The organism is Pseudophaeobacter sp. A-200-2 (assembly GCF_041008815.1).
In the GTDB taxonomy this organism is placed as follows: Bacteria; Pseudomonadota; Alphaproteobacteria; order Rhodobacterales; family Rhodobacteraceae; genus Phycobacter; species Phycobacter gallaeciensis_A.
The window spans coordinates 224,854-281,927 of sequence record NZ_JAXGFU010000002.1 but is presented as its reverse complement, the minus strand read 5'-3'; the positions used below and the strand labels follow the sequence as shown (position 1 = coordinate 281,927).

The window sequence follows — 57,074 nt, the reverse complement described above, 5'->3', positions numbered from 1 at the left end:
CTGGCGCGCGATCACCACCCGCTGGACGTCCGATGCGCCCTCATAGATGCGCAAGGCGCGGATATCGCGGTAAAGTTCCTCGACCTTCTGACCATGGCGCACACCGTCCCCGCCGTGCAACTGCACCGCCTTGTCGATGACCTGTTGCGCCTGATCGGTGGAAAAGAGCTTCGCCATCGCCGCTTCGCGGGTCACGCGGGCTGCACCGGAATCCTTGGTCCAGGCGGCGCGGTAGACCAGCAGAGCCGCCGCATCCACATCCAGCGCCATATCGGCGATATGCCCCTGCACCATCTGCAGATCGAACAGAGGCGCGCCTTGGACCTGGCGGCTGGTGACGCGGCTCAGTGCCTCGTCCAGTGCCCGGCGGGCAAAGCCAAGGGCCGCGGCCGCAACGGTGGAGCGGAAGACGTCCAGAACCGACATGGCGATCCGGAACCCCTGCCCCGGCCCACCGATCATTGCGTTTGCCGGGATCCGGCAATCGGTGAACCGCAGGGTGGCGAGCGGGTGCGGCGCAATCACCTGCTGGCGCTCGACCACCTCGAACCCCGGCAGCCCGGCAGGCACGATGAAGGCAGACAACCCCTTGGCGCCCGGTCCCTCTCCGGTGCGGGCAAACAGGGTGTAAACGTCTGCAATCCCGCCGTTTGAGATCCAGGTCTTTTCTCCATTCAGCACATATTCATCGCCATCCAGCGTCGCTGTCATTGTGGAATTTGCCACATCCGAACCAGATTGCGGTTCCGTGAGTGCAAATGCCGAAATCGCCTGCCCGGAGCGGGTCAGCGGCAGCCATTCTGCCTGTTGCGCTTCGTTGCCGAACAGGGAAATCGCCCCGGTTCCAAGACCTTGCATGGCAAAGGCAAAGTCGGCGAGCCCATCGTGACGGGCCAGAGTTTCCCGGATCAGGCACAGGCTACGCACATCCAGGGTTTCACCGGCTGGCGCGCCGGAATGCTGCGCCCAGCCGCCCTCTCCAAGCGCGGTCACAAGCGCCCGGCAGGCGGCATCGGTGTCCGAATGGTCGATACCGCTGACGGTCTCGGCCGCCCAGGCATCCAGATCCGCTGCCAGCGTTCTGTGCCGGTCCTCGAAGAATGGCCAGTTCAGAAATGTCCGGTCCGCCATAATGAAACTCCCCTTTGGCTGTCTTGTGCAGCTCTTCTCCGTCAATGCGAAGCCCGCCGCGGCATAGACCGGGCGGGCGATAGAACTCAGTCTCCTTCGAAGACCGGTTTTTCCTTGTTTACAAAAGCATGGTAGGCGCGTTCAAAGTCTGCTGTCTGCATGCAGATAGCCTGCGCCTGGGCCTCGGCCTCGATCGCCTGTTCGATGGACATCGACCATTCCTGCGCCAGCATGGTCTTGGTCATCATGTGGCCGAAATTCGGCCCTGCCGCGATCCGCGTCGCCCATTGGCGCGCCTCTGCGGTCAGTTCTTCGGCCGGGACCAGCTTGTTATGGAAACCCCAGGCGGCGCCTTCCTCGGCGCTCATCGAACGGCCAGTATATAGCAGTTCAGCCGCGCGGCCCTGACCGATAATCCGGGGCAGGATGGCGCAGGCCCCCATATCACAGCCCGCCAGCCCGACGCGGGTGAACAGAAACGCCGTCTTGGCCTCCGGCGTGGCAATACGCAGATCCGACGCCATCGCGATGATCGCCCCGGCGCCCACGCAGATACCATCAATCGCCGCAATCACCGGCTTGCCGCAATTCACCATCGCCTTGACCAGATCGCCAGTCATCCGCGTAAAGGCCAGCAGTTCCTTCATGCTCATCTTGGTGAGGGGGCCAATGATATCATGTACATCGCCGCCCGAGCTGAAGTTGCCGCCATTGGAGGCAAAGATCACCGCCTTGATGTCATCGTCATAGTGCAACTCGCGGAACCAGTCGCGCATCTCTGCGTAGCTTTCAAAGGTCAGCGGGTTCTTACGCTCGGGCCGGTCCAGCGACACGGTCGCAATGCCATCTTCGACGTGGCAGAGAAAATGTTTGGTATCCGTATTGATCATCGGCTTTCATCCTTGTTTTCCAAACGGCGGGCGACAGCATCCAGCGCCTCGGCCATGGTCTGCGCCGCCTCGGGGGGCACATCCGCAAACATCTTGTCGATCCAGGCCTCATGCGCTTCGGCCTGACGTGCGAATTCGGCGCGGCCCTGCTCGGTCATCCGCACCAGGCTGGCGCGGCGATCACCGGGCACCGGTTCGCGCTGTACGTGGCCATCCTCGACCAGACGTTCGATGATGCCGGTCACGTTGCCGTTCGACACTTTCAGCACGCCAGAAAGCTGGCTCATCTTGAGCCCGTCTTCGTGCTGGACCAGCGCTGCCATCACATCGAAACGCGGCAGGGTGGTCGAAAAATCGCGGCGCAGGTTTTCGCGGATCTCGCTTTCCACCGCGCGGGTCGCCTTCAGCACCCGCAGCCACAGCCGCAATCTGTCTTTTGAGGTTTCCGCCACGTTCAGATCTCGCCTCCTGATATGGGCAGGGCAGAACCGTTCACCGATCCCGCCCCCTCGCTTGCCAGCCACAACGCCGCTTCGGCAACCTCGGCAGGTTGGATGAAACGACCCTGCGGATTGCTGGCGCGCAGTGATTTTTCCGCCTTCTCCGGGGTCATCCCGGTCTTGGCGACGATATTATCAACCGATCTTTGCAGGAGCGGCGTTTCAATGAAACCCGGACAAATCGAATTTACCGTGATGCCGGTGCGTGCCAGTTCCAGCGAGAGCGCCCGCGTCAACCCGATGACCCCGTGTTTCGCCGCGCAATAGCCTGAAACATAGGGGTATCCCTTCAACCCCGCGGTCGAGGCGATGGCGATCATACGGCCCCAGCCTGCCTCTTTCATGCCAGGCAGCGCCGCCTGCCAGAGGTTGAAAACCCCCGCCAGATTGACCGACAAAGCCGCGCCGAAATCCTCGGCGCTCATCCGGTCAAAGGGTTTGGAGGGCGCCGCCCCGGCATTGGCTAGGGCAATGGCGACCGGTCCGTTCTTGGCCGCCGCCTCGGTGAGCGCTGCCTCAACGGCAGCGCGGTCGGTTACATCGCAGGTCAGCGGCAGGGCCTTGGTCGCCGCGCTGACCTCTTCCAGAGGCTCCATACGGCGCCCCAGGATGGTCACCCGGGCGCCCTGAGCCGCAAATTGCGCGGCCAGTTCGGCGCCGACGCCGGAGCCACCGCCAGAGATGACGACGTGTTTGTCCGGAACACTCATGCCCGGATCACCTCTGCGTCGCGGTCAGCCAGACGCCAGGCCTGATCCCGGCCCGCCTCGTAGGGCAACGGCCAGGCGGCCTGTCGATCCCCGATCCGGGTGGCTTCGTGCAGCGTCCAGTAGGGATCCGCCAGATGTGGGCGCCCCACACAGATCAGATCGGCGCGGCCTGCCATCAGGATCGAATTGGCATGATCGGCCTCGTAGATATTGCCGACAGCCATGGTCGCGATGCCTGCCTCATTCCGGATGCGGTCCGAAAACGGCGTCTGGAACATGCGCCCATAGACCGGTTTCGCGTCGATCGAGGTCTGACCGGCAGAGACGTCGATAATATCGGCGCCTGCCTCGGAGAATGCCTTGGCGATCTCGACCGCCTCTTCCGGTGTCACACCTTCGTCGCCGATCCAGTCGTTGGCCGAGATCCGGACCGACATCGGTTTATGGGCAGGCCAGACGTCACGCATCGCCTTGAAGACCTCCAACGGGTAGCGCAGGCGGTTTTCCAGCGAGCCGCCGAACTCATCCTCGCGAATATTGGATTTTGGCGAAATGAAGGAGGAGATCAGATAACCATGCGCCGCATGAAGTTCGATCATGTCAAATCCGGCGCGCTCTGCCATCTCGGCCGAAGCGACGAATTCAGCCTTCACGGCCTCCATTTCTGCGCGGGTGATTTCGCGCGGGGTGGCGTTATTGGGGGACCAAGGCAAGGGTGAGGCCGAGACCAGATCCCAGTTGTCCTCTTTCAAAGGCGCGTCCATCACTTCCCAGCCAACCTGAGTCGAACCCTTGCGGCCCGAATGGCCGATCTGGCAGCAGATCTTGGCCCGGGTTTCGCTATGTACGAAATCGGTCAGACGGGCCCAGGCGGCTTCATGTTCTGGCGCGTAAAGACCGGGACAGCCGGGGGTGATCCGCCCTTCGGCGCTGACGCAGGTCATTTCCGTATAGACCATTCCGGCGCCGCCCTTGGCGCGCTCACCATAGTGGATCAGGTGCCAATCCGTCGGACAGCCATCCACCGCCTTGTACTGCGCCATGGGGGAGACGACGATGCGGTTCTCCAACGTCATGTCGCGCAGTTTATAGGGGGCAAACATCGGCGCACGCACCGGCGCATCGGCCGGAACCCCTGCCCGTTCCTGGAACCACTTTTCCGCCGATTTCAGCCAGTCCGGGTCGCGCAGGCGCAGATTTTCGTGGGAGATCCGCTGCGAGCGGGTCAGCAGGGAATAGTTGAACTGAACCGGATCCATATCCAGATAGCGTTCGACTTCCTCAAACCATTCCAATGAGTTACGCGCGGCCGACTGCAAGCGCAGCACATCAAGGCGTCGCTCGTCCTGATAGCGTTCAAAGGCGCGTTCCATAGACGGTTCTACCGTCAGCAGCTCGGCCAGGGCGATGGCGCTGTCAAAGGCCAGCCGCGATCCGGACCCGATCGAGAAATGCGCCGTGGCCGAGGCATCGCCCAACAGCACGACGTTTTGATGGTGCCATTTTTCGCAAAGCACCCGCGGGAAGTTGATCCAGACAGCCGATCCGCGCAGGTGGTCGGCGTTGGACATCAGATTGTGGCCGCCCAGATGGTCGGCAAAGATCTCTTCGCAGGTGCGAATGATCTCTTCCTTGCTCATGTCCTCAAAGCCCCAGTTGTCCCAGGTCTCTGCCGAACACTCCACGATCACTGTCGCCGTATCCGCATCGAATTGATAGGCGTGGATCCAGACCCAGCCGTGTTTGGTGTTCTCGAACACGAATGTGAAGGCATCATCGAACTTCTGATGGGTGCCCAGCCAGATAAACTTGCACGGGCGCACGTCGATATTGGGTTTAAAATGTTCCGCGAACTCATTGCGGACGCTGGAATTAAGTCCATCACAGGCGACCACGATGTCATAGTCATCCTGATAGTCCGCTGCCGGTCCGACCTCGGTTTCAAACTGCAGGTTCACCCCGAGCTCCCGCGCGCGCTCCTGCAGGATCAGCAGCATCTTCTTACGCCCGATCCCGGCAAACCCGTGACCGCCGGACACTGTACGCACGCCGTTGTGCACCACCGCGATGTCATCCCAATAGGCAAAGTTCCGACGGATTTCGGCGGCGCTTTCAGGGTCATTTTCCGCAAGATTTTCAAGCGCATCATCGGAAAGGACAACACCCCAGCCAAAGGTGTCGTCCGCCTTGTTTCGCTCAAACACCGTGACATCAGCGTCCGGCTGACGCAGCTTCATTGAAATCGCGAAGTAGAGCCCCGCGGGACCACCTCCCAAACAGGCAACTTTCATGATCCTACCCTCCGCATGAGATTGTTATGTTGGGATCAGGATAAGCGAGACGACAAACACTTCAAGCTTAAAGTTTCATACTTGAAATTTAAACGCCCCATTCCGGGGCCCGTCGTTTACCACTTGGCAACCAAGAGAAGGTAAAATTGAATGCAACTACTTTGAAATTTGCAGGGCATGCAGAGATCCCATTCCCGCAATTGGTTTGCCTTTTGTGTTTTTACATCAATACACAGGCATCATCCATTAATGTGGATAAACCTGGGATAACTGTGGGATAAGACATCCCGCTTGGCGAGATCGTGAGCCACATCACTATGCGATCCGGCGCCCCACTGCCAATCTGACGCAGACCTCACCGGATATCCTTCGAACCTTCGCCAGAACAGAAGCCCCTCCTGTGGATGAACATGTGGGCAACATTTGAATGAATCTGGCAAACCAGTCAAAATTATTGAATTTTGTAAATTTGGAGGGGTCAAGGACGACCAAATGTCAAATTTGCTAATATTTTAGACAAACCTTATCCCCCCGCAGTTTCATCTGATGCCCCACTGTCCTCCCCTAAAATCCAGCATCACAAACGGTTCGGCTGACTGTAGCGGCTAATGGGACAAGCGCCTGGCCAATCTGCGGCAACCCAGCAGAAAAAGGCCCCGTTTCCGGGGCCGCGCCATTATTTACTGTCAGAAAGGTCGCCGCGCTCAGAGCTCCCGCAGGTATCGCATCACAGCAGGTCTGACGGATTGATCGCCCCGGTGGCGGGAGTCCGAAATAATCTTGCGAACATCTGAAAGGTTAACACGCATTAACAAAGACTTGACCGGCCCAATTGAAGCAGGCCGCATCGACAGCGTCCGGATACCCATCGCAGCAAGACAGACAGCCTCGATCGGCCGCCCAGCGTCTTCGCCGCAGAAACTCAGCGGTGTTTCGAACCGGTCGCAGCGCTCCACGATCTGCTCGATAAAGGTCAAAAAGCTGACGTTCAGCGTGTCATAGCGTTTTCGGACGCGCTCATTCTCTCGGTCGGCAGCAAAGAAGAACTGCTTCAGATCGTTGCCGCCGATCGAAAGAAAATCGACTTCTTCAAAGAACTTATGCGGCGCAAATGCCAGCGAGGGGGTTTCCAGCATCGCCCCCACTTCCAGCCGTTCCGGCAGCGCGTGGCCAAGGATTCGCTCGCGCTCCAGCGTTTTGTCGATCTCCTGGCGCGCAGCACGGTATTCTTCGAATTGCGCAACAAAGGGGAACATAATCGACAGCGGCCGCCCATTGGCCGCCCGCATCAACGCCTGCAGCTGCATGCGCATGACGCCCGGTTTATCGAGACCCACCCGGATCGCCCGCCAGCCGAGGGCCGGGTTCGGCTCATCCGTCGGTTTCATATAGGGCAGAACCTTGTCCGACCCGATGTCGAGCGTCCGGAACACCACCCGCTTGCCGTGCGATGCATCCAGAACGCGCTGATAGAGCGTCACCAGCTCAGACCGCTTAGGCATCTGATCACGCACAAGAAACTGCAGCTCGGTGCGGAACAGCCCTACCCCTTCGGCGCCAGAGCCTTCGAGCGATGGCAGGTCGGCCATCAACCCTGCGTTCATCAGCAAGGTGACGTGTTGCTCGTCTTGCGTAATGGCAGGTTTTTCCCGGATCGAGGCATAGCGCTCCTGGGCATCGGCCTGCATCGCGATCTTGTCCCGAAAGGCGCTAACCACGGTTTCATCCGGGCGCAGGTGCACGACCCCCTGATCGCCATCCACCATGATATGATCGCCGTTCAGCGCCTCGGTGGTGATGCGTTTGGCGTTCACCACCAGAGGAATCGCCAAGGCCCGCGCTACGATCGCCGCGTGCGAGCCGACGGAGCCTTCCTCCAGTACGATGCCGCGCAGCGAGCGACCGTATTCCAACAGCTCGGCCGGGCCGATATTGCGGGCAATCAGGATCGGGTCCACTGGCAGATCGGCGCCGGTTTCGGCGCCCTGCCCGGTCAGAATCCTAAGCAGGCGATTCGATAGATCATCAAGATCACTCAGCCGTTCGCGCAGGTAGGCATCCTGCACCTGAGACATACGCGCCCGGGCCTGGGACTGTTCCTTTTCAACCGCGGCCTCGGCGCTCAACCCGCGCGAGATGTCTTCTTCCATGCGCCGCATCCAGCCTTTGGAATTGGCGAACATACGATAGGTTTCAAGAACTTGCAGCTGATCCTTGTCTCCGTTTTCAGAGATCTTCAGCATCTTGTCGACACCAACGCGCAGCTCTTCCACTGCTTCGTTCAGGCGCTCCAGCTCTCGGTGCGGATCATCGGCAATCGGGTTGGTTACCACGACGCGCGGTTCATGCAGCCAGACATGGCCTTCGGCAGCGCCTTCTTGCGCGGCAGTTGCACTCAGCAGAACCGGCTGCTGGTGCATCGGAGACAGGGCTGCGCCCTCGCCCACAAAGGCACCGAGTTCCGCCATTTCGGCGATCACCATCGCCACCACTTCGAGCGCGTAAACCGCATCAGAGGAGAATTCGCGCGCTTCCTTGGACTGAACGACGAGCACGCCCATCATCTCGCCCAGACGCTGGATCGGAATGCCGAGGAAGGAGGAATACCGCTCTTCGCCGGTTTCCGGCATATAGCGGAACCCCTTGGCGTTCGGGGCATCGGGGGTATTGACCACCTTGCCGTATCTGGCCACCCGGCCCACCAGACCTTCGCCAATCCGCATGCGGGTCTGGTGCACGGATTCGACGTTCAGACCCTCTGTCGCGCAAAGCTCAAGCGTCTCGTCATCGCGGAACAGGTAGACCGAGCAGACCTCGGTCCCCATGCTGTCAGCAATCAGGTGAGTGATCTTGTCCAGACGGGCCTGGCCAGGGTCATCCCCGGCCATGGCCTCGCGCAGGCGGCCTAGCAACCTGCGGCTCTCGGATTCAGTACTTTCGACCATGGGCCCTGTTCACGTGGTTATTGTGCCAGGCAGCCCACGCACGATCAGGCTGCCTTATCCAGTTCAAAGGCATCATGCAGTGCCTGAACAGCAAGTTCCATGTATTTCCGGTCGATGAGCACGGAAATTTTGATCTCTGAGGTTGTAATGACCTTGATATTGATCCCCTCATCCGAGAGCACCTTGAACATCTTGGCCGCCACGCCCGATTGCGAGCGCATGCCAATCCCTACGACCGAAACCTTTGCAACGTCCTTGTCGGCGACCAGTTCGGCGTAGTTGAGATCGCCTTTTTCCTTGCTCTCCTGCAAGGCCTGTTCGGCGCGCGCCACCTGATCGGTGGGGCAGGAAAAGGTCATATCCGTGCGGCCCTCGTCCGAGATGTCCTGCACGATCATGTCCACATTCACGCCTGCATCAGACAGGCAGGTAAAGATGGTTGCCGCAATGCCGGGACGGTCGGCGACCGATTGCACGGTCAGCTTGGCTTCGTCGCGGGAATAGGCCACACCGGCCACAACGTTGGATTCCATGATGTCCTCCTCGGCACAGACCAGCGTGCCAGCATTGTCATTTTGTTCTTCGAAACTGGACAGGACGCGCAGCCGTACCTGATAGCGCATCGCCAGCTCGACCGAGCGGGTCTGCAGGACCTTCGCCCCCAGAGAGGCCAGTTCCAGCATCTCTTCGAATGCGATCTTGTCAAGCTTGCGGGCCTTATCACAGATGCGCGGATCCGTGGTATAGACGCCATCCACATCCGTGTAGATATCGCAGCGCTCGGCATCAAAGGCAGCCGCAAAGGCCACCGCCGTGGTGTCCGAACCGCCCCGGCCCAGCGTGGTGATGCGCCCTTCGGGGCTGATGCCCTGGAAACCGGCAACAACGGCCACGCGCATGCCTTCGGCAAATTTGGCGCTGATATTCTCGGTCGGGATTTCTTCGATCCGCGCCTGGCTGTGAGCGCTGGTCGTCTTCAGCGGCACCTGCCAGCCCTGCCAGCTGCGCGCGGGAACATCCATTTCCTGCAGCGTCAGCGCCATCAGACCGGCGGTGACGTTTTCGCCGGAAGACACCACCGCGTCATATTCGCGGGCGTCAAACAGCGGCGAGGTTTCATTGACCCAGCCAACAAGCTCGTTGGTCTTTCCAGACATGGCCGATACGATGACAATGACATCATAGCCTTTGGCCACTTCGACACCGACCCGCTTTGCCGCGCGCCGGATCCGGTCAAGGTTGGCGACAGAGGTGCCGCCGAATTTCATTACTAGAACGGGCATGGGGCATTCGTCTCCGTGCGCTCGCAGATTCCGATCACCGCCTCATAGGGGAGGTCCGTGATCAGGGCAAGACTGCGGATTGTAGCAATACAAGGGCCAAACCGCCGCAGGGGGCTCTGTCTGAGGCCCAATCCACCTTACACGACCCCAGAGCTCCGGCGCGGTGTCAGTTGCGCCAGAACCGCAACGTCAGGATCGCGTAGACCGCCATCAGTTCCAGACGCCCAATCAGCATGGCCGCGCTCAGGATCCATTTGGCCGCATCATTCAGGGTGGAAAAATTGCCCGCAGGCCCGATGATATCGCCCAAACCCGGCCCAACATTGGCCACTGCGGTTGCCGCGCCCGAGACGGCTGTGATGAAGTCCAGCCCTGTCAGAGCCAGCCCCCAGGACACAACTCCCAGCGTCACCACGAAGAACATGAAGAAGGAAATCACCGAGCTGAGGACATCCGGCCCGACCGGGCGTCCGTCAAAGCGCGGAATGAAGATACCGTTGGGGGAGCGGATACGCTGGATCTGAACCCGGATCGAGGCAAACAGGATCTGATAGCGGAACACCTTGACCGAACAGGCTGTGGAACCCGCGCAGCCACCGATCAGACCGATGAAAAAGAACACCATGATCAGGAAGCTGCCCCACTCCATATAGTCGACGCTGGCATAGCCGGTGCCGGAAATAATCGAGGTGATGTTGAACAGCGCCTCGCGCAGGGCCTGCTCGGGGTGGTGCGGGAAGATATAAAGCAGCACGCTGGCGGTCACGATGATCAGCACCAGAATAGTACCCAGAAAGGCGCGGATCTGGCTATCGCGCAGCAGCGGCTGCCCCTGCCCGTTGATCAGCTGTACGTAGCGCACGAAGGGCAGCGCCGCCATGATCATGAAGAACGATGCCGCGTATTCGGCCGGACCGGAGAAGGTGCCGAAAGAGGCATCGTAGTTCGAAAAGCCACCGGTCGACATGGTGGTCAGGGCATGCACCAGCGCATCGAACAGCCCCATGCCCAGCACCACATAGACCACCATGCACAGCAGCGTCAGCGCCACGTAGATCAACGAGATCTGACGTGCGATCGTCTGCGCACGGGGCAAAATCTTCCCCATGGTATCAAAAGCTTCGGAGCGGAAGATCTGCATCCCCCCGACCCGTAGCTCGGGCAGAAACACCATGGCGACGACAATGATACCAATCCCGCCGAGCCACTGCAGGATACCCCGCCACAAAAGGATCCCCCGTGGCAGGTCATCAAGGCCGGAGATTACCGTGGACCCGGTGGTCGTCAGCCCCGACATCGCTTCGAAAAACGCATCTGTAAAGCTGAGCTCGGTCGCCCCCATCATCAGCGGGATCGCACCGAACACCGGCAGCGCCGCCCAGACCGAAGTGGTCAGCAGAAAGGTCTGACGAATGCTGAGCCCCTGCCGCACTGAATTGCCACAGCTGAGCGCCAGCAGCCCGCCCGCCAGAATGGTGATCAGGCCGCTTTCAAGAAACACCGGCCATTCGCCCTGCCCATCGTAAAGATCGATCAGGAACGGAAAGACCATCATGGCGCCAAGAATGACGACCAACAGGCCAATGACATATGCGACCGGGCGAAGATCCAACATGACGGGCAGCGTTGGCGCCCCCTGCGCAAAGTGTCAAGTCAAAGGCGGCGTCATGCCTTCTCGGCGTCACTCTTTGCCGCGGAGCGCTCTGGCAGCGCCGGAGGCTTGGACGGCGCGCGTTTTGCCTTGGACGCGGTGGATTGTGCCGGTGCCGCTGTGGTGGCTTCAGCCTTATTCGCCTGTGGCGGAGTGGATGCCGCAGCGGACGGCTTGGCTGTCGCCTTGGCCGCAGCTGTGACCGCTGCGGGCTTTGTTGCTGCCGGTTTGGCCGAGGAAGGTTTCGTTGGGGAGGCTTTTGCCTGTGCGGGTTTTGCTGCTGCGGTCTTGGTGGGTGTTAGTGTCGCTGGTGCAGGCTTAGCAGGCGATGTTTTGGGCGCGGTCGTCTTTGCCGCTGTCGACTTAGGCGTTGTCGCAGTAGGCTTGGTTGTCGTCGCCTTGCGGGCCGCTGCCTTGTTCTCAGTCTTACTCGCAGTCGCTGTGGTGGCAGCCGCCTTGGGCGTTGCGGGTCTGGCCGCGACCGGTTTCTCTACGGCAGGTTTGGCAGCAGGCGATTTGCGCGCCGTAGTCCTGGCCGCCGGGGCGGCTTTGCTTTTGCGTGCCGGACGCCGCGCAGGGGTCTTGGTTTTGGCGGCTGGACTTTCGCCGGTTGCCCGTTTCGCAGGTGTTTTCGCTTTTTGCGGCGCCGGGGCCGGAGCGGCAACAGCAGCCTGTCTGAACACCGCCGTTCCGGCGGTCATCAGTACATGCGTCAGGCGTATCTGTTCATAAGGCGCCTGAACCGCCAGCGCCGTCATCGCACGCCAGCATCGCAACTGTGTCCCGGCAGAATAGCCGACCCATTGCGGCAGCGTTGCAGGCTGATCTTGGAGGATGGGCGAAAAGAACATCGGGAACTCCTTACATCAAAGAGATCCGGCATGGATATCTGGCCAGCAGAAGGATTCCGTAGCCATCTGGGTCCGGACCTGATGGAAGGCTAGCACGAGAATGCGGCAACGCAGCAAAAAAATGCGGCGCTGCAGCGAAAATTCGCGCTTGAGTGATACCTGAACAGGCAGGAGGCGGCGCAACGTGCGCCGCCTCCTGCCTGTTACCCCCGATGGATCAGGGTCGAGAACAGCCCCGGATCAAGACTTGTTTCGGCAAACAATGGCCCTTGGGTCAGCACGCTGACTGCATCGTGGCTGTGCAGACTTTCCTGATGGCTGGCCACCACGCGAAAATCGCCAATGCGCGGATCGCTTTGCAGGGCTTCGCAGAACAGGCGCGCAGCATCCTCGACAAAGATCGGGTTGGCAGCGTTCAGTTCGGCAAAGGCCTGTTCGTCCTCGCGCTTGACCATGACCTGCGTCTCGGTAGGCACCGCGCGGCGGCAATGATCGATCAGATCCTCGAACCACAGGCAGGGGGCCTCGGGGTCGATCTGCACCGACAGCCGCGCCACCGAGCGCTGCGAATGCGGGGTTGCCAGTTGCCCGCGCGACTGGCGCGCGTGTTCCGACAGTTCCAGCGAACAGGGGCAGGTCGAGGAATAGACATAGTCCAGATGCACGATCTTGTTGCGCACCCCGTCCCGATCCACCAGTTCCAGCGCGATATCGTAATATTGATAGCCCGACAGGCCCGAACGCAGGCTGTCGATTTTCACCGGGAAGGAGAACCGCATCTGGATGCGCGCGTCCATGCTGCCGAGATCGCTGAGGTAATCCTCAAGCGCGGCCTCGATCACCTCAAAGCTGAAGGTCTTTTCTGCGTGTTTGTAAAAGGACCGCATGATCCGGGACATGTTGATGCCCTTCTTGTCGGCCTCAAGGCTGACGGTGCCGGTCACGCTGGTTTCCAGCGTCAGATCGCCATTGTCCCGTGTGTGAAAGCGAATCGGCAGGCGGAAGTTGGAGATCCCCACATGCTGGATCTGCTCATTGGCGCCGCGGATCAGGCTGGAGGGGCCGTTCTGCAGGTCGGGCAATGTGGCGCGATAGCCCTCATCCGCCACAAAATCCTCGGGGTAGTTGCGCGACAGATCGGGGTAGTTCTGCACCGCCCGCTCTGGCAGAAGCCGGGCAACGGCTGGGTCAAGCTGCGCAATTTCCGTCTGGGTGGCTGTCGCGGCCCATTGGCGAAGCGTCTCAAGAGCCGCCTCTGCCTCGGTCCGGTCCGGTGTCTCGTCCACGCCGCGCATATGGATATTCATACGACCACTTCCTCCGCTGCTGCTACGCCCCGGGGCGCAGCGATGTTCAGTATTACTCTGTTACGCGGGAAAACACAAAATGGATCAGACAAATACGGCAGGTTCCGGCCCGGAACTGACCCCGCACCACAAGTAAGCCCGCCCCGGCCCGCGAACAACGCGGGCCGGGGCGTCCCCAACACTTCAGCCGCCGCAGGCATCCAATGCCTGCGTCAGATCCGCAATCAGATCCTCCGGATCCTCAAGCCCAACCGAGAAGCGCACCAGACCCGGCGTGATGCCCAGCGCCACCTTCTGATCATCGGGCAGCCGCTGGTGGGTGGTGGTGGCCGGATGGGTTGCGATGGATTTCGCATCCCCCAGATTGTTGGAAATCACCGGAATGGTCAGGGCGTTCAGGAAGGCAAAGGCCGCCTCCTTGCCATCTTTCAGATCCAGCGACAGGACCGTTCCGCCCTTACCACCCAGTTGCCGCTGAACCAGCGCGTTCTGGGCATGATCGACTAGGCCGGGATAGATCGTCCGCGCCAGCTTCGGATGCCCCTGAAGGGCAGTCGCAATCTGCAGCGCCGTTTCGGCCTGTGCATTCACCCGCAGGGAAATCGTCTCCAGCCCCTTTAGCAGCGTCCAGGCGTTGAACGGGCTAAGGGAACCGCCGGTGTGCTTCATATAGGGCTCAACCGTGCCGCGGATGAAATCGCGTGTGCCAAGGATGACACCGCCCAGAACCCGGCCCTGACCGTCGATATGTTTGGTGGCCGAGTAGACCACCACATCCGCGCCTTGTGCGATGGCGTCAGAGAAGACCGGCGTCGAGAACACGTTGTCCACCACTACCGTCGCGCCGACGGCATGGGCGATTTCCGCGACCGCAGCCACGTCGATCACTTCCAGCGTCGGGTTCGACATGGTTTCAAAGAATACCGCTTTGGTGTCCGGTCGTACCGCAGCGCGCCATTGCTCCAGATCGGTGCCATCGACGAATGTCACTTCGACTCCGAAGCGGCTCAGGATGTTTTCAAGGATATAAAGGCAAGAGCCAAACAGCGCCCGCGCCGACACAACGTGATCGCCCGCCTTAAGAAGCGAGGTCAGCGCGCCATTGACCGCTGCCATGCCAGAAGCGGTGGCAAAGGCATCCTCGGCGCCCTCAAGCGCGGCGATCCGCTCTTCGAACATCGCCACGGTCGGGTTGCCATAGCGGGCATAGATGAACTCATCCGGGCCGGTTTCGATGAACCGGGCTTCGGCCTGTTCGGCGCTGTCATATACAAAGCCCTGGGTCAGGAAGATCGCTTCGCTCACCTCGCCCCATTGGCTGCGGCGGGTGCCGCCGTGCACCAGTTTGGTGCGGCTGTTCCAGTTGCTGTCTTTCGTGTCGTTCATGGCACACACTCCTGCGCGTCGGCGCAATAAAAAACCCCATTCGGCCAAGCGAAAGGGGTTCCTTTGCGTCCTGACCTCTTTAGCGGTGTGTTTAACGTGGCCCGCAATCCGGTAACAAATCCCACACGTCCAAGATGGCAAACCTCAGAAATTCGGCGGGACAGAAACCGGAGAATTAACCAATTTCTTTCATGGGGTCTTTGCCGCGACCCTGCCCCTCTCACCAGCAGTTCGATTGGGGCGACCCCAGACGACCGGTAAGGCTTGCGCCTTAACGCAGGCCGCCGCAACTGCGCAAGTCCAAATGCACCGCCCCTCGTCAGATTGAGCAGGCCTCGCACTCGCGTGCCGCCCACACAGGCAGGCGTCACCGTCTCCAGACGGCTTCGCGGCCGCGGACATCGATCCTGTCGGCCAGACCGGAAAACTCACCCTTGAGGAACTTCTGAAACCGGGACACCGCGGGGCGCACCGGGCGGTCGTTGCGCCAGAGCAAACCCAGTTGCCGGTCCGGGTGTTCAAGCTTCACCGGCAGCGCTGTGACCATATTGGACGGTCGCTGCATGAACACCACTGAATAAGGCAGCACCGTCAGCGCATCCGATCCGGACATGATGCGCAGGATCGCCGCCAGCGAGCCGCCAGTAAAACTGACGCGGAAATCGGTGATGCCCACGATCTCCAGCGCGTTCTTCAGATCGGCATAAAGCGGGCTGCCCGCTGGTGGCGCGATCCAGGGGTATTGGGCGATATCTTCCAATCGAAACGTGGATTTACGCGCCAATGGGTGCGACGGCGCGCAGGCAATCACGTTGCGGCCACGCAGGATCGGTTCAAACGACAGCTCTTCCGGGATGTCATCGCCGCGCATCGGGCAGATCGCCAGATCGATGTTCCCCGTCTTCAGCTGTTCAGAAAGCTCCGCGAAATAGCCATAGCTTTGCTGGATCGCCACATCCGGGAAAGCAGATTGGAACGACGCGATCATGTAGGAGATCACTCCATCCATGAAGATGGGCGTCCCGGCGATCCGCGCAGTGCCCGCCTTGCCCCCTGAATAAAGCTCGGCTGCGATGCGCGCCGCCTCACTTGCCTGACCGATCACCCGGCCCTGTTCGGCCAGCGACAGACATAGCTCGGTCGGCCGCAGCGGCCGGATACCCTTTTCAAATAATCGTGAACCGAGCCGCGACTCCAGCATCGCAACCGTGCGCGACAGGCTGGGCTGGGACTTGTTTAGCGCGGCCGCGCCTTCACTTAGCCCGCCCGAGTCGACGATCGCTGCCAGGATGCGCAGGTGATTGGGATCGATGTACATAACATCGTGGTATATTAAATGCCGTAATCTCGATCAACAGACCATTCACTGAGGTTTAACGTCCGGCACAACCGGAGGAGAAAGGTCTGAAATGACACAAGAGGCAGAAACCGCAACAGATGATGTGCGCGTTGTATTCCAGGCTGGGGTGAAGGACATCCTTGTCGCAGAGACTCAGCGGCTGGGCGCGAAAAACGCCCTGGTTCTGTCCACCCCTCAGCAATCCGACGCGGCGCTGGAAATGGCCGAAACACTGGGCGAACTGGCCGCTGGTGTTTTCTGTCAGGCGGCGATGCACACCCCCGTCACCGTCACCAATGCGGCCATGGCCCACGCCAAAGAGGTCGCAGCGGACTGCATCATTTCAATCGGCGGCGGCTCGACCATCGGGCTGGGCAAGGCAATCGCCTACCGCACCGGCCTGCCGCAGATCGTGATCCCGACCACCTACGCCGGCAGTGAGGCAACGCCGATCCTCGGCCAGACCGAGAACGGCGTCAAGACGACGCTGAGCCACCCCGAGGTGCTGCCCGAGGTCATCCTCTATGATCCCGAGCGCGTCGCAACGCTGCCGGTTGCCATGACCGTGACCTCGGCGCTCAACGCCATGGCCCACGCTGCCGAGGCGCTTTATGCGCGCGACCGCACCGAAAAGACGGTGCATCTGGCCATCGACGGGCTGAAGGCCTTCGTCGACGGCCTGCCCCGTGTTCTGGCCGCGCCGACAGACCTTGCCGCCCGCGCCGAGACGCAACGCGGCGCATGGGCCTGTGGCACGGTGCTGGGCCAGGTCGGCATGGCCCTGCATCACAAGCTGTGCCACACGCTGGGCGGCTCATTCGATCTGCCCCACGCCGAAACCCACGCGATCGTTCTGCCCCATGCCATTGCCTATAACGCCCGCGCGGCAGCGACCGAGTTGCTGCCGATCTGCGATCTTCTGGGCGGCGAGAATGCCGGGCGAGCGCTCTATGACTTTGCACAAAAACTGGGGGCGCCGCTGGCACTGCGCGATCTGGGTCTGAAGGAGGAAGACCTGGACCGCGCCGCCGAACTGGCCACCACCAAACCCTACCCCAATCCGCAGCCTGTCACGCGCGACGATATCCGCGCGCTGCTGCAGGCGGCCTGGGCGGGAACACCACCCGCCCACTGAACCGGGGCTTCGCGAACACTTTTGATGACGTCAGGGAGGACATCATGATTACACGCCGTAAACTGCTCAAATCCACCGCCGCTACCGGCCTCACGCTTGCTGCCGGGGGGCTGGCGGCACCAGCTCTGGCCCGGGATGCCAAGATCCGGCTGGGCTATGTCAGCCCGCAATCCGGCCCGCTGGCCGCATTTTCGGACGCCGACCGGTTCATCATCGAGGGTTTTCTAGCCTCGGATGAAGGCAGCAACTTCGAAGTGATCGTCAAGGACAGCCAGTCCAACCCCAACCGCGCCGCAGAGGTCGCCAAGGAACTGATCATCGACGACGAGATCGACATGATGCTCGTCGCCTCTACCCCCGAGACGACCAATCCGGTCGCCACCACCTGCGAGGCCGAGGAAATCCCGGTGATCTCCACCGTGGCCCCGTGGCAACCCTATTTCATCGGTCAGCAAGGCAACCCGGGCGATCCCGGCAGCTGGCGGCCGTTTGATTTCAGCTTCCATTTCTTCTGGGGACTGGAAGACGTGATTTCCACCTTCACGGCGATGTGGAACCAACTCGACACCAATAAATCGGTTGGTGCGATCTTTCCCAACGATGGCGATGGCAACGCCTGGGGCGATCCCAACGTGGGCTTCCCGCCGGTGCTGGACGCGCAAGGGTATAAGCTGACCGACACCGGCCGCTATCAGAACCTCACCGATGACTTCAGCGCCCAGATCAATGCCTTCAAGGCGGCGAATGCCGAAATCGTCACCGGCGTCCCGATCCCGCCGGATTTCACCACCTTCTGGACACAGGCCAAACAGCAGGGCTTCACCCCCAAGGCCGCAAGCATCGGCAAGGCCATCCTGTTCCCGCAGGCGGTCGAGGCTCTGGGCGATCAGGGGCACAACCTGTCCTCCGAGGTCTGGTGGTCACCGAACCATCCGTTCTCTTCCTCCCTGACCGGGCAATCCGCTGCCGATCTGGCTGCAGGCTACAGCCAGGCGACGGGCAAGCAGTGGACCCAGCCCATTGGTTTCGTGCACGCGCTGTTCGAAATGGCGGCCAGTGTCATGGGCCGCGTCGAAGACAGCCGCGACCCGGATGAAGTTGCAGCCGCCATCGCCGCAACGCAGCTGGATTCGATGGTCGGGCGCATCGCATTCGACGGCAAGGGCCTGCCGCCGTTCGCCGCCGCGAATGTCGCCAAAACCCCGCTTGTGGGCGGTCAGTGGCGGCTTCAGGACGATGGCAGCTATGATCTCGTGGTGGTGGACAACTCCGATCACCCGGAGATCCCGACCGGCGGCAAGATGGAAGAGATTTCCTGATCCCATCCTGCCCTCACGGGTCCTGCTGCACGTAGGACCCGCGCCCTCCCCCGGCCTTTTCACACCCCGTCCTGCGGACTGGCAAAGGACCTTTCATGTCGATCCTCTCTCTCCAATCGGTTTCAAAAAGCTTTGGCGCCCTGACCGTGACCGACGATGTCACCTTCGAGGTGCCACGGGGCCAAGCGCTGGGTATCATCGGCCCCAATGGCGCCGGGAAATCGACGCTGTTCAACCTGATCACCGGCAACCTGACCGCCAATTCTGGCACCATCAATTTCGAAGGGCGCGACGTCACCCGCACCTCGGCAATGGACCGCTGCATGGCGGGAATCGGGCGTTCCTTCCAGATCCCGCAGCCGTTCGAAAAACTGACCGTCTACGAAAACCTTCTGGTCGCCGCCACCCATGGCCGCCGCCTGGGTGAGGCCGCCGTGCGGGACGATTGCGCTGATATCCTGGAACGCACGGAGATGATCCGGCGTGCCAACACCCCGGCCGGACAGTTGTCGCTGCTGGAGCGCAAGCGTCTGGAACTGGCCCGCGCCATGGCGACCCAGCCCAAACTGTTGCTGCTGGACGAAATCGCAGGCGGCCTGACCGAGGCCGAGTGCCAGTCGCTGATCGGCACCATCCGGGACATCCACGCGCAGGGCGTGACGATCATCTGGATCGAGCATGTCCTTCACGCGCTCACCTCGGTGGTGGAGCGCCTGCTGGTGCTCGATTTTGGCAAGGTCATCGGTCTGGGTGACCCCGACGCCATCATGGCCAGCCGCGAAGTGCAGCAAATCTATCTGGGGATCGAAGTCTGATGTCATTGCTGGAAACCCATAACCTGACCGCCCACTACGGTGATTTCCAGGCCCTGTTCGGGGTGGATATCACCCTTGAAGAGGCGGAAACCGTGGCCATCATCGGCGCCAATGGCGCGGGCAAGACCACGCTGATGCGCTCGATTGCCGGGGTGCTGCGCAATGCAGCCGAGGCAGTCACCTACGATGGCCGCCCCGTTGGCGCGCAGCCCGCTGATGAAATCATGGCACAGGGCGTCGCCATGGTGCCCGAGGGGCGCAAGCTGTTCCCCTCTCTCTCGGTCGAGGAGAACCTCCTGATCGGCACCTACGGGCGCAAGAAAAGCGGCCACTGGACGCTGAACACCGTCTACGACCTGTTCCCCATCCTGCGGGAGCGCCGCAACAGCCCCGGCACCGCGCTATCGGGCGGGCAACAGCAGATGGTCGCCATCGGCCGCGCCCTGATGAGCAACCCGCGGGTTCTCTTGTGTGATGAGATCAGCCTTGGCCTTGCCCCGGTGGTGATCAAGGACATCTACGCCGCCGTCCCGGCGATCAAGGCGGCGGGCGCCTCGCTGGTGGTGGTGGAACAGGACATCGCCCAGGCCATGGCCGTCGCCGACCGCGTCTACTGCATGATGGAAGGCCGCATCACCCTGTCCGGCACCCCCGAGAGCCTCAGCCGCGAGGCCATCCACGACGCCTATTTCGGAGCAGCCGCATGATCTGGATCGACACGATAATCCAAGGCATCCTTCTGGGGGGCCTTTATGCCCTTTTTGCCGCCGGGCTGAGCCTGGTGTTCGGCATCATGCGGCTGGTAAACCTCGCGCATGGCGATCTGATCGTGATGGGTGCCTACCTGATCCTGTTGCTGGTGACGCTGCTCGGGGTCTCTCCCTTTCTCGCGCTGCTCATTGCCATGCCGGTGATGTTCGTCCTTGGCTGGGCCTTGCAGAAGTTCCTGCTGAACCGGACGCTGGGCGATGACATCCTGCCGCCGCTGCTGATCACCTTTGGCCTGTCGATTGCGCTGCAAAACGCGCTCTTGGAGGTCTTCTCCGCCGACAGCCAGCGCCTGCCGCCCAACGCGCTGACCACGGCGTCGGTGCAGATGGGGCCGATCTCGCTTGGCGTGATGCCGCTGCTGACCTTTGCCTCGGCCGTTCTGGTCATCGTCGGGCTGAACCAGTTGTTCTACCGGACCGAACTTGGGCGCGCCTTCCGCGCCACCTCGGATGATCCGACCACGGCCAGCCTGATGGGGATCAAGCCCGCAAACATCTTTGCGACCGCGACCGGGATCGCATTGATCATCGTGACCATCGCCGCCCTGTACCTGGGCCTGCGCGCCAACTTCGATCCCAACATCGGACCGGCCCGGCTGATCTATGCCTTCGAGGCGGTGATCATCGGCGGGCTTGGCTCTCTCTGGGGCACGCTGGCGGGCGGCATCATTATCGGTGTGGCGCAGACCCTCGGAGCCGCGATCACCCCGGAATGGCAAATCCTGGCCGGGCATGTCGCCTTCCTTCTGGTGCTGCTGATCAAACCGCGGGGGCTGTTCCCCCGGGCACACGACTAAAGGGGGCAGACATGACATATACTGTATCCACCCGAACCCCAGTCTCGCGCATCGCGGCAATTCTTGGCCTTGGCGGCACGCTGATCTTGGCGGCCCTGCCCTTCTTTGCCGGGCGCGGAACCATTCAGGACATGTTCTTTATCCTGACAATGCTGGTGCTGGCGCAGTTCTGGAACCTTCTGGCGGGCTATGGCGGTCTCGTCAGCATCGGTCAGCAGGCATTCGTCGGCATGGGCGCATATGCGCTGTTTGGCGGCGTGATCCTTTGGGGACTTGATCCGATTTCCGCCATCCTTCTGGGCGGCATCGCGGCGCTGGTGATTGCCGTGCCCACCGCATTTTTCGCCTTCCGCCTGAACGGTGCCTATTTTGCCATCGGCACCTGGGTCATCGCCGAGGTTGTCCGCCTCAGCGTCGCCCAGTGGAAGACGCTTGGCGGCGGCACCGGCACCTCACTGCCGCGCAGCGCCACCCGCGACATGTGGCTGGTCGAGATGATCGAAGAGGTGCTGGACGTGCGCTCCGCTGCGGCGCGCGATATCCTCGCCTATTGGCTGGCGCTGGTGCTAGCGCTGGCGACGATCGGCGGCATCTACTGGCTGCTGCGCAGCAAGAACGGACTGGCCCTCGCTGCGGTGCGTGACAACACCGAAGCGGCCAAATCCGTTGGCGTCGACGCCGGACGCATGAAGCTGATGGTATTCCTGACCTCGGCCTTTGGCACCGGCCTCACCGGGGCGCTGATCTACCTGCAAAAAGCCCGGATTTCGCCCGACGCCGCCTTCAGCGTCACCGACTGGACCGCCTATGTCCTGTTCATCGTGGTGATCGGCGGCATCGGCACCATCGAAGGTCCGATCCTAGGCGTTCTCATTTTCTTTGCGCTGCAATCCCTGCTGGCCGATTTCGGCAGCTGGTACCTGCTGACGCTGGGCCTTCTGGCCATTGCCATCATGCTGATCGCCCCGCGTGGGCTCTGGGGACTGATCTCCGAGCGCACAGGGCTGCACCTTTTCCCAATTCGCCGAACCCTTCGGGGCGGCAAACTATCACCATCGGAGGAATAAACATGGCTGACATCACCACAGAGGTTCTGATCATCGGCACCGGGCCTGCAGGGTCGGTCGCGGCGGCACTGTTGTCGAGCTATGGCATCGAGAATGTCGCGATCAACCGCTATCACTGGCTGGCCAATACCCCGCGCGCCCATATCACCAACCAGCGCACGATGGAGGTCCTGCGCGATCTGGGCAAAGAGGTCGAAGACGAGGTCTACCTCAACGCGATGGACCAGAGCATCATGGGCGAGAACGTCTTCTGCGAAAGCCTCGCCGGTGAGGAAATCGGCCGGATGAAATCCTGGGGCACCCATCCCCTGTCCAAGGCCGAGCACATGCTCTCCTCGCCGACCTTCATGAACGATCTGCCGCAGACCTTTATGGAGCCGATCCTCTTCAAGACCGCCTGCAAACGCGGCACCCGGGCACGGATGAGCACCGAGTACAAAAGCCACGTGCAGGACGCTGAAGGTGTCACCACCACCTGCTATGACCGGATGACCGGGCAAGAGTTGACGATCCGCTCGAAATATCTGATCGGCGCCGATGGTGGCAATTCTCTGGTGGCCGAGAATGAAAACCTGCCCTTCGAAGGCCAGATGGGCGTCGGCGGCTCGATGAACATCGTGTTCCGGGCTGACCTGTCCAAATACGTCGCCCATCGTCCTTCGGTCCTTTACTGGGTGATGCAGCCCGGCGCGGATGTCGGCGGCATCGGCATGGGGCTGGTGCGCTGTGTGCGCCCGTGGAACGAATGGCTGATCGTCTGGGGCTATGACATCAACGAGCCCGCCCCCAACGTGGATGAGGCCATGGCGACGGATGTGGCCCGGCAGCTGGTGGGCGATCCCGAGCTTGAGATCGAATTGCTCAGCGCCAACACTTGGACGGTGAACGACACCTACGCCACCCAGATGTCGCGCGGACGTGTCTTCATCATGGGCGACGCCGCCCACCGCCACCCGCCGTCGAACGGTCTGGGCTCCAACACCTCGATCCAGGATGCCTTCAACCTGGCGTGGAAACTTGCCGCCGTGGTCAAAGGTCAGGCCGGGGAACGGCTGTTGGAAACCTATTCCGAAGAGCGCGCCCCGGTGGCCAAGCAGATCGTCACCCGCGCCAACCAGTCCATCGGCGAATTCGGTCCCATCTTCGAGGCCCTTGGCATGACCGGCGGCACCGACATTACCAAGATCAAGGCCAATATGGACGCCCGCTGTGACTCCACCCCCGAAGCCGAGGCCCAGCGCGAGGCGCTGAACAAGGCCATCGCCTTCAAGAAGTACGAGTTCGATGCCCATGGTGTCGAGATGAACCAACGTTACCGGTCAGATGCGACCGTGACCGATGGTCAGATCGAGCCGGATTTCAAACTGGATGCCGACCTGCACTACCAGCCGACCACGTGGCCCGGGGCACGCATTCCCCATGCCTGGTTGTTCGACGCGGCGGGTCAGAAACATTCCACCCTTGATCTGGCGGGCGGCGGTGCCTTCACCATCTTTACCGGTCTTGGCGGCGAAGCCTGGGTCGAAGCGGCCAGCAAGATCGCCAAGGAGTTCGGCATCACGCTCAACGCCCATGTCATCGGCCCGCGTCAGGAATACATGGATTACACCGGCGACTGGGCCCGCGCCCGCGAGGTCGGCGATAGCGGCTGCATCATCACCCGCCCCGACCAGCATGTCTGCTGGCGTCACGATGGCGCGCCCGACAATGCCGAGGCCGAGCTGACCCGCGTCTTCAAAACCATTTTGGCCCGATAGGAGGCGACAATGAGCGATCAGGAACAAGGGTATTTCACCGAAGAAAACTCAGCCGAGGTTGTCATCAGCCGCAATGCCAACGCCAAGAATGAACGCCTCGCCGAGGTCATGGCGGTGGTGACAAAGCATCTGCATGCCGCCGTGAAGGAGATCGAACCGACGCAGGAGGAATGGTTTGAGGCGATTCAGTTTCTGACCAAGGTGGGCCACGCCTGCAACGACTGGCGGCAGGAGTTCATCCTGCTGTCCGACAGTCTGGGCGTCTCCATGCTGGTCGATGCGATCAACAACCGCAAACCCTCCGGCGCCTCGGAATCCACCGTCCTCGGCCCCTTCCACGTCGAGGACGCGCCGGAGCTGCCCATGGGCGCGGATATCTGCCTGGATCAGAAGGGTGAGCCGATGCTGGTCAAGGGCCGCATCACCGGCACCGATGGCCAACCCATCGCCAATGCCAAGATCGACGTCTGGCAGGCCAATGACGAAGGTTTCTACGACGTGCAGCAAAAGGGCCTTCAGCCCGATTTCAACCTGCGCGGCGTGTTCCGCACCGGGGCCGATGGCACCTATCATTTCAAAGGGGTGAAACCGAAATACTACCCGATCCCCGATGATGGCCCGGTGGGGCAGATGCTGACGCAACTGGGGCGCCACCCCTACCGACCCGCGCATCTGCACTACATCCTCGAGGCAGACGGCTTTGATACGCTGATCACCCATATCTTTGACCCGGATGATCCCTATATCCACTCCGATGCGGTCTTTGGCGTGAAGGAAAGCCTGCTGGCCAAGTTCGATCTGATCGAAGATCCCGCCCGGATCAGCGCAGCCGGTTTCGACCGCCCCTATTACGAGGTCGTGCACGACTTCGTGCTGGCGCCGAAATCATGACGGCGCCCTGCATCATCTGCGTGGCAATCACCGGCAGCTTGCCACGCAAGGAAAACAATCCCGCCGTGCCGATCACCGTCAGCGAACAGATCGAAAGCACCCATGAGGCTTTTGAAGCGGGCGCTGCCATCGTGCACGCCCATGTACGCAACGACGATGAAACCCCCTCCAGCGATCCGGACAAGTTCGCAGCGCTGAAGGAAGGAATCGAAAAACACTGCCCGGGGATGATCATCCAGTTCTCCACCGGCGGGCGGTCCGGCGCGGGCAAGATGCGCGGCGGCATGCTGCCGCTTGCACCGGATATGGCGTCCTTGTCAGTGGGATCGAACAACTTCCCCAACCGGGTTTATGAGAACCCGCCGGATCTGGTCGATTGGCTCGCCTCTGAAATGCGCAGTTATCAGATCAAGCCCGAGATCGAGGCCTTTGATCTGTCGCATATCCTGAAGGCCGCCCAGATGCATGCGGCCGGGCAGATCACGGACACGCCCTATGTGCAGTTTGTCATGGGGGTGAAAAACGCCATGCCTGCAGACAAGGCGGTGTTCGATTTCTACGTCGAAACGGCAAAGCGGCTGTTCGGTGCGGACGCGCCCTGGTGCGCGGCCGGGATAGGGGCAAACCAATCCGTTCTCAATGAATGGTCCGTGGCGGCAGGTGGGCATGCCCGCACCGGGATCGAGGACAATATCCGGCTCGACAAGGATCGCCTCGCGCCCTCGAACGCGGCGCTGGTGAAACGGGTGGTGGCCCTCTGTGAACAGAATGGCCGCAGCGTTGCCGATGCCGCCACCGCGCGCCGGATCCTGGGCCTGCGCCAAGGCGCGCAGTAGCGCATCATCCCGCGCAGCTTCTCCGGCCGTCCCAAGCCGACCGGGGAAGTCCTGATTGCGGCGTCCTCTTCGGTGCCGCGCCTTTCATTCCTCCCCTCCCTCTGCTCACACCAGTTGCCGCCTGCGATCACAGAGTTGTGCGCGCGCCGCTGGTCGTCTTGCTGCCCCGGGGCGATCTATGATCACATGGCGCAGCCAATCACTGGCGACACCGGATAAGGGAACAGGGCATTGCAGGAACCGATCGATCTTTACTACTGGCCAACGCCGAACGGCTGGAAAGTCTCTATCGCGCTTGAGGAAATGGACCTCCCCTATCGGGTGCATCTGATCAATATCGGCAAGGGTGATCAATTCGCGCCGGAGTTCCTCAAGATCGCCCCCAACAACCGCATGCCCGCGATTGTCGATCCCGCTGGCCCGGGAGATGCGCCCCTGTCCCTGTTCGAAAGTGGCGCCATCCTGCAGTATCTTGCGCGCAAGACCGGGCGCTTCTACGGCGCCGACGAACGGACGCGCCTAGTGGTGGATCAATGGCTGATGTGGCAGATGGGCGGGGTTGGCCCGATGGCTGGTCAGGCGCATCACTTCCTGAAATACGCGCCCGAGGACCTGCCCTATGCCAAGGACCGCTACAGGTCCGAGGTCGCCCGGCTCTATGGCGTGCTGGACCGGCAACTGGCCGAAAACGAATATGTGGCGGGGGATGAGTTCACCATCGCCGATATGGCGATCTGGCCCTGGGCGTCGCTCTGGGAAGGACAGGAACAGACGCTGGAGGACAAACCGCATCTGGCCCGCTGGCTGGACCTTCTGTGGCAGCGCCCCGGCTTGGTGGCAGGGCGTGCCCTCCACGCCGATCTGCGCGCCGACCGCTCGGACAGCAAGGCGCAGGAAATCCTATTTGGCGGCAAGGACTGACAGCGCCTTCATGATGCCAACCGCAGCGCGCCCTGCGCGCTGCCCGGCCCAAGGCTGTTTGTGGCGCATCCTTGATGCGCCACACAGGCACGGGAGCCCTGCGCGCCGGAAATTCACGCCTTGGGGTCTTCGACCTCTTCGTCTTCCTCAAGACCGTATTTCTGCAGCAGCGGCCCCTGGGTCATGAAGAACAGGAACATCGCCACCGGCAGACCGAAGGTCTTGAAATAGACCCATGTGTCAGTGGTGAAGAACCGCCAGATCACCTCGTTGGCCACGGCCAGACCCAGGAAAAAGCCGCAGATCCGCCGGGTGAGGATCATCCAGCCCGCTTCTTCCATCGGCATGACTTCTTCCATCACCACCTTCAGCCAGCTTTCGCCGCGCATCAGCCCGACGGCCAGCAGCCCGCCGAACAGCAGGTAGATCATCGTCGGCTTCATCTTGAAGAACCGCTCGTCGTTGAACCAAACCGACAGCCCGCCGAACAGTACGACCAGAACCAGCGTCGCCAGCTGCATCTTCGACAGGTGCCCGGTCAGTTTCCACAGAGCGGCAGTCGACATCATCATCAGCGGCACAAAGGCAGCCGTCACCAGGATGAAACCCTTGTATTCCTCGCCCCCGATCAAAAAGATCTCATCCTTAAGCTTCAGATAGCCGATGAAAAACAGAACAATGGGGCCGAACTCCAGCACCATCTTCAGGATCGGATTGATTTTCTTGCCAGCCATTGGCGCTCCTGTTCGGTTGTCTTCCTGCGGCCCGCGTCAGCCGCCCACTTCCACAATCACCGCGCCCAGCGCGATCAGGGACATCAGCGCGATACGCCGCGGCCCCACGGTTTCTTTCAGCACCAGCCAGCCGATCAGCGCGGCAAAGACGGTCGAGGTTTCCCGCAGCACCGCCGCTTCGCCCACCTTGTCGAGCCGCGTTGCCAGCATCACCGCCCCGAAGGAGGCAAAGGCCACCAGTCCGCCAAAGACGCCCCGGACCAAAAGCGGCCCCGGATCCGGGCGCTCTGCCATCTTGCGCCAGCGCAGGTAGGCGACCGGAGGCATGGCGATTGCATCGATCATGAAGAACCAGGCCAGAAAGGTGAACGGGTTCGCGGTGGCGCGGATACCATATGCGTCATAGGTGGTATAAAGTGCCACAAACAGCCCCGTCAGAACCGCAAGGCCCAGCGCCACCATCAGCGTGTCGCGGTTGGTTTCCAGATAGCGGTAGTTATAGGCCGCCAAACCAAAAATCCCCATGAGCAGCACCGCAACGCCCATCCATTGCATCACCGTGAAGGTCTCGGAAAACAGGTAATAGGCGCCGATGACGGTGAATAGCGGGCCAGTGCCTCGGACCACCGGATAAACCACCGTATAGCTGCCCTTGGTATAGGCCAGCGCTTGCAGCACCTTGTAGGCGACGTGAATGATCCAGACCACGGTAAAGATCGGCCACATATGCGGCTCGGGCCAGGGCACGACGAAAAGCGCGAACGGCGCTGCCATCAGCCCGTAGGAGGCGTCAATCGCCCCGCGTGACAGCCAGGGATCGTGTCGCCCTTTTTGAAGTGCACCAAAGACCGCGTGCAGGAAAGCCGCCATCAAGGCCAGCATTAGTGCAGCCTGGTGGCCCGCCTCGGTGCCCTCCAGCGAGATCAGCCAGTCGCTCATCCGCGGTGGCCCTCAGGGCGCGACGGCGCCGGGACAGTGGACCTCATCCGGCCGACGAACCGGCGGCTCAAGATCGGTCCAGCCCGGTCAGGGCCGCGGCAAATTCTTCCGGATCAAAGGGCGCAAGGTCATCGATCTGCTCACCCACACCGATGGCATGGATCGGCAGGCCGAACTTGTCCGCCAGCGCCACCAGCACGCCGCCCTTGGCGGTGCCGTCCAGCTTGGTCATCACCAGCCCCGAAACATCGGCCAGCTTCTGGAAGGTGTCGACCTGGTTCAGCGCGTTCTGGCCAGTGGTGGCATCCAGCACCAAAAGCGTATTGTGCGGCGCGGTCTCGTCCTTTTTGCGGATCACCCGCACGATCTTGGCCAGCTCCTCCATCAGGTCGGCGCGGTTCTGCAGCCGCCCGGCGGTGTCGATCAGCAACAGATCCGCCCCGTCCGCTTCGGCGCGGGTCATAGCATCAAAGGCGAGACTCGCCGGATCCGATCCTTCGGGCGCGGTCAGCACAGGCACCCCGGCGCGGTCGCCCCAGACCTGCAGCTGTTCCACCGCCGCGGCGCGGAAGGTATCGCCGGCCGCAATCACCACGTTCTTACCCGCCGCCTTGAACTGGCTGGCCAGCTTGCCGATGGTGGTGGTCTTGCCGGATCCGTTGACGCCAACAACCAGCACCACCTGCGGCCGCTTGGCGTAGATCGGCAGCGGCTTGGCCACCGGCTCCATCACGCGGGCGATCTCGGCCGATAGCAGTTCCTTGATCTCCTGCGTGGACAGGCGTTTTCCGAACCGGCCTTCAGCCATGTTCGCTGTCACCCGCAGGGCCGTATCCACCCCCATGTCCGAAGCGATCAGCAGCTCTTCCAACTGCTCCAGCATATCGTCGTCCAGCACCCGGCGCGGCGCAGTGCCCCCGGCGCGCCCCATGAGCCGCCCCAGCAGCCCCGGCGATTTCTGCGGCTTTTCAGGCTCCGGTTCGGGAATTGGTTCAGCAACAAGTTTGGGGGAGGTAGGTTTCGGTTCAGTCGCGACAGGCTGCGGCGTAGGCACCTCCTCCGCAACAGGCTCCGAAACTTGCGGTGCGGCCTCAGACGCGGCTTCAGGGGCAGCGGTATTCTCGACAGCAGCCTTATCCTCGGCCTTCTCGTCGGCCCCTTCTGCAACAATTGCATCCAGCCCATCCTCCAGTTTCGAAGAGGATTTGAACAACCGGTCCTTGAGCTTTGTGAAAAACGCCATCGGGGTCTCCGCAGTAAGTCTGTAACTCACCTAATGCGGTTTGCTCGCGGTTGCAAAGCGGATGACAGCCCTGAGGTCAGGAAAATGCATACCAAAAGCCAAGCTGGGCGCCCCAATAGAGCGGCCAGACCGCATAGGGGGCAATCCGGCGCAGCCGGTGCCCCTCGGGCAGGACGAAGGTTTCAAAGGCCAGCACCACGTCCGATGCGACAAAGGCAAGGGCCGCAGGCAGCGCCCAGACCAGCGCGCCCTGCCCCGGCAGGGTGGCAACCGCAGCCCCCATCGACAAGATGATCGGGATGTAGACCAGCACCGCGCCCTTCAGCGCCCCTGCGCGCGGCGCCAGCACCCGCACCATGATGCCGCCCAGAAGGACCAGAGCGATCACGATGGCCAGACCCGGCATCTGCACCAGCTGCGCCATATCGCTTCCCGGCGTGCTGAGGAACAGCACAACATATGCCAGATGCCCGGCGGCAAAGGCCCCGACCCCGGCCATGAAGGCCCCCTCCCCATCGCGGGACAGGCAATAGTCGCCCAGCGCGCAGAGGAGCAGCCCCAGCGCCAGCAGGACCGGAGCCCCGGCAATCAGCGCCAGCAAAGCCAGCAAGGCAACAGAGGAGGTTTTGAGAATACTGCGCAGCAGCCCTGCGGGGCGTGCCGCGAAAAACAGATAGGCCAGCGCGCAGCCCGCTGCGGCACTCAATAATAGGGTTTCCATCCTGACCTCTCCCCTGCCTCATCTCGCTGCGGCAGATGCCACGCGTCAATGCCCCGCATGCTTGCCCGAGGCGATGGCTTCGGTCAAAGGTAACCAAGGGAAAAGCACCCCCTTCACCCCTTTGCACCTGCACAAGGACCGCCCCATGTTCTGGTTTTCCATTGCCAGCCTGACGCCGCCCGTTCTGATCGGGCTTGCCAGCCTCTGGGGCGGGATCTGGAGCTGGGCAGCCCTTGGATCCATGTCCGCACTGGTGCTGGTACTGGACCGGATCGGGCGACGGGCGCAGAACCAGACCGGCGCGTGCGGCGCAGAGGCGCTTCAGGTCGCGTTGGCTCTTGCCCATTTTGCCTTGCTGCTGCCGGTGGCCACATCCCTGCCCCGGATTGGCTGGAACAGTGCGATTCCGCTGGTTCTGGCGCAGGGGTTGTTAATGGGACAGATCTCGCACCCCAACGCGCATGAGCTGATCCACCGCCCAACCCGGGATTTGCGCCGCCTCGGTGTTCTGGTCTATGCCACCATGCTGATCGGGCACCATGCCTCGGCGCATCTGAAGGTGCATCATGTGCATGTAGCGACCCCACAGGACCCCAATACGGCACGGCGCGGCGAAGGCTTTTACCGGTTCCTGCCGCGGGCCTGGATTGGCTCTTTTCGCGCAGGGCTGGCTGCTGAAAACGCCGCGCGGCAGCGCAAGCAGGTCCCCCCGTCGCCCCTCAGCCATCCCTATATCGCCTATATCGCTATCGCCGTACTGTGCTGTGCGGCCGCCTATCTGGCGGGCGGGATCATCGCCCTCTTTCTTTTCCTGTTTGCCACAGCCCATGCGCAGATGCAGATCTTTCTGGCCGATTACGTGCAGCACTACGGGCTGCTGCGCCAAACCCGTGACACGGGCCGCCCGGTGCCCGTCGGGCCGCAGCATTCCTGGAACGCACCGCATTGGTATTCTTCGGCGATGATGCTGAACGCGCCGCGCCATTCCGACCACCACGTCGTGCCCGCCCGCCGGTTCCCCGAACTGCAGTTGACGCCCAATATGCCGACACTGCCGCATTCCCTGCCCGTGATGGGCGCGATTGCGCTGATCCCCTCCCTCTGGCGGCGCAAGATGGGGCGGGAACTGGCCAAACTGAGCGGCAAGCGGTCCGAAGGCTTGGACTGAGCCCCACCTGTCTGGCACACTTCACTCCATGCGGACCTTGTTGATGATTCCCCTCTGCGCTTTGCTGGCTGTCCCCGGGATGGGCAAAGCCGCTGAGCCGATGGGCGCTGAGGAGTTCGACAGCTACACCCGGGGCAAGACGCTGTTCTATGGCTTTGATGGCACCGCCTACGGGGTAGAACGCTATCTGCCGAACCGCCGTGTCATCTGGTCCTTCCTCGATGGCCGCTGTCAGGAAGGGCACTGGTACCAGCAAGCCGATCAGATCTGTTTCCTCTATGAGGACCGCAATGATCCCCAGTGCTGGCGGTTCTCCCTTACCCCCAACGGTCTCAGCGCGCGGTTCCAGAATGACCCCGAAGCCACCGAGCTTTATGAGGCCGAGGATATCGGCGAAGAGATGATCTGCCTCGGCCCCGACGTCGGGGTCTGACGCGCGCTCACTCCGCGCCGAATAGGGAAGTACGGGTCGGCAGGATCAAATTGCTATCAGAACAGCGATCCCTGCTCCCCATCATCCGGGGAGCTCTTTGGTTTGGCCTTGGGCTTGCTGGCCTTTGGCTTGGCTGTCGACGCCCCGCCGCCGCCTGTCTTTGTGGCTGGCGCAAGTGCATCGCTCAGATCGAGCCGTCCGTCTTTGAACTCGATTTCCAATGGCCCCGCTTTTTCGGCCGCGGCGCGGGTGGTGATGACGGTCTGACCGGACCGCACCACAGCATAGCCACGCTCCAGAGTTGCCTTGTAGCTGAGGATCTCAAGCTGCCGCCCCGCCGCCGAAAGCTGTTGCCGCTGCCGGTCAAGCCGTTGCCGCTGCACAGTGTCCAGCCGCTGGCCCAGCTGCGTGATCCGATCCTGACGCCGCTGGATTTCCTGCTGGATGGGCCGCAAGGACAGCCGAGATGACAGGTTGCGCAAACGGTCCGTCCGCCCCGCCACAAGCTGCCGCAGGGTGGAGGGGCGCAGGCTTGCTGCCGCCTCGCTCAGCTGCACGCGGCGGCGCTGCACCACCGAGGTCAGCGCGCGCGGCAAGCCATCGCTGGCCTGATCTAGCCGCTGCCGGGGCGTTTCCAGCAAGGTTTCCGGGCGGGGCAAGGCGCGCGACAGGTCATTCAGGCGTTGGCGACGCAGCTGCACCGCCTGCCCCGCGGCACGCGCCAGCCGGGCACCCTGATTCTCGCTCCAGCCCAGAAGATCCAGCCTTACTGGCACCGCCAGCTCGGCCGCCGCCGTCGGCGTCGGCGCCCTACGGTCCGATACAAAATCAATCAGCGTGGTGTCGGTTTCGTGCCCCACGGCAGAGATCAGCGGAATATCCGAGGCCGCCGCTGCCCGGGCCACGATTTCCTCGTTGAAGCCCCAGAGATCCTCGATCGAACCACCACCGCGCGCCACGATGATCAGATCCGGGCGCGGCAGGGCGCCACCGGGCGTCATGCGGTTGAAACCTTCGATGGCGCGGGTCACCTCCGGGGCGCAATTGCTGCCCTGAACGGCAACTGGCCAGACCAGAACCTTGCGCGGGAACCGGTCCCGCAGCCGGTGCAGGATATCGCGGATCACCGCCCCCGAAGGCGAGGTCACGACCCCGATGATTCCCGGCAGATAAGGCAGTGGTTTCTTGCGCTCAGGCGCGAACAAACCCTCGGCCTCAAGCTGTTTCTTGCGTTTTTCCAGCAGCGCCATCAGCGCGCCCTGCCCGGCGACCGCGACCTCTTCGACGTTCATGTTGTACTTGGACTGCGCCCCGAAGGCCGTGAGGCGGCCGGTGACGATCACCTCCAGTCCCTCTTCGGGCACCACCGACAGACCCGCGACCTGACCTTTCCAGGTGGTACAGGCCAGCACGTTCCGGTCGTCCTTGATGTCGTAGTACAGATGCCCCGAACGCGCCTTGAACACCCGCCCTACCTCGCCGCGTACACGGATCCGGCCAAAGGTGCTTTCCAGGGTGCGTTTCACCTCACCCGAGATCTCGGAAACGGTGAATTCCGGCGCGTTCTGACCGGGGGTGGGATCGTCGAGCAGGTCGGACATCGGCGGATCTTTCGGACTGTTATCTGGGCAGTTGAGGTGGCGGCATGCCTGCGACCATACGCAGTTCTTGTTTTACAGGCCCGCGCAGCATAGAACCCGCGACAAGCATGGCAAGCCCCCGGCGCAGGTGTCATTTCCTGCCCCAGACAGGCCGCTGCCGCATGGCGATATACGCTCCGGTTCCGGGGCGGACAGACCGGAGAAGACGCGATGAATATCCTTATCCTTGGCAGCGGCGGGCGCGAACATGCTCTGGCCTGGGCGGTGATGCAGAACCCCAAATGCGACAAGCTGATCGTGGCGCCCGGCAACGCGGGCATTGCCCAGATCGCCGATTGTGCCAGCCTTGATATCGAGCAAGGCGGCGCGGTGGTGACCTTTGCCGAGGAAAACGCCATCGATTTCGTCATCGTCGGCCCCGAGGCGCCGCTGGCCGCAGGCGTTGCCGACCGGCTGCGCGAAGCGGGCATTCTGGTCTTTGGCCCCTCGCAGGCGGCGGCGGAACTGGAAGCCTCCAAAAGCTTTACCAAGGAGATCTGCGACGCGGCCAAGGCGCCGACCGCAGCCTATGGCCATTTCACCGATGCCGAGGCCGCCAAGGCCTATGTGACGCAACAAGGCGCTCCCATCGTGGTCAAGGCCGACGGTCTGGCCGCTGGCAAGGGCGTCATCGTTGCGATGGATGAACAGACCGCGCTGGATGCCATCGAGGACATGTTCGGTGGCAGTTTCGGCGGCGCGGGCGCCGAGGTGGTGATCGAGGAGTTCATGGAGGGCGAGGAAGCCTCGCTGTTTGTACTGGTGGATGGCGAGGACGTGCTGTCCATCGGCACCGCGCAGGATCACAAACGCGTCGGCGAAGGCGATACCGGCCTCAACACTGGCGGCATGGGCGCCTATTCCCCGGCGCCCGTGCTGTCGGCCGAGATCGAAGCCCGCGCCATGGAAGAGATCGTCAAACCCACCATGGCCGAGATGGCCCGGCGCGGCGCGCCTTATCAGGGCGTTCTTTATGCAGGCCTGATGATCAAGGACGGCCAACCGCGTCTGGTGGAATACAACGTGCGCTTTGGCGATCCGGAATGTCAGGTTCTGATGATGCGTCTTGGCGCCCAGGCGCTGGACCTGATGCACGCCGCCGCCGAAGGCCGCCTGAGTGACGCGCAGGTGAACTGGGGCGATGACCACGCCATCACCGTTGTCATGGCGGCAAACGGCTATCCCGGCTCTTACGAAAAAGGCACCGAGATCGGCGGTCTGGATGCCCTGCCCGAGGACAGCAGCAATATGGTCTTCCATGCCGGCACCAAGGCAGACGGCGGCAAGGTTCTGGCCAATGGCGGCCGGGTGCTGAACGTCACCGCCCGCGGCGACAGCCTAGCTGAAGCCCGCGACCGGGCCTATGCGATGGTCGACCAGATCGACTGGAAAGACGGGTTCTTCCGCCGTGACATCGGCTGGCGCGCCCTGTCGTAGCAGGTACAGTTTCCGGGGGCTGCCAACCTGGTCCGGGGCAGCCCTCAGTTGACCACTCCCACCTTTGTTGAAGGACCCTGCCGATGATCCTGCGCGAAAAGCCCGGCATTGTGGCGTTGTTGTTTGCGGTGCGTGGCTCTGTCCTGCCCCGCATACTGCCGCGCATTCTTGCGGTCTCCGCACTGGCCGCTGTGGTGGTCTGGCTGGACGGAAATATTCTTGCACTGCCCCACACCAACGCGGCGCCCTTTGCAGTCTTCGGCGTGGCCCTGTCGCTGTTTCTCGGTTTTCGCAACAACGCCGCCTATGAACGCTGGTGGGAGGGGCGCTGCCTCTGGGGGCAGCTGCTTGCCGATCTGAGGGCGCTTGGCCGCGATGCGGAGCTGTTCCTGCCGCAGCGCGAAGATCGGCACCAGCTGTTGCGACTGGCGCTGGGGTTCATCCACCTGCACCGGATCAATCTGCGCAAATCATCGGATTTCACCCAGGCAAACGCATGGGCCGGTGAGGATTTCTCGCAAGCGCCGCATCCGCCCTGCGCCGTGATGAACCGGATGACGACATTGGCCGCAACATCCGCGCCCGACGGGTTTGCCCGCAAGGCGCTGTCAGAGCGCCTGTCCTCGATCACCCTGGCCCAGGCCGGATGCGAACGGATCGCCGCGACGCCTCTGCCTTACGTCTACTCGCTGCTGGTGTTCCGGACCACCTATCTCTACTGCCTGCTGATCCCCTTTGCGCTGCTGGAAAGCACCGGCTGGATGACCCCCGTCTTTGTCGCCATCGTGGCCTATGTGTTCTTCGGCCTTGCCGAAGTGACCGAGGAATTATCACACCCGTTCGGCGAAACCGTGAACGGCCTGCCGCTGGATGCGGTGTGCCGGACGGCCGAAATTTCTCTTTGCGGCCATCTGGAGCAAACCCCGCCCGCGCCGATGACACCGCAGAACTATATCCTGACCTGAGAGCGCGCCCATTGCCCGGCCCACCCTGCGGCTTTTGCGCTGTCTATAAGTGTTTTCAGCAGCTTTGCGGTAGGTTACTAACTTGGGTCAAGCCTGGGAGGCACAATGCACAATGGACAAACACCCGGATCCCGCCACGCTGGACAGGCTCTATGCCGACCGCGATCTGGCACAACTTGCCTTTGAATATTCCCCCGTCGGCATCGTGGTGACGGAAAACCGCGTGCTGCGGGAATGCAATCAACGGTTCTGCGACATGTTCGGTTATGCGCGCGAAGACCTGCTGGACCAGCTGTTTTCCTTCCTCTACCCGTCGGATGAAGAGTTCCAGAACCTGCGAAACCGCGGTGACAAGAGCCTTGGACAGGGCAATCCCTACTGGGACGAGCGGGTGATGAAGCGCAAGACCGGGGATCTGTTCTGGGTGCGGGTGCGGGGCCATACCTTTACCCCGGATGAGCCGCTGGGCCGCGCGGTCTGGAGCTTTGCCGATCTGTCGGGCGTGCGCCCCTATCAACCGCTCACCCGGCGCGAACGCGAGGTCTATTCGCTGCTGCGTGAAGGCAAGACCAGCAAGGAGATCGCCCGGATCCTGACGCTCAGCTATCGCACGGTCGAGGTGCACCGGGCGCGGCTTCTGAAAAAGGTTGGAGCCAACAATACCGCCAGCCTGTTCTCCTCGCTCGGGGATATCGGCGGCGATCACGTGGTGGGCGGCAACAGCCCGTGACTGGCGTTTCCTCACGGCTGACACCAGAGCGCCTGGCCGCATCGGATGCACGTCTTGAGGCGGTTCTCGACCTGATCCGGCGCAGCTTTGCCTTCATGGAGGGGCGCATTGACCCGGCCTCCTCGATGCGGCGTCTGACGGTAGAGGCGCTGCAGGAACAATGCCGACGCGGCGAGATCTGGATCCTTGGCACGCCGCCCTTGGCCTGCGTGTTCCTGACCCCGAAACCGGACTGTCTGTATCTTGGAAAACTGGCGGTGGAGGAAAGCAGCCGCGGAGCTGGACTGGCGCGCATTCTGGTGGATCACGCCGTCCAGCGAGCGAAGGATCTGGATCTGCCCGCCGTGGAGCTACAAACCCGCGTGGAGTTGGTTGAGAACCACCAGACTTTTTCACGGCTGGGATTTGTGCAGGTCGGCGCCACGGCGCATCCCGGCTATGACCGGCCAACCTCGCTGACCTTTCGTCGCCCTGTCTGAGGTTGCCCTGTCTGAAGGTGTATCGTCGCCCTCCCGCCCGCTGAGGCACATTCACAGACTGCTTTCAGCCCTTGCCCCGGCGCCGCCCGGTGGTGCAGCGCTCTGCCGCTCCACGGCGGGCATGCCGCCTTATTCGCAGGTTAGAGCATCCTCCACCGACTGCGTCCCGGAAAAGGGGCCGATGTCGCGGGTCTTGATCCCCACGACGGTCAGGCGAGAGGCCATGATGCGAGACCAGCTGGCATTGGCGGTCACAATCTCGGGGTCGTTTTCACAGCTGCGAATGCCGGAGGTGATGAAATCCTGCCCGATCCGGTGATTGGTCAGCCCTTGTAGGCTTGCAACCTGGGTCAGCGTCCTGCCCTCATAGCGCCAGATGCGCAGTGTCTTGGCCAGATGCGGTCGGTCGATATAGGCAAGCTCCACATGGCCATCGCCATCCAGATCTGCAGCGCCGATAGGGGCCAGCCAGCGGTTGCTTTGCCCGATGTGTGGCGTCTCCGCGATCTTCCCATCAGCGCCATAAAGCGCCAGCGCCGCCCCCCGCGCCATATCCGTTTCCACGACCATCACGGCGTCGGCACGGCCATCCAGTGACAGATCCACGAGGCGCGGTTGCAGATCTTCGAACACGTGATCCTTGGGTAATTCGATCTCGACACGCATGGCGGTGCCATTCGGCCCTGCAAATGTCAGGGAAAGACCGGACCATTCTACCGCGTCCCCCAGCACGCCATGGGCATAGCGTGTCGTCGGGCCGGTATACTCGGCGGACAGGATTTCTGCAGTCCCGTTCGGAGCACCCTGTCCGTTATCAAATCCGGCCACTTGCGCAGAGGCGGAACCGCTCGACAAGGAGGTCCCCCACAGGAGCCACAGGCACAACACCTGCCCGGCGCGGCGGATGGTGCGGGGCCAGGATCGTGACGGCAGACGCCGCGCTCCTGCCCCCGGCAAAGTCATCAGATCTGCTTTTCGGGCATCTTTACAACGAGACCGTCCAGAGCATCCGTCACCTTCAGCTGACAGGTCAGACGGGAGCGCTCGGGATCGGGCTCAAAGGCGAAATCCAGCATGTCCTCTTCCATGTCGTCCTTGGCGGGTAGCTTCTCGACCCAGGCAGGATCGACATAGACGTGGCAGGTAGAGCAGGCACAGGCGCCGCCGCAGTCGGCTTCGATCCCCGGAATATTGTTATCCCGCGCGCCTTCCATCACGGTCAACCCGTTGGCCACTTCCACAACATGCTCGGTGCCGTTGTGCTCGACATAGGTAATCTTTGCCATGGTCGTTTCTTCCCCTTCTCGGTCCTTCCCGCTTGTTTATCCAAGGCCCCGCCGCTGCACCAGTGCAATCTGCCCTGACCCGGCCCAGGGGTGGACTTTGACGATGCATGTTCTATTTTTGTTCCTAAATTTCCAAACCACCAAAGCGTCACGATGACACCCGCCCCACCACAGAAAAGCCGCACCGCCCCCGGATGGCCTCGCCCGCCCGCCTGCCTCAGGGCTGCCGAGCTGGAGCGGGTGCCGCAACAGGCCCGCGTCACGGTGGCCGGGCTGGTGATCCTGCGCCAGCGCCCCGGCACCGCCAAAGGGGTAATCTTCATCACGCTGGAGGATGAAACCGGGGTGGTGAATGTCATCGTCTGGCGCAAGGTATACGAGGCCTACCGCCGCGCCGTCATTTCCGGGCGGCTTCTGCGGATCACCGGCCGCCTGCAACGCGGCGACGGTGTCACCCATGTGATTGCCGAGGGGATCGAGGATATCTCGGGCATGCTGGACATCCTGCTGAGCCGTCAGGGACGCAGCGAGGATCCGGCCTTTGCGCCAGTGCAGAAAATGGACTAACCTGCGGCAAAACCCGCCGGTCTGCCTGCAGACCCTCAGAGGTCCGAGCATATGATCAGCGCCCCCTTGCCGAGGCTCCAGATACGACAGCTGAAACGCCCGTCGATGCCGCCCCAGATAAGACATCTGGCAGGGTTGCTGCGGCGCCCCCTGTTCCGGTCCTCGGTCATCCTTCTGACATTCACAGCGCTCAGCGCCTGTACACCGGCCAGTGCCCCCGGCACCGGCGCCGATGCGCGCTCCCGACCTGCAGCCCCGCCCGGCGCGGCGCCGGACAGTTGCTGGGACCGCCACGTCAGCCCCGCCATCATCGAAACGGTAACTGTCCAGGTTTTGGCCGAGCCGGAACAGCGCGACGCCGATGGCCGGATTGTTCAGCCCGCTGTCTTCCGCACCGAAACCCGGCAGGACATCGTGCGCCCGCGCACCGAAAGCTGGCTGCAGATCACCTGCCCCGTCGACATGACGCCGGACTTCATCGCCTCGCTGCAGCGCGCCTTGGCCGTGCGGGGGCACTACAAGGGAAGCGTTACCGGCAAGCTGGACCGGCCCACGCGGCAGGCGATCCTGCGCTATCAGCAGCGACACGGCCTTGAGAGCCACATCCTGTCGCTGGACAGCGCCCGCCGTCTGGGCCTGATCGCGATCCCGAAATCGTAAGCGCAACAGCAGTTCCCCGCCCGCCCCGCCTCTGATAGTGTCTGGCGCAAAAGACCGTACCGGCGCCGGACAACGGCATGCCGGGCAAACCTCTGCGGAGATGACACGATGCGACATGACCGCCTGCCGGACACAGGGTTCCTTTCCGGGGCCTCGGCGCCGCTGCGGCAGATGCTGGAAAGCCAGGCCAGCGACATCCGGCTGTCCCAAGGCGAAGTTCTGTTCGAACAAGGCGATACCGGCGATGCGCTTTATGCCATCATCGAGGGCGCCCTGGAGTTCTCGATCCTGTCCATCGCGGGGCGCAAGCTGACGCTCGATCTGATGCGCCCCGGAGCGGTGTTTGGAGAGATTGCCCTATTTGATCCGGGCGCCCGCACCGCGACAGTCACCGCCAGTGAGCCCAGCCGTATCCGGCGACTGCGCAATCGGGATGTGCTGGCTCAGATCCAGCAACATCCCGAACTGGCCGGGGACCTGTTGCGACTGGCGGGGCAGCGCATGCGCTGGATGAATGCACAGCTGAATGAACAGGTGTTTCTGCCGATGCCGGTCCGGCTGGCCCGCAAATTGCTGTACCTTACCCCGGACAGCGGCGACGGGCGACTGGGGCTGTCGCAAAGTGAGCTTGCCGAATTCGTCGGCGCCACCCGCGAGGCGGTGTCGAAAACACTGTCGAACTGGAAACGCAGCGGCATCATCGAAATCAACCGCGGCGCCCTGCAGATCCTCGATCGCACGGCCCTGGGCCTGCTGGCGGAACCGGAACTGATCTGAGCCAAACAATCCAAAAACACATTTTCTGACATTGGTGTGAACTGGGTCACAGAGCCGGGAACGCTGATCTGCGAAGGTCATTTCAAGGGCAGGCATTTACCGTTCCATCCCAATGCCCGCCTGTACCTACAAGAGCCATGTGCCCGCCAGCACATGGCTCTTTTCTATTCGCGCCCAGAGCCCAGAGCCCAGAGCCCAGCGTGGCGCCACCCGCCTCCGGCCCCAAATAGAAAAGGCCGGGACAATGCCCGGCCTTTTGCACGAAGTCCTGCGCCGCGCCCGGCGGCAGGTCCGTGGATTATTCCGCCAGATTGAGCGCCACGAAACGCGGCTCACCGTTGCGGCGGACCAGCAGCAGGAGCGACTTGCGGCCTGCTTCCTTGGCCTCGTCGATACGGGCCTCCAGATCGCTGATGCCAGAGAGTTTCTGCTGCCCGGCTTCGGTGATCACATCACCTGCGCGCAGGCCCTTCTCCCAGGCTTCCGAGGTTTCGTCGACCGACAGGATCACCAGACCATTGGTGCCTTCGGGGACATTCAGTTCACCACGTAGCTGGTCGTTCAGAACGCCAACCGACAGACCCAGAAGCTGCTTCTCGGTCTGCTCCTGCGGGGTATCGTCCCCACCGGCAGGACCGGCCTTGCGCTCGGCATCTTCACGACGACCCAGCGTGACCTTGAGCGTCTCAGTCTTGCCTTCACGGTAGACGATCACGCGCACGGTCTTGCCGACTTCGGTGTTACCCACGGTGCGCACCAGGCTGCGGGTGTCTTCGACATCGTTGCCGTCAAAGCTGAGGATCACATCGCCCGCCAGCATGCCAGCCTCTTGTGCCGGACCTTCGGGAACGTCTGTAACCAGAGCGCCTTTGGCTTTGTCCATGCCCATCGCCTCGGCCACGTCACTGGTCACGTCCTGGATCCGCACACCCAGCCAACCACGGCGGGTTTCGCCGAATTCCTTCAGCTGTTTAACCACCTTGCTGACCACGTTCGACGCCATCGAAAAGCCAATCCCGATGGAGCCGCCATTAGGCGACAGGATCGCCGTGTTCACGCCGACAACCGAGCCATCCATATTAAACAGCGGCCCGCCCGAGTTACCCCGGTTGATGGCTGCGTCCGTCTGAATGTAGTCGTCATAGGAACCCGAAAGTTCCCGGTTACGGGCGGAGACAATGCCCGCCGACAGAGAGAACCCCTGCCCCAGCGGGTTACCCATGGCAATCACCCAGTCACCCACACGGGCGGTGTCACTGTCGCCAAAGGTCACGAATTTCAGCGGCATCGGCGCATCGACCTTCAACAGGGCGATATCGGTATTGGGGTCGGTGCCCACCACCTTCGCCGGGAGCGGCTGTGCAGGCTGACCGTCGCCGGGGAAGAATTCGATCTCGATCTCGTCAGCGGATTCGATCACGTGGTTGTTGGTGACGATATAGCCGTCTTCGGAGATCACGAAGCCGGAGCCAAGTGCCGAAGAGCGGCGCGGACGGTCATTGCCGCCATTGCTTCCATTGCGGTCCTGGAACTCGCGAAAGAAATCTTCGAAGGGAGAGCCTTCGGGGACGATCCCCTGTGGACCAGACCGGCCTTCGATCACGGTCGTGGTGGTGATGTTGACTACAGCAGGGCTGACTTTTTCCGCCAGCGGTGCCAGGCTTTCGGGGCGGGCCTGGGCCATCAGGACCTGGGCCAGTACCATGATGCTGCTGATCAGGGCGAGCATCAGAAGCCGCCACGGCGCCCCTGTCCTGTCCTGCGCATCCGAATAAGAAATTGCCTGTGCTTGCACGGCACTACTCCTTGTCATCGCCATTCCGGTTTTTCCTCCTGACCTCTGCCTGCGGTTCCACGCGTGATCGGCAGAAGTACAGGATGGGATTAATGTAGGGACTCTCTCCCTCGCTGCAATGAATGTTGCACGTCTTCGAGGCAAAGTGAAAGCGGTAGAGAACCGGAGCGCGCCATTTTCCCCCATTTAATCCGTCACTTAAAGGGCACCAAGAATCCACCAGGATGCCCGGCGCGGCGCTCATCACAAGGTTTTGAACAAAATTGCAGGTTTGGTGCAGCTCAGGGTATTCCTTGCAGCCCCTGCCTTTTCCCGCCTTTTTCCCGCCAGACCAAGACTGGGGAGACACCGGCAGCGGACGACAGCCCGACTGCCCCTCCAACGCGACGCAAGCCACGCATAGCAAATGAAAAGGGGCCGACGAAATGTCGGCCCCCTTTATTTTAGAAACTCTTCGAAACCCTGTGAAACCAGCGCGTTATCGCGTCGAAACTCCACCGGTCGAGGATTTCAGGTAGTTGAAGAACTCGCTGTCCGGCGACAGAACCATCGAGGAATTGCCGTCCTGCATCGACCGCGCATAGGCGGTGAGGCTACGGTAGAACTCGAAGAACTCCGGATCGCGGCCATAGGCTTCGGCGAAGATCGCGTTGCGCTCCGCATCCGCTTCACCGCGAATGACTTCGGCTTCGCGTTCAGCTTCGGACACCAATTCGACCTCGGTCCGGTCCGCTTGCGCACGCACCCGCTGGGCGGCTTCCTCACCGCGGGCGATCTCGTCGGCGGCCTCTCGCTCACGCTCGGCGCGCATCCGCGCAAAGGTAGCATCGAGGTTCGCCTGCGGCAGGTCGGTACGCTTCAGACGCACGTCGATCACCTCGATCCCGAAACCGCTGGCCTCGCTGATCGCACCATTGCGGATACGCAGCATCAGAGCCGCCCGGTCCGACGACAGGATGTCGTTCGAGCTGACGGAACCCAGCACCTCACGCGTCTGAGCGCGCATGATCTTGTCCAGACGGTTTTCTGCGCCCGGAATGCCGGAGGCACCCACCGCCTCACGGAATTGACGCAGATCGGTGATCCGGTAGCGGGCAAAGGCATCGACCACCAGACGGCGGTCATCCTCGGGGGTGACTTCCAGCGGACCAACCTCAAGGCTGAGGATCCGGTCATCATAGGTGACAACTTCGTCGATCAGCGGCACCTTGAAGGCCAGACCGGGCTGTTCCTGTACCGCGACCACACGGCCAAAGCGCAGCACCAGCGCCTTTTCGCGTTCGTCCACGATGAAAACAGCGGACAGGGCCGCGACAACGGCGATCACCAGAATGGGCAGGATAAACGTAGTCTTTTTCATCACTTGCCCTCCGTCCGGCGCAACTCGTTAAGCGGCAGATAAGGCACCACGCCCTGGCCGCCTTCGCCGACGGACGAGTCGATGATGACCTTGTCCACGTTGCCCAGCACCTCTTCCATGGTCTCCAGATACAGACGCTTGCGGGTCACCTCAGGCGCCTTTTCATATTCGGCAAGAACCGCCGAGAAACGGCTGGCTTCACCGCTGGCCTGGTTGACCACCTGAGCACGATAGGCTTCGGCCTCTTCCAGCGTCTGTGCGGATTGACCCCGTGCGGAGGCCAGTTTCCGGTTGGCATAGGCATCCGCTTGTTTTTCCAGACGGTCACGTTCCTGACCGGCGGACTGCACTTCGCGGAAGGCATCCTTCACAGGCTCTGGCGGATCGGCACCATCAAAGTTGACCCGGACGATGTTCACGCCACTGTCGTAGCTGTCCAGCGTCGACTGGATCAGCTCCTCAAGCCGCGAGGTGATCACACCCCGGTCCCGGTTGAGGATCGGTGCCAGTTCGGACTGGGCAATGATTTCCCGCATAGCGGATTCGGCGACAGCCTGAATCGTGGCCCGCGGATCGCGCAGGTTGAACAGGTACTTGTCCGGCTCGTTGATGTTCCAGACGACCTGGAAATCGACGTCGATGATATTCTCATCGCCCGTCAGCATCAGCCCGGCATCAACCCCGCGCGAACCTGCGCCGATGTTCTCGGTCTGCTCGACCAGAACCGGGATCACCTCGTAGGTGACCAGCGGCCAGGGGGCAAAGTTCAGACCGGGCTGGCCGGTATCCCAGTATTCACCAAGGAACAGTTCGACAGAGCGTTCTTCGGTCTTGACCGAATAGAAGCTGGCCATGCCCCACAAAACCGCAGCGGCAATCGCGCCAATGGCTACGGTGCCTTTGGTGAACAGCGGCGCACCGCCGCCAGAACCACCGCGACCACCACCACCAGAGCCATCACCGCCCCGGCCGCCCATCAGGACCCGGAATTGCTCCTGGCCTTTCTTGAGCAGTTCGTCGATTTCGGGAATCTGAGGATCCTCGGGGCGACGGCCACCGCCGCCGCCACCGCCGTTGTTATCGCCCCGGTTGCCTCCACCGCCACCGGAAGAGCCTCCGCCCCCCCAGGGACCACCGCTATTTCCCGCCATGTGTCTCCTATCCCTTTGCTGCCGCATGGTTGCGGCACATGTTTTCCTGCGACCTAACCTGTGGTCCGAAACCGATAATTCAAGCGGTCCGGACCGGAGTCTTCATCGTCACAAGCTCTTCGGACATGGTCGGGTGTACCGCCACGGTCCGGTCAAAGTCTTCTTTTGTCGCGCCCATCTTGACCGCAATGCCTGCCAGCTGGATCATCTCGCCCGCGCCGGGTGCGACGATATGGCATCCCAGCACCTTGCGAGTGGCCTGGCTGACGACCAGTTTCATAAGAACCCGCTGGGCGCGCCCGGCAAAGGCCTGCTGCATCGGCTTGAACGATGTCGCATAGACCTCGATCGGCTCCTGCTTGGCTGCGTCTTCCTCGCTCAGACCCACGGTGCCCATTTCAGGCTGGGTGAAGATTGCCGTCGGGATCAGCTCGTGATCCGGGCTGGTCGGGTTGCCGTTGAACACGGTTTCGACAAAGGCCATGCCTTCGCGGATCGCCACCGGCGTCAGGTTGACCCGGTCGGTCACATCGCCGATTGCATAGACAGACGGCACCCCGGTTTGGCTGTATTCATCGACCAGAATCTCGCCCTTGCGGCCGCGTTCGATGCCAAGACCTTCGAGCCCCAGATCATCGGCATTGGGCGCACGACCGGTGGCATACATCACCTGATCGAACAGCGCCTCATCGCCATTGGTGGCCTTGACGCGGATCTTGTCACCTTCGCGGGCCATCTCGATCACATTGGTGCCCAGATGCAGGTTGATCCCTGCCTGGCACATTTCATCGGAGACCAGACCGCGCGCCTCATCGTCGAAGCCGCGCAGGATCTGCGCACCGCGGTAGTATTGCGTGGTTTTCACGCCCAGCCCGTTCATGATACCGGCGAATTCGCAGGCGATATAGCCGCCGCCGACAATCAGGATGCTTTCGGGTAACTTATCGAGGTGGAAGATATCGTTTGAGGTGATCGCCAGATCACTGCCCGGGAATTCCGGCACGATGGGGCGGCCACCAGTGGCGATCAGGATGTGCTTGGCGCTTTTGCGGGTCCCGTCGGACAGCTCCACCGTATGGGCGTCGACCAGTTTTGCGCGCGCATCAAAGCTTTCGACACCGCTGTTTTTCAGAAGATTGCGGTAGATCCCTTCGAGCCGGTCCAGCTCCGCTTCCAGCTTGCCCTTGAAGGCATCCCAGTTGAAGGCGCCGGGCTGAAGGTCCCAGCCATAGGCCTGTGCATCCTCGACCATACCAGAGTATTCGCTGGCAAAAACCATCAGTTTCTTGGGCACACAGCCACGGATCACGCAGGTCCCGCCATAGCGGTCTTCCTCGGCCAGGGCGACCTTGGCACCACCGCCAGCCGCCACCCGCGCCGCGCGTACGCCGCCGGAGCCACCGCCAATGACAAAGAGATCATAATCAAAACTCATGGAATTTCAGCCTTTTCAGTCCGCCAGATCCGTGAACAGGTTGTCGGTCTCGACAAAGTCGAGCCTGTCCTTCTCCACGGTTCCTTCATTGATATCGCGTGTTTCAACCTCACCATCGCCATAGCCGATGATGACGGTGTCACAAATATCGATAAAGAGTCCGTTTTCAACCACACCGGGGATCTGGTTCAGCACCATGGCAAGCTGTCGGCAATTGCCGATCCGCTTCAGATGCAGGTCCAGAATATAGTTGCCTTCATCCGTCACAAACGGCGCATCACCATTCATCCGCAGCGTCGCTGTACGCCCCAGAACATCCATAGAAACAAGGGTTTCCTCGATCAACGCCTGAGTGGTCTGCCAACCGAAGGGAATCACCTCTGCCGGAAGCGGGAAAGCCCCCAGTGTTTCCACCTCTTTTCCGGCATCGGCGATAACAACCATTTGATCGGATGCGGTCGCGACGATCTTCTCCTGCAACAGCGCACCGCCGCCGCCCTTGATCAGGTTGAGGTCGGCGTCAAATTCATCAGCGCCGTCGATGGTCAGGTCGAGCCACTTGGCCTCATCCAGCGAAATCACCCGGATGCCCATTTCACGCGCCAGCTCCGCCGTGCGGGTCGATGTCGGCACCGCCGTGAAATTCAGCCCCTGTTCGCGCACCATCTCACCAAGGCAGCGCACTAGCCAGGCGGCGGTCGATCCGGTTCCCAGCCCCACGCGCATGCCATCTTCAACCAGATCGGCAGCCCGTTTCGCGGCAACGAATTTTGCCTTGTCGATGGGTGACAGTTCTCCGGCCATAGTAACGGCTCCGTGATAAGGGTTTGATGGCCTTATAAAGAATGTCCCCCGGAAGGGCGAGAAACAATTCCAAGGCTTTTGCCATGTATCCTTGGCGGCTGCGGAGCCTTTGGCGTGTTTCCTATTGGAAACGCCGGAAACGGACGTTACCCCTGTGACGAGTATTTCTAAGGTTGCCCCATGACGCCCAGCTACCGCCTTCACTATGCCCCCGACAACGCCTCGCTGGTGATCCGGCTGGCGCTGGAAGAGATGCAGCAACCCTATGAGACGGTTTTGATCGACCGCCGGGGCGGCGCGCTGGACAGCCCGGCCTATCGCAGCCTCAACCCGCAAGGGCTGATCCCGGTGCTGGAAACGCCTGCTGGCACCCTATTTGAGACCGGCGCGATCCTTTTGTGGCTGGCCGACCGCCACGCTGCGCTGCTGCCGATGGCGGATAGTCCGGACCGGGGATGGACGCTGAAGTGGTTGTTCTTTCTGTCCAACACCCTGCATGCTGACCTGCGCATGTTATTCTACCCGCAGAAATACATCGGCGATGATCTGGCGCAGCAGGATACGTTGCACCGTCATCTGACCGCCCGCCTCACCACGCATCTGACCACGCTGGAACGCGCAGCCAGCGACGGCGGCATCTGGTTGGCGGCAGAGGATCCGTCGATACTGGACCTCTATCTCGCCTGCCTGATGCGCTGGATGGCGCTGTATCCCATGAGCCGGGATCGCAGCTGGTTCGATCTGGCCGACTATCCGCGCCTCTCTGCCATGCTGCACCGCCTTGAGCAGCGCCCCGCTACGGCTGCCGCCCAGACCGCCGAAGGTCTGGGTCCTGCGCCCTTCACCGCCCCTGTTTACGCAAATCCCCCAGAAGGATCGGCTACCTGAATGTTCCTCTCCGTTTTTGATATGTTCAAAGTGGGCATCGGCCCCTCGTCCTCGCACACCATGGGCCCGATGGTGGCAGCGGCGCGGTTCCTTGACCAGATGCGCGCCTCGCCCTTTGATTTTCACGGGCTGCGCGCTTCGCTGCATGGATCGCTGGCTTTTACCGGCGTCGGCCACGCCAGTGACCGCGCCACCACCCTGGGCCTCGCCGGGTTCCGCCCCGACACCTACGACGACGAAAAGGCCGAAACCGCGCTGGCCCAAATCCGCGAGACCGGTCAGGTCAGCCCCGAGGGGCTGGGCACGCTGGCCTACGATCCGAAGACCGACCTGATCTTCGACTACGATCACACGCTTGAAGGCCACGCCAACGGAATGATCCTGATGGGCACCGATGCGCAGGGCGACGTGATCCTGCAGCAGGTGTTCTACTCTGTCGGCGGTGGCTTTGTCCTGACCGAGGAAGAACTGGCGGCAGGCAAGGCGACGGACGAAGGCGCACCGGTGCCCTACCCGTTCAAATCCGCCGCAGAGATGCTGGAAATGGCCAAGCAGAGCGGCAAAAGCATCGCCGCAATGAAACGCGCAAACGAGGTCTCCCGCTGCAGTGAAATCAGCCTGAAAGAGGGCACCGCGCGGCTGTGGCAGGTGATGAACGATTGCATCAATCGCGGACTGGAGCGCGACGGCATCCTGCCCGGTGGTCTCAGCATCCGCCGCCGCGCCAAGGGGATCCACGAGGCGCTGATGGCCGAGCGTGGCATGAACCTGACTGCACCGCATACGATCAACGACTGGATCAGCGTCTATGCGATTGCCGTCAACGAAGAGAACGCCGCCGGCGGACAGGTGGTGACCGCCCCCACCAATGGCGCAGCCGGGGTACTGCCGGCCGTCATGCGCTATTACCTCGATCACGTCCCTGGCGCATCCGAGCGCAATATCGAGGATTTCCTTCTGACCGCCGCCGCAATCGGCGGGCTGGTGAAATTCAACGCCTCCATCTCGGGCGCCGAAGCGGGCTGCCAAGCCGAGGTAGGCTCCGCTGCCGCGATGGCGGCTGCCGGTCTTTGCGCCGTGATGGGTGGCAACCCCGAACAGGTCGAAAACGCCGCCGAGATCGCGCTGGAACACCATCTGGGCATGACCTGCGATCCGGTCAAAGGCCTGGTGCAGGTGCCTTGTATCGAACGCAATGGGCTTGGCGCGATCAAGGCGGTCTCTGCTGCATCTCTGGCCCTGCGCGGCGACGGAAATCATTTCGTGCCGCTTGATGCGGTTATCGAAACCATGCGGCAGACCGGCGCCGACATGAATGAAAAATACAAGGAAACATCGCTTGGGGGGCTGGCCGTAAACGTGCCAAATTGTTGATCAGGCGGGATTACCTGTCTTGCCCTTCCCGGGACGCCCGCCTAGCGTGCGTTTCATGACCCAAGATCGTCCCCTTCTCGGCATCCTTCTGATGCTTGGCTTTTGCATCCTCGCGCCGCTGGGCGATGCGGTGGCCAAACTGCTTGGCCAGCATATCCCACTGGGAGAGCTGATTTTTGTCCGCTTTGCCGCGCAGGTGATTCTGCTGGTGCCGCTGGTCTGGGGGGGCGCCCGCATGTGGCGCATGCGCGGGCGTGTGCTGCGGCTGACCTTTTTGCGTACCCTGCTGCATATCGGCGGGATCGGCGCGATGTTTACCGCCCTCAAATACCTGCCGCTTGCGGATGCGGTGGCGATTGCCTTTGTCATGCCCTTTATCATGTTGCTGATCGGCAAGTTCATCCTGCTCGAAGAGGTCGGCCTGCGCCGCATCCTGGCCTGCGTTGTCGGCTTTGCCGGCACCCTCTTGGTGATCCAGCCCAGCTTTGCCGAAGTTGGCCTGCACGCCCTCTGGCCGCTGGCGGTGGCGGTGATCTTTGCCCTGTTCATGATGGTCACCCGGCAGATCGCCAAGGAGACAGATCCGATCAGCCTACAGGCCGTATCCGGCACGATGGCCTGTGTTATGCTGGCGCCGCTGCTGCTGATCGGCGATCCGCTGGGGATCGAGGGTTTGCAGATCGTGGTTCCGGATCTGTGGACCAGCTTTCTGATGCTTGGCATCGGGGTTCTGGGCACCGGCGCGCATCTGCTGATGACCTGGAGCCTGCGCTATGCCCCGGCCGCAACCCTGGCGCCAATGCAGTATCTGGAAATCCCGGTGGCCACCCTGTTCGGCTGGCTGATCTTCATCGAACTGCCGGATGGCCTGGCCGCCCTTGGGATCACCATCACCGTTGCGGCGGGTCTTTACGTCATCCTGCGCGAACAGGCCGTGGCACGGCAAGCGGCGCAATCTAGCAAGGCACCGGTGACGCAATCGCCTGCATAAGTGCTGCCAGATAGTGGCGCGGCACGATGCCCAGCAACCCCGGCCCATCTGCTTCGATCCAGACCGGCCCCACGGCGCGGTTGGATGTTCCGATCCGGCTGGTTGGGCACATCTGAAGCCCCTCGATCGGCCAGACCAGCCCACCGGAGCGTCCGGTTACCGGCTGCATCGGGAACAGCGACACCACATCGCCCGCAGCCATCGGCAGGGCAATACGCCGGGTGACGTGAAATACCAGTTCAGTCGCACCGATCAGAATGCAGGGGCTGCGCCCGGGCTGGATCAGCGTGTGAAAGGCCGCCAACTGGTGATCGACGCGCGCCCCAAGGAACCCCGCCCCCAGTACCACCGGCGCCCGGATCGACCGTAGCGCCTTGTCAAAATCGGTGGTGTCCTGCTCTGGAAGATGGAACAGGTTTTCCGCAGGCAACCGGTTTTGTACCGCCTCAGGCAGCGAATCGAAGTCCCCGATAACCGCCTCAGGTACGTGTCCCTGCTCCAGCGCAGCCCCCGCACCGCCGTCCGCTGCGACCAGCACCGGCGCATGGCGCAACGCCTCATTCAGGTCATCCAGACCCAGATGACCGCCACCAACCAGGGTTACTGGCTTCATCTCATCAACAATCAGCTTATTCATGCCGGGATTTCTCGCAGATCTGGAAACAGGCCACAATCTAAACACAAAATGATACGATCAATTGCACGGATTCGCGCAGAATTTGACGACCTGATCCATACTGTAAACGTCAACGACTTTGGTGAGGACGCGCAGCCCTATGGTACAAAATAACAAAGTTTTGACCGTTTCTTACGGGACATTCTCCTGCACGCTGGAAGGGTTCGAGGACTCCTTTGGCACCATGAAGGCGATTGCAGAGTATTTTCGTGACCTGGCCTCTGACGACCGATATTTCGGTGCCGAACCGCCGCAGCCCGACGCAGACATGCTCGCCCGTATTGCGCAGCGGGAGATAGCACGTCAGGTCGAGGCCCGCACCAGCACCGAAGGCATCCATCTGCGCGCCGCCACAGCCCCACAGCCCGCGCCCGCTGCAGAGGCTGCGGTTTCAGACGCACCGACTGAAGAAGCACAGGTTAGAGATACCCAGAAAACAGATGTTGAAGACACTGTCGCTCCGACCAGCGAACAGTCAGAGCCGACAGAACACAGCGCAGCCGAGCCGAGCATCGAAGATTCCCCGGCGCCCGAAGCCTCCGCCGACGAGGCCGCAGAAGAACCCGCGAAAGCAACGGATACTGATGAGGCGGACGGCGATGCCGCCCCCCTAACCGAGGAAGGGCAGGCACAGCCCCCGGCTCCTGACGCGGACAAGATCGCCGCCATCTCGGCCGCTGCCGCAGCCCATGACAGTGAAGTGGCCGAGGCTGCAGTAGACGAAGATTCGAAGCCCGCGAAAGCAGCTGAAGACGAAAGCGCCGAAGCGGAAATCGCAGAGCCGAAAGCGCCGAAGCGTGACGCCGCCGCCGCCGAAAGCATCGCCGCCAAACTGCGCCGGATCCGTGCCGTGGTGTCCCAGACCCCACAAGAGGATTTCTCCGAAGACGAACACGCCGAAAGCATCCTGTCAGAGGCCGCCAGCGACATCTCCGAAGCCCTGGCCGAGGACGCGGCCGCAGAGGAAGCCAAAGCCGACGAAGACGCTTCGGAGGACGACGAGATCTCCCGTGTTCTGGCCCAACTGGGCAAAGACAACGCCGAAACCGAGGACAGCGTAGCGGATCAGCCCGTTGTAGAGGCAGCGGTTGAAGCTGAACCGGAACCTGCGCCCGAGACAGCCCCGGAACAGGAACCCGCGCAGCCAGAGGCACAGGCTGAACCGGAACAGGCTGAACCAGCCGCCGAACCCGAACAGGCCGAGCCGGAAACGGCTGAGGAGCCGCGCCGTCCGATGCGCGCCCGTGTTATCAAAGTCAAACGGGCCGACCTTGAACAGGTTGTCGCCACAGGGGCCCTGACAAACCTTTCCGACAGCGCCGAGGACGAGCCCGCCACTGCCTCCGCAACCCCTGGCGTCGACAGCAGCCTGTCGGACGAGGATGAAGCCGATCTGATGCGCGAGCTGGCAGAGGTCGAGGCCGAACTCCTCGCAGCCTCGCAAGAGACCGAAGAAGACCGGCAGGAAGAGCAAAAAGCGCAAACCGCGACGGCAGAAGAAAGCACCGAAGAGGCCGAAGCGCCAGCTACCGCCGAGGATGCTGCCAAGAAACGCCCGGCAGCCCCTTCCGCAGATTTCCCCGACAGCGATGTATCGCGGCTGATGGATGCGGCAGATGCCAAGCTGGACGCGCCAGAAACCGCCTCTTCGCGCGAAACCTACGGCCATCTGCGCGCCGCAGTGGCAGCAGCCGAGGCAGATCGCTCTGCCGGTGGCAGCGCAGGTAGCGAAAACAGTGAAGACGCCTACCGCCAGGATCTGGCCAGCGTGGTCAAACCGCGTCGGCCGGTGCCGACCGGTGCCCGCAGCGCGCGCGAACGCAGCAATGCGTCCCGTCCCGCGCCTTTGAAACTGGTGGCGGAGCAGCGCATCGATCCCTCCCCCGCAGCCGAGGACAACGCCAGCGGCACGCCGCAAGCCACGCGCCCCGTGCGCCCGCGTCGGATTTCAGTGCTGAAGGATGAAGGCTCGGCCTCGGATGCCACTGCCGCAGATTTCGCGGCCTATGCCGCAGAGCGCGGCGCGGTCGAGCTGCAGGATTTGCTGGAGGCAGCAGCCGCTTATATGAGCTTTGTCGAAGGCCGCGATCACTTCTCCCGCCCGCAGTTGATGAACAAGGTGCGCGATGCAGGCGCTGCCGAATTCAATCGCGAAGACGGGCTGCGCTCCTTTGGGCAGTTGCTGCGGGAAGGCAAGATCGAGCGCTCCGAAAACGGCCGCTTTGCCGCAACCGAGGAAACCGGCTTCCGCCCGGCCAAACGGGCCGTTGGCTAATCCGACGCGGTAGGCGTTTCCACCCGAACCATCCAAACGAAAAGGCGGGCCGAACAGCCCGCCTTTTTTACATTTGGATATGCCCTTACCGGACAGGATTTATTCTTCCGGCGGCTGATCCGGGTCGGCCTGGCCGATACCCCGGAACACGAACTTGAACGGCAGCGCCCAGGCGATGCCCAGCACCGCGTAGACCAGCAGTTCAACCACCACCGGCGGTCGGTTCAGCAGGTTGAGAATGGTCACCGCGATGACGATATAAAGCGGCATGCCAATCAGCAGCAGCACCAGCGCCCAGCGACGACGGGCCTTGTAGCTGAGGCGGGGTTTATCCGCCATCAGTCAGCAAACGGGTCCGTCACCAGAATGGTGTCGTCCCGCTCCGGGCTGGTGGACAGAAGCGCAACCGGACATTCGATCAGCTCTTCCACGCGTTTCACGTATTTGATGGCATTGGCAGGCAGGTCGTTCCAGCTGCGCGCGCCTTCGGTGGATTCGGACCAGCCGGGCATTTCCTCGTAGATCGGCGTGCAGCGGGCCTGCTGGTCTGCCGCGGTCGGCAGGTAATCCAGACGTTCTCCGTCCAGATCGTATCCGGTGCAGATCTTCAGCGTCTCGAACCCATCCAGAACGTCCAGCTTGGTCAGCGAAATACCGTTGATGCCAGAGGTGGCACAGGTCTGGCGCACCAGGCAAGCATCGAACCAGCCACAGCGGCGCTGACGGCCGGTAGTGGTGCCGAATTCATGCCCGCGTGTGCCAAGGCGTTCACCATCCGCATCGGGTTTGCCATCGGCACCCAGCAGTTCGGTCGGGAACGGGCCTTCCCCCACGCGGGTGGTATAGGCTTTAACGATGCCCAGAACATAGTCGATGGATCCAGGCCCGATACCGACACCCGTGGCCGCCTGACCTGCAATCACATTGGAGGAGGTCACGAAAGGATAAGTGCCGAAATCGATATCCAGCAGCGCACCTTGGGCTCCTTCGAAGAGGATCCGCTTTCCGGCCTTGCGTTTTTCGTTGAGAACCTTCCAGACCGGCGCCGCATAGGGCAGGATCTTGGGAGCGATCTCTTTCAGCTGCGCGATCAGCGCGTCGCGGTCGATCGGGTCGACGCCAAGTCCCTTGCGCAGCGGATCGTGATGCTGCAGCGCACGGTCCACCCGAGCCTCCAGCGTGGCTTCGTCTGCCAGGTCGGCAACGCGGATGGCACGGCGGCCAACCTTGTCTTCGTATGCCGGGCCAATGCCACGACCGGTGGTACCGATCTTGGTGCCCTTGCTGGCGGCTTCTTCGCGGGCGCGATCAAGTTCACCATGCAGCGGCAGGATCAGCGGCGTGTTTTCGGCGATCATCAGCGTCTCGGGCGTGATATCGACGCCCTGTTCCCGCACGGTTTCGATCTCCTTGATCAGGTGCCAGGGATCAAGAACCACGCCGTTGCCGATGACCGACAGCTTGCCACCACGCACAACACCAGAGGGCAGCGCGTGCAGCTTGTAGACCTTGCTGTCGATTACCAGCGTATGGCCGGCGTTATGGCCGCCCTGAAAGCGCGCGATCACATCGGCGCGCTCGCTCAGCCAGTCCACGATCTTGCCTTTTCCCTCGTCGCCCCACTGGGCGCCGACTACGACGACATTGGCCATATCCGGTCCTTTATAGCTGTCTGGTTCAAACCCGGGCCGGTATAGCGGTGCCGCAGGCCCAGTAAAACCGCAAATTCGCCGCAGCAGCGGGTCGGCGCCGTGATTCTTGCCGGTTACCCCGTGTTATCCGTCCTGCAGGACCACCGGATGCCCATGCGGAGTTTCCAGATAGGCCTGTTTCCACCCTTCGCGGGTGGTTTCGACCTCCTCGGCGGGGGCGACGCCGTCCTCTGCTAGAATCGCCTCCAGGGTTTCAAGCCAGGCGGTGAAGTAGTCATCGCCGCCGTTGAGGTCGCGCGACACGCCATGCCGGGCCAGGGTGGCCGAGAACCGCGAAACCCAGTCGGCCCAGGTGAAACGACCGCTTTCATTGAGATGCACCGTCAGCGCAAAGGCCTGCGCGTGCCAGGGCTGCTCAAACGCCGGTTCGGGGACATCGCCAGGACGACATATGTTCATGTTCAAACCGCCTCCAGATAGCTTTGCCACAGGTCCAGAACCACCTCATCCGCCGGGTCTTCCGGATGGCTCCACAATTCCCCCGCCGGGAAAACGACCGCATAAAGTGGCTCCGGCGCCTCACCCAGACCGTGCGCAGCGCTGTCCGGCAGCACGTGGGTTCCTTGCAGGCGTAGAATGCGGCCCGTCGCGCCGGTGGCATAGGCAGGCAGCCGTGTGTGGCCGCCATCGACCAACCTGCTGCCACCGGGATGGCGCGTGCGCACGCTCTGGCCTTCGCTGAAAACCGGCTCCGGCCCGCCGGTACGGGTAGCCGGACCGCCCTTGGCCAGCATTGCGGCCACGGCGTCGGCAGAGAGTTTCCGATCGGCCAGCGGGTGCGGGCCATCCCCTCCCTGCCCGGCCAGATCATCCTCGCTAAGGACCCCCTTCTGGACCAGAAGATCCGCGAGCGCGGCAAGCCAGATTTCATAGTAGGAAAACCGGGTGTAATCGAGCGGCGCCAGTTTTTCGCGGGCATGGCGGGAGGTATCGATATTCCATTGTCCCAAGGCACCACAGGCCAGCGTCACCGCCAGCGCGCGGGCATGCCATTCTGCCGCAAACACCGGCGCATTCGGCCCCTCCGGCCGTACCGGCCCGTCACCAAAGCGTCCGCCCATATCATGCAGTCGGGTCATCAGGGTGCCCCAGGCGTTTTCGGCAGGCCGGTGCCCACCATGCTGTCGCGGGTCACAAGCGCAGCAAGCGCATCTTCGTCCAGTCCTTCACTGCCCTCGGGACGCATTGGAAGGACCAGATAACGGACCTCGGCGGTGGAATCCCAGACCCGCACCCGGGTGCCTTCAGGCAGGGTCACGCCAAATTCAGAGAGCACCGCACGCGGCGCACGCACGGCGCGGGCGCGGTAGGCATCCGATTTATACCAGCCTGGCGGGATTCCCAAAAGCGGCCACGGATAGCAACTGCACAGGGTGCAGACGACTATATTATGTTGCTCGGGTGTGTTTTCGACCACCACCATGTGTTCTCCCTGACGGCCATAATAGCCGAGTTCGGACAACACCGGGTCCGCATCCGCCAGAAGCGCAGCCTTGAAGGCGGGATCGCTCCAGGCGCGGGCGACCACGCGGGCGCCATTCTGCGGGCCCACCTTGGTCTGATAGGTGTCGATGATCTCATCGAGTGCAGCCGGGTCGATCAGCCGCTTGCGGGTCAGAATCGTTTCAAGCGCCTTGACCCGCAGGGCGGGATCGGGCGGCAGCAAAGCATGCGGGTGGTCAGAATGATCATGTGGCATGGTCAAACAGTGCCCCCCGGGCGCCAATTCTGTCCAGTCACAAATACCGGAAATTCCGCAGAAGGGCGCGAAAACAGGGCGCTTCCCGCGTCCGGTTCTGTTTCATTTGACACATTCGGGCGCGACAGAATGCGGCCCGGCCAACTCGGCCCTTGCCCCTGTCTGCATTCTTCCCTATTTACCGCCCGATACTGAGCCAACCGCCGCAGGGACCCATGGAAAACGTTGTACTGATCATCCATCTTCTTCTGGCTCTGGGCCTGATTGCTGTCGTTCTGCTGCAACGGTCCGAAGGCGGCGGCCTTGGCATGGGCGGCGGTGGCGGTGGCGGCGCAATGACCGGCCGCGCTGCAGCGACGGCGCTGAGCAAAGTGACCTGGATCCTCGCAGCGGCCTTTATCGTTACCTCGATCACCCTGACCGTTCTGGCAGCCCAGAAATCCGCAGGTTCTTCGGTTGCTGACCGCATCGTTGCACCCGCTGGCGATGACGGCGCAGAGACGGCACCGGCGGCGCCCCTTGGCAGCGACCTGCTGCCGCCGG

53 protein-coding genes and 1 riboswitch (2 of these 54 only partly in view) are annotated in these 57,074 nt (G+C 62.1%); of the genes, 24 read left to right on the top strand and 29 right to left on the bottom strand.

All coding sequences use genetic code 11. The features are described 5' to 3' along the window. From SM766_RS03930 to SM766_RS03880, 11 genes are all read right to left on the bottom strand, one after another. A protein-coding gene (locus SM766_RS03930; protein ID WP_368947001.1) for an acyl-CoA dehydrogenase family protein crosses the window boundary here: on the bottom strand, window positions 1-1,131 show its 5' portion. It extends 30 nt beyond the left edge of the window; only the first 1,131 of its 1,161 coding nucleotides appear in the window; it begins with the start codon at window positions 1,129-1,131; its stop codon lies beyond the left edge, outside the window. 86 nt (window positions 1,132-1,217) lie between these two features. After that, entirely contained in the window at window positions 1,218-2,021 is an 804-nt protein-coding gene (locus tag SM766_RS03925; RefSeq protein ID WP_368947000.1) for an enoyl-CoA hydratase family protein, read from the bottom strand. After that, window positions 2,018-2,473 (bottom strand): MarR family winged helix-turn-helix transcriptional regulator, encoded by a 456-nt coding sequence (locus SM766_RS03920; RefSeq protein ID WP_065270826.1) that lies wholly within the window; start codon window positions 2,471-2,473, stop codon window positions 2,018-2,020. Before SM766_RS03920 ends, SM766_RS03925 begins: the two co-directional genes overlap by 4 nt. A 2-nt stretch (window positions 2,474-2,475) precedes the next feature. Next, window positions 2,476-3,231: an SDR family NAD(P)-dependent oxidoreductase gene (locus SM766_RS03915; RefSeq protein ID WP_368946999.1), complete on the bottom strand. Its 756-nt coding sequence runs from the start codon at window positions 3,229-3,231 to the stop codon at window positions 2,476-2,478. Next, entirely contained in the window at window positions 3,228-5,522 is a 2,295-nt protein-coding gene (locus SM766_RS03910) for a bifunctional salicylyl-CoA 5-hydroxylase/oxidoreductase (protein WP_368946998.1), read from the bottom strand. Before SM766_RS03910 ends, SM766_RS03915 begins: the two co-directional genes overlap by 4 nt. A 704-nt stretch (window positions 5,523-6,226) precedes the next feature. Then, on the bottom strand, window positions 6,227-8,467 hold the full coding sequence (ptsP, locus tag SM766_RS03905) for a phosphoenolpyruvate--protein phosphotransferase (RefSeq protein ID WP_065270829.1): 2,241 nt from the start codon (window positions 8,465-8,467) through the stop codon (window positions 6,227-6,229). Window positions 8,468-8,511: 44 nt separating this feature from the next. After that, entirely contained in the window at window positions 8,512-9,750 is a 1,239-nt protein-coding gene (locus SM766_RS03900; protein ID WP_065270830.1) for an aspartate kinase, read from the bottom strand. A gap of 166 nt (window positions 9,751-9,916) precedes the next feature. Next, a complete protein-coding gene (locus SM766_RS03895) occupies window positions 9,917-11,365 on the bottom strand; it encodes a TrkH family potassium uptake protein (RefSeq protein WP_065270831.1) in 1,449 nt (482 codons plus the stop codon). A 1,090-nt stretch (window positions 11,366-12,455) separates the two neighbouring features. Then, window positions 12,456-13,559, bottom strand: a complete 1,104-nt coding sequence (gene folE2, locus SM766_RS03890) for a GTP cyclohydrolase FolE2 (RefSeq protein ID WP_065270833.1) — start codon at window positions 13,557-13,559, stop codon at window positions 12,456-12,458. Window positions 13,560-13,742: 183 nt separating this feature from the next. After that, entirely contained in the window at window positions 13,743-14,945 is a 1,203-nt protein-coding gene (gene metZ, locus SM766_RS03885) for an O-succinylhomoserine sulfhydrylase (protein WP_368946997.1), read from the bottom strand. A gap of 58 nt (window positions 14,946-15,003) precedes the next feature. Continuing rightward, window positions 15,004-15,080: riboswitch (SAM riboswitch) on the bottom strand. A gap of 232 nt (window positions 15,081-15,312) precedes the next feature. Then, entirely contained in the window at window positions 15,313-16,263 is a 951-nt protein-coding gene (locus tag SM766_RS03880) for a LysR family transcriptional regulator (protein ID WP_065270835.1), read from the bottom strand. A 91-nt stretch (window positions 16,264-16,354) separates the two neighbouring features. Here SM766_RS03880 and SM766_RS03875 point away from each other — a divergent pair, with 91 nt between their 5' ends. The 10 genes from SM766_RS03875 to SM766_RS03830 all read left to right on the top strand — a co-directional run bounded on the left by SM766_RS03875 (window position 16,355) and on the right by SM766_RS03830 (window position 26,592). Beyond that, window positions 16,355-17,419, top strand: coding sequence for a maleylacetate reductase (locus SM766_RS03875; RefSeq protein WP_368946996.1), 1,065 nt, complete (start codon window positions 16,355-16,357; stop codon window positions 17,417-17,419). Window positions 17,420-17,463: 44 nt separating this feature from the next. Next, window positions 17,464-18,738, top strand: coding sequence for an ABC transporter substrate-binding protein (locus SM766_RS03870; RefSeq protein WP_368946995.1), 1,275 nt, complete (start codon window positions 17,464-17,466; stop codon window positions 18,736-18,738). A 95-nt stretch (window positions 18,739-18,833) separates the two neighbouring features. Then, the gene (locus SM766_RS03865) at window positions 18,834-19,553 is read left to right on the top strand and encodes an ABC transporter ATP-binding protein (protein ID WP_368946994.1); all 720 of its coding nucleotides are present in this window, start codon (window positions 18,834-18,836) and stop codon (window positions 19,551-19,553) included. Then, window positions 19,553-20,260: an ABC transporter ATP-binding protein gene (locus SM766_RS03860; RefSeq protein ID WP_065270839.1), complete on the top strand. Its 708-nt coding sequence runs from the start codon at window positions 19,553-19,555 to the stop codon at window positions 20,258-20,260. Before SM766_RS03865 ends, SM766_RS03860 begins: the two co-directional genes overlap by 1 nt. After that, complete coding sequence (locus SM766_RS03855) at window positions 20,257-21,120, top strand: branched-chain amino acid ABC transporter permease (RefSeq protein WP_368946993.1); 864 nt, start codon at window positions 20,257-20,259, stop codon at window positions 21,118-21,120. Before SM766_RS03860 ends, SM766_RS03855 begins: the two co-directional genes overlap by 4 nt. 11 nt (window positions 21,121-21,131) lie before the next feature. Then, window positions 21,132-22,187, top strand: a complete 1,056-nt coding sequence (locus SM766_RS03850) for a branched-chain amino acid ABC transporter permease (RefSeq protein ID WP_368946992.1) — start codon at window positions 21,132-21,134, stop codon at window positions 22,185-22,187. 2 nt (window positions 22,188-22,189) lie between these two features. Beyond that, window positions 22,190-23,944 (top strand): FAD-dependent oxidoreductase, encoded by a 1,755-nt coding sequence (locus SM766_RS03845; protein WP_274828307.1) that lies wholly within the window; start codon window positions 22,190-22,192, stop codon window positions 23,942-23,944. Between the two features lie 9 nt (window positions 23,945-23,953). Continuing rightward, the gene (locus SM766_RS03840; RefSeq protein WP_274828306.1) at window positions 23,954-24,835 is read left to right on the top strand and encodes an intradiol ring-cleavage dioxygenase; all 882 of its coding nucleotides are present in this window, start codon (window positions 23,954-23,956) and stop codon (window positions 24,833-24,835) included. After that, on the top strand, window positions 24,832-25,671 hold the full coding sequence (locus SM766_RS03835) for a 3-oxoadipate:acetyl-CoA acetyltransferase (RefSeq protein ID WP_368946991.1): 840 nt from the start codon (window positions 24,832-24,834) through the stop codon (window positions 25,669-25,671). The genes SM766_RS03840 and SM766_RS03835 overlap by 4 nt, the downstream gene beginning before the upstream one ends. Before the next feature lie 231 nt (window positions 25,672-25,902). Next, window positions 25,903-26,592, top strand: coding sequence for a glutathione S-transferase N-terminal domain-containing protein (locus tag SM766_RS03830; RefSeq protein ID WP_368946990.1), 690 nt, complete (start codon window positions 25,903-25,905; stop codon window positions 26,590-26,592). Between the two features lie 113 nt (window positions 26,593-26,705). On the opposite strand, the gene SM766_RS03825 is transcribed toward SM766_RS03830, so the two are convergent. From SM766_RS03825 to SM766_RS03810, 4 genes are all read right to left on the bottom strand, one after another. Beyond that, window positions 26,706-27,326, bottom strand: coding sequence for an inner membrane-spanning protein YciB (locus tag SM766_RS03825; RefSeq protein WP_065270846.1), 621 nt, complete (start codon window positions 27,324-27,326; stop codon window positions 26,706-26,708). Window positions 27,327-27,362: 36 nt separating this feature from the next. Continuing rightward, window positions 27,363-28,265 carry an EamA family transporter gene (locus tag SM766_RS03820; protein WP_368946989.1) on the bottom strand — a complete coding sequence of 301 codons (903 nt, stop codon included), beginning with the start codon at window positions 28,263-28,265 and terminating at the stop codon, window positions 27,363-27,365. Window positions 28,266-28,332: 67 nt separating this feature from the next. After that, complete coding sequence (ftsY, locus tag SM766_RS03815) at window positions 28,333-29,508, bottom strand: signal recognition particle-docking protein FtsY (RefSeq protein WP_368946988.1); 1,176 nt, start codon at window positions 29,506-29,508, stop codon at window positions 28,333-28,335. Between the two features lie 76 nt (window positions 29,509-29,584). Further along, the gene (locus tag SM766_RS03810; RefSeq protein WP_368946987.1) at window positions 29,585-30,229 is read right to left on the bottom strand and encodes a lysoplasmalogenase family protein; all 645 of its coding nucleotides are present in this window, start codon (window positions 30,227-30,229) and stop codon (window positions 29,585-29,587) included. Between the two features lie 145 nt (window positions 30,230-30,374). Here SM766_RS03810 and SM766_RS03805 point away from each other — a divergent pair, with 145 nt between their 5' ends. Next, window positions 30,375-31,397 (top strand): alkane 1-monooxygenase, encoded by a 1,023-nt coding sequence (locus SM766_RS03805; protein WP_368946986.1) that lies wholly within the window; start codon window positions 30,375-30,377, stop codon window positions 31,395-31,397. Window positions 31,398-31,440: 43 nt separating this feature from the next. Beyond that, window positions 31,441-31,830, top strand: a complete 390-nt coding sequence (locus tag SM766_RS03800) for a hypothetical protein (RefSeq protein ID WP_237028416.1) — start codon at window positions 31,441-31,443, stop codon at window positions 31,828-31,830. Window positions 31,831-31,886: 56 nt separating this feature from the next. Here the strand turns inward: SM766_RS03800 and xseA are convergent, their stop codons facing one another. Further along, window positions 31,887-33,431 carry an exodeoxyribonuclease VII large subunit gene (gene xseA / locus SM766_RS03795; protein ID WP_368946985.1) on the bottom strand — a complete coding sequence of 515 codons (1,545 nt, stop codon included), beginning with the start codon at window positions 33,429-33,431 and terminating at the stop codon, window positions 31,887-31,889. 210 nt (window positions 33,432-33,641) lie between these two features. Here xseA and purD point away from each other — a divergent pair, with 210 nt between their 5' ends. From purD to SM766_RS03775, 4 genes are all read left to right on the top strand, one after another. Beyond that, window positions 33,642-34,907, top strand: coding sequence for a phosphoribosylamine--glycine ligase (gene purD, locus SM766_RS03790; RefSeq protein WP_274832449.1), 1,266 nt, complete (start codon window positions 33,642-33,644; stop codon window positions 34,905-34,907). An 83-nt stretch (window positions 34,908-34,990) separates the two neighbouring features. Next, window positions 34,991-35,872, top strand: coding sequence for a bestrophin family protein (locus tag SM766_RS03785; protein ID WP_368946984.1), 882 nt, complete (start codon window positions 34,991-34,993; stop codon window positions 35,870-35,872). A gap of 112 nt (window positions 35,873-35,984) precedes the next feature. After that, on the top strand, window positions 35,985-36,602 hold the full coding sequence (locus SM766_RS03780; RefSeq protein WP_368946983.1) for a LuxR C-terminal-related transcriptional regulator: 618 nt from the start codon (window positions 35,985-35,987) through the stop codon (window positions 36,600-36,602). Further along, window positions 36,599-37,081: a GNAT family N-acetyltransferase gene (locus tag SM766_RS03775; RefSeq protein WP_368946982.1), complete on the top strand. Its 483-nt coding sequence runs from the start codon at window positions 36,599-36,601 to the stop codon at window positions 37,079-37,081. The genes SM766_RS03780 and SM766_RS03775 overlap by 4 nt, the downstream gene beginning before the upstream one ends. 129 nt (window positions 37,082-37,210) lie before the next feature. Here SM766_RS03775 and SM766_RS03770 read toward each other — a convergent pair whose 3' ends face one another. Then, window positions 37,211-37,936 carry an FG-GAP repeat domain-containing protein gene (locus SM766_RS03770; protein ID WP_368946981.1) on the bottom strand — a complete coding sequence of 242 codons (726 nt, stop codon included), beginning with the start codon at window positions 37,934-37,936 and terminating at the stop codon, window positions 37,211-37,213. Between the two features lie 107 nt (window positions 37,937-38,043). Beyond that, on the bottom strand, window positions 38,044-38,367 hold the full coding sequence (locus SM766_RS03765; protein ID WP_065270855.1) for a 2Fe-2S iron-sulfur cluster-binding protein: 324 nt from the start codon (window positions 38,365-38,367) through the stop codon (window positions 38,044-38,046). Between the two features lie 153 nt (window positions 38,368-38,520). Between SM766_RS03765 and SM766_RS03760 the strand changes: the two genes are divergently transcribed. The 3 genes from SM766_RS03760 (at window position 38,521) to SM766_RS03750 (ending at window position 40,371) form a co-directional block, all read left to right on the top strand. Beyond that, window positions 38,521-38,934 (top strand): OB-fold nucleic acid binding domain-containing protein, encoded by a 414-nt coding sequence (locus SM766_RS03760; protein WP_368946980.1) that lies wholly within the window; start codon window positions 38,521-38,523, stop codon window positions 38,932-38,934. 51 nt (window positions 38,935-38,985) lie between these two features. Then, the gene (locus tag SM766_RS03755; protein ID WP_368946979.1) at window positions 38,986-39,594 is read left to right on the top strand and encodes a peptidoglycan-binding domain-containing protein; all 609 of its coding nucleotides are present in this window, start codon (window positions 38,986-38,988) and stop codon (window positions 39,592-39,594) included. Window positions 39,595-39,702: 108 nt separating this feature from the next. Beyond that, a complete protein-coding gene (locus SM766_RS03750; RefSeq protein WP_065270858.1) occupies window positions 39,703-40,371 on the top strand; it encodes a Crp/Fnr family transcriptional regulator in 669 nt (222 codons plus the stop codon). Between the two features lie 298 nt (window positions 40,372-40,669). Here the strand turns inward: SM766_RS03750 and SM766_RS03745 are convergent, their stop codons facing one another. From SM766_RS03745 to rpiA, 5 genes are all read right to left on the bottom strand, one after another. Beyond that, complete coding sequence (locus SM766_RS03745; RefSeq protein ID WP_237028448.1) at window positions 40,670-42,100, bottom strand: Do family serine endopeptidase; 1,431 nt, start codon at window positions 42,098-42,100, stop codon at window positions 40,670-40,672. Window positions 42,101-42,644: 544 nt separating this feature from the next. Next, window positions 42,645-43,526: a protease modulator HflC gene (gene hflC / locus SM766_RS03740; RefSeq protein WP_065270860.1), complete on the bottom strand. Its 882-nt coding sequence runs from the start codon at window positions 43,524-43,526 to the stop codon at window positions 42,645-42,647. Further along, window positions 43,526-44,677, bottom strand: coding sequence for an FtsH protease activity modulator HflK (gene hflK / locus SM766_RS03735; protein WP_065270861.1), 1,152 nt, complete (start codon window positions 44,675-44,677; stop codon window positions 43,526-43,528). The genes hflC and hflK overlap by 1 nt, the downstream gene beginning before the upstream one ends. A gap of 79 nt (window positions 44,678-44,756) precedes the next feature. After that, complete coding sequence (gor, locus tag SM766_RS03730; protein ID WP_368946978.1) at window positions 44,757-46,112, bottom strand: glutathione-disulfide reductase; 1,356 nt, start codon at window positions 46,110-46,112, stop codon at window positions 44,757-44,759. 15 nt (window positions 46,113-46,127) lie between these two features. Beyond that, window positions 46,128-46,916 (bottom strand): ribose-5-phosphate isomerase RpiA, encoded by a 789-nt coding sequence (gene rpiA, locus SM766_RS03725; RefSeq protein ID WP_274828289.1) that lies wholly within the window; start codon window positions 46,914-46,916, stop codon window positions 46,128-46,130. Window positions 46,917-47,096: 180 nt separating this feature from the next. Here rpiA and SM766_RS03720 point away from each other — a divergent pair, with 180 nt between their 5' ends. Genes SM766_RS03720 through SM766_RS03710 form a run of 3 tightly spaced genes read left to right on the top strand, consistent with a single transcriptional unit; the run spans window position 47,097 to window position 50,169 of the window. Next, on the top strand, window positions 47,097-47,804 hold the full coding sequence (locus tag SM766_RS03720) for a glutathione S-transferase family protein (protein WP_368946977.1): 708 nt from the start codon (window positions 47,097-47,099) through the stop codon (window positions 47,802-47,804). Next, entirely contained in the window at window positions 47,805-49,178 is a 1,374-nt protein-coding gene (locus SM766_RS03715) for an L-serine ammonia-lyase (protein WP_368946976.1), read from the top strand. Between the two features lie 55 nt (window positions 49,179-49,233). Next, entirely contained in the window at window positions 49,234-50,169 is a 936-nt protein-coding gene (locus tag SM766_RS03710) for a DMT family transporter (protein WP_274832440.1), read from the top strand. Here the strand turns inward: SM766_RS03710 and SM766_RS03705 are convergent. Then, window positions 50,135-50,806, bottom strand: a complete 672-nt coding sequence (locus tag SM766_RS03705) for a thiamine diphosphokinase (protein WP_368946975.1) — start codon at window positions 50,804-50,806, stop codon at window positions 50,135-50,137. The genes SM766_RS03710 and SM766_RS03705 overlap by 35 nt on opposite strands. Window positions 50,807-50,945: 139 nt before the next feature. Between SM766_RS03705 and SM766_RS03700 the strand changes: the two genes are divergently transcribed. Next, window positions 50,946-53,120, top strand: coding sequence for a prolipoprotein diacylglyceryl transferase (locus tag SM766_RS03700; RefSeq protein WP_368946974.1), 2,175 nt, complete (start codon window positions 50,946-50,948; stop codon window positions 53,118-53,120). 99 nt (window positions 53,121-53,219) lie between these two features. Here the strand turns inward: SM766_RS03700 and SM766_RS03695 are convergent, their stop codons facing one another. From SM766_RS03695 to nthA, 5 genes are all read right to left on the bottom strand, one after another. Next, window positions 53,220-53,459 carry a DUF2842 domain-containing protein gene (locus SM766_RS03695; RefSeq protein WP_065270869.1) on the bottom strand — a complete coding sequence of 80 codons (240 nt, stop codon included), beginning with the start codon at window positions 53,457-53,459 and terminating at the stop codon, window positions 53,220-53,222. Beyond that, window positions 53,459-54,772: an adenylosuccinate synthase gene (locus SM766_RS03690; protein WP_065270870.1), complete on the bottom strand. Its 1,314-nt coding sequence runs from the start codon at window positions 54,770-54,772 to the stop codon at window positions 53,459-53,461. Before SM766_RS03690 ends, SM766_RS03695 begins: the two co-directional genes overlap by 1 nt. A 123-nt stretch (window positions 54,773-54,895) precedes the next feature. Next, window positions 54,896-55,231: a nitrile hydratase accessory protein gene (locus SM766_RS03685; RefSeq protein WP_368946973.1), complete on the bottom strand. Its 336-nt coding sequence runs from the start codon at window positions 55,229-55,231 to the stop codon at window positions 54,896-54,898. A gap of 2 nt (window positions 55,232-55,233) precedes the next feature. Continuing rightward, on the bottom strand, window positions 55,234-55,911 hold the full coding sequence (gene nthB, locus SM766_RS03680; RefSeq protein WP_368946972.1) for a nitrile hydratase subunit beta: 678 nt from the start codon (window positions 55,909-55,911) through the stop codon (window positions 55,234-55,236). After that, window positions 55,911-56,531: a nitrile hydratase subunit alpha gene (gene nthA / locus SM766_RS03675; protein ID WP_368946971.1), complete on the bottom strand. Its 621-nt coding sequence runs from the start codon at window positions 56,529-56,531 to the stop codon at window positions 55,911-55,913. Before nthA ends, nthB begins: the two co-directional genes overlap by 1 nt. A gap of 215 nt (window positions 56,532-56,746) precedes the next feature. Between nthA and secG the strand changes: the two genes are divergently transcribed. After that, window positions 56,747-57,074 carry the 5' portion of a preprotein translocase subunit SecG gene (secG, locus tag SM766_RS03670; protein WP_065270873.1) on the top strand. It continues 41 nt past the right edge of the window, so only the first 328 of its 369 coding nucleotides appear in the window; it begins with the start codon at window positions 56,747-56,749; the stop codon falls past the right edge of the window.

Bases quoted from the DNA above. Each gene is read 5' to 3' on its own strand.
- hflC (WP_065270860.1), bottom strand. From the start codon at position 43,526: ATGAAAAAGACTACGTTTATCCTGCCCATTCTGGTGATCGCCGTTGTC.
- gor (WP_368946978.1), bottom strand. From the start codon at position 46,112: ATGAGTTTTGATTATGATCTCTTTGTCATTGGCGGTGGCTCCGGCGGC.
- folE2 (WP_065270833.1), bottom strand. From the start codon at position 13,559: ATGAATATCCATATGCGCGGCGTGGACGAGACACCGGACCGGACCGAG.
- SM766_RS03915 (WP_368946999.1), bottom strand. From the start codon at position 3,231: ATGAGTGTTCCGGACAAACACGTCGTCATCTCTGGCGGTGGCTCCGGC.
- SM766_RS03875 (WP_368946996.1), top strand. From the start codon at position 16,355: ATGACACAAGAGGCAGAAACCGCAACAGATGATGTGCGCGTTGTATTC.
- SM766_RS03870 (WP_368946995.1), top strand. From the start codon at position 17,464: ATGATTACACGCCGTAAACTGCTCAAATCCACCGCCGCTACCGGCCTC.
- SM766_RS03865 (WP_368946994.1), top strand. From the start codon at position 18,834: ATGTCGATCCTCTCTCTCCAATCGGTTTCAAAAAGCTTTGGCGCCCTG.
- SM766_RS03695 (WP_065270869.1), bottom strand. From the start codon at position 53,459: ATGGCGGATAAACCCCGCCTCAGCTACAAGGCCCGTCGTCGCTGGGCG.
- SM766_RS03895 (WP_065270831.1), bottom strand. From the start codon at position 11,365: ATGTTGGATCTTCGCCCGGTCGCATATGTCATTGGCCTGTTGGTCGTC.
- SM766_RS03825 (WP_065270846.1), bottom strand. From the start codon at position 27,326: ATGGCTGGCAAGAAAATCAATCCGATCCTGAAGATGGTGCTGGAGTTC.
- SM766_RS03785 (WP_368946984.1), top strand. From the start codon at position 34,991: ATGATCCTGCGCGAAAAGCCCGGCATTGTGGCGTTGTTGTTTGCGGTG.
- ptsP (WP_065270829.1), bottom strand. From the start codon at position 8,467: ATGGTCGAAAGTACTGAATCCGAGAGCCGCAGGTTGCTAGGCCGCCTG.
- purD (WP_274832449.1), top strand. From the start codon at position 33,642: ATGAATATCCTTATCCTTGGCAGCGGCGGGCGCGAACATGCTCTGGCC.
- SM766_RS03860 (WP_065270839.1), top strand. From the start codon at position 19,553: ATGTCATTGCTGGAAACCCATAACCTGACCGCCCACTACGGTGATTTC.
- SM766_RS03750 (WP_065270858.1), top strand. From the start codon at position 39,703: ATGCGACATGACCGCCTGCCGGACACAGGGTTCCTTTCCGGGGCCTCG.
- SM766_RS03705 (WP_368946975.1), bottom strand. From the start codon at position 50,806: ATGAATAAGCTGATTGTTGATGAGATGAAGCCAGTAACCCTGGTTGGT.
- SM766_RS03810 (WP_368946987.1), bottom strand. From the start codon at position 30,229: ATGGAAACCCTATTATTGAGTGCCGCAGCGGGCTGCGCGCTGGCCTAT.
- SM766_RS03745 (WP_237028448.1), bottom strand. From the start codon at position 42,100: ATGCTCGCCCTGATCAGCAGCATCATGGTACTGGCCCAGGTCCTGATG.
- metZ (WP_368946997.1), bottom strand. From the start codon at position 14,945: ATGAACGACACGAAAGACAGCAACTGGAACAGCCGCACCAAACTGGTG.
- nthA (WP_368946971.1), bottom strand. From the start codon at position 56,531: ATGCCACATGATCATTCTGACCACCCGCATGCTTTGCTGCCGCCCGAT.
- rpiA (WP_274828289.1), bottom strand. From the start codon at position 46,916: ATGGCCGGAGAACTGTCACCCATCGACAAGGCAAAATTCGTTGCCGCG.
- SM766_RS03755 (WP_368946979.1), top strand. From the start codon at position 38,986: ATGATCAGCGCCCCCTTGCCGAGGCTCCAGATACGACAGCTGAAACGC.
- SM766_RS03880 (WP_065270835.1), bottom strand. From the start codon at position 16,263: ATGTACATCGATCCCAATCACCTGCGCATCCTGGCAGCGATCGTCGAC.
- hflK (WP_065270861.1), bottom strand. From the start codon at position 44,677: ATGGCGGGAAATAGCGGTGGTCCCTGGGGGGGCGGAGGCTCTTCCGGT.
- SM766_RS03800 (WP_237028416.1), top strand. From the start codon at position 31,441: ATGATTCCCCTCTGCGCTTTGCTGGCTGTCCCCGGGATGGGCAAAGCC.
- SM766_RS03820 (WP_368946989.1), bottom strand. From the start codon at position 28,265: ATGAGCGACTGGCTGATCTCGCTGGAGGGCACCGAGGCGGGCCACCAG.
- SM766_RS03840 (WP_274828306.1), top strand. From the start codon at position 23,954: ATGAGCGATCAGGAACAAGGGTATTTCACCGAAGAAAACTCAGCCGAG.
- SM766_RS03780 (WP_368946983.1), top strand. From the start codon at position 35,985: ATGGACAAACACCCGGATCCCGCCACGCTGGACAGGCTCTATGCCGAC.
- SM766_RS03900 (WP_065270830.1), bottom strand. From the start codon at position 9,750: ATGCCCGTTCTAGTAATGAAATTCGGCGGCACCTCTGTCGCCAACCTT.
- SM766_RS03805 (WP_368946986.1), top strand. From the start codon at position 30,375: ATGTTCTGGTTTTCCATTGCCAGCCTGACGCCGCCCGTTCTGATCGGG.
- xseA (WP_368946985.1), bottom strand. From the start codon at position 33,431: ATGTCCGACCTGCTCGACGATCCCACCCCCGGTCAGAACGCGCCGGAA.
- SM766_RS03760 (WP_368946980.1), top strand. From the start codon at position 38,521: ATGACACCCGCCCCACCACAGAAAAGCCGCACCGCCCCCGGATGGCCT.
- SM766_RS03690 (WP_065270870.1), bottom strand. From the start codon at position 54,772: ATGGCCAATGTCGTCGTAGTCGGCGCCCAGTGGGGCGACGAGGGAAAA.
- SM766_RS03700 (WP_368946974.1), top strand. From the start codon at position 50,946: ATGGTACAAAATAACAAAGTTTTGACCGTTTCTTACGGGACATTCTCC.
- SM766_RS03845 (WP_274828307.1), top strand. From the start codon at position 22,190: ATGGCTGACATCACCACAGAGGTTCTGATCATCGGCACCGGGCCTGCA.
- SM766_RS03855 (WP_368946993.1), top strand. From the start codon at position 20,257: ATGATCTGGATCGACACGATAATCCAAGGCATCCTTCTGGGGGGCCTT.
- SM766_RS03850 (WP_368946992.1), top strand. From the start codon at position 21,132: ATGACATATACTGTATCCACCCGAACCCCAGTCTCGCGCATCGCGGCA.
- SM766_RS03715 (WP_368946976.1), top strand. From the start codon at position 47,805: ATGTTCCTCTCCGTTTTTGATATGTTCAAAGTGGGCATCGGCCCCTCG.
- nthB (WP_368946972.1), bottom strand. From the start codon at position 55,911: ATGACCCGACTGCATGATATGGGCGGACGCTTTGGTGACGGGCCGGTA.
- SM766_RS03910 (WP_368946998.1), bottom strand. From the start codon at position 5,522: ATGAAAGTTGCCTGTTTGGGAGGTGGTCCCGCGGGGCTCTACTTCGCG.
- SM766_RS03925 (WP_368947000.1), bottom strand. From the start codon at position 2,021: ATGATCAATACGGATACCAAACATTTTCTCTGCCACGTCGAAGATGGC.
- SM766_RS03685 (WP_368946973.1), bottom strand. From the start codon at position 55,231: ATGAACATATGTCGTCCTGGCGATGTCCCCGAACCGGCGTTTGAGCAG.
- SM766_RS03835 (WP_368946991.1), top strand. From the start codon at position 24,832: ATGACGGCGCCCTGCATCATCTGCGTGGCAATCACCGGCAGCTTGCCA.
- SM766_RS03720 (WP_368946977.1), top strand. From the start codon at position 47,097: ATGACGCCCAGCTACCGCCTTCACTATGCCCCCGACAACGCCTCGCTG.
- ftsY (WP_368946988.1), bottom strand. From the start codon at position 29,508: ATGGCGTTTTTCACAAAGCTCAAGGACCGGTTGTTCAAATCCTCTTCG.
- SM766_RS03765 (WP_065270855.1), bottom strand. From the start codon at position 38,367: ATGGCAAAGATTACCTATGTCGAGCACAACGGCACCGAGCATGTTGTG.
- SM766_RS03710 (WP_274832440.1), top strand. From the start codon at position 49,234: ATGACCCAAGATCGTCCCCTTCTCGGCATCCTTCTGATGCTTGGCTTT.